This window comes from Paraburkholderia oxyphila NBRC 105797, from assembly GCF_000685075.1.
GTDB lineage: Bacteria > Pseudomonadota > Gammaproteobacteria > Burkholderiales > Burkholderiaceae > Paraburkholderia > Paraburkholderia oxyphila.
The window spans coordinates 114,952-171,063 of record NZ_BAYD01000010.1 but is presented as its reverse complement, the minus strand read 5'-3'; the positions used below and the strand labels follow the sequence as shown (position 1 = coordinate 171,063).

Below are 56,112 nucleotides of genomic sequence, written 5' to 3'. Positions count from 1 at the left end.
CCCGCCGGATTGCCGACAATGCACCGCTGGCGGTGCGGGCCGTGAAGCGGCTCGTGCGCGATGGACTCGACTTGCCTCTGTTGACTGCCATTCAGTCGGAACAGTTCGCGCTCGGCTTGCTTCGCGACACCGAGGATCGGCTGGAAGGGCGCCGCGCGTTTCAGGAGAAACGCAAACCGGTATTCACGGGCAAGTAACAGGTAAACGCAGGTACGCGCATTTTTGGAGGCGAGATGAGACGGGTCGTTGTTGCAGGCATTGGGCAAACCGTATTCGGTAAATTTCTGCACCGCACGGTGCGATCGCTGGCTGAGGAGGCGCTATCCGCCGCTCTGGCCGATTCAGGTATCGAAGCCGAGCAGATCGGTGTGACGTACTTCGCGAATGCGCTTTCCGGTCTGGTCACGGGCCAGGAGACGATTCGAGGACAGGTCGCCCTGCGCAATACCGGCGTGATGGGGCGTCCCATCATCAATGTCGATAACGCGTGTGCATCGGGTTCGACGGCATTTCACCTCGCATGGCTGGCGGTCGCGTCGGGTCAGACCGATGTGGCGCTGGCCATCGGGGCGGAGAAGCTCACGCACGAAGATAAAGCCGTGACCTTCGGCGCGTTCGCCTCCGGAGTGGACGTGGAGGAGCGCGCGCGGCTCCAGATGGATGCGCCTCAGGGGCACTCGGTGTTCATGGACATCTACGCGGAGCGCGCGCGCCGTTACATGGCGTTCAGTGGCGCCACGCCGGAGGACTTCGCGCTTGTCTGCATCAAGAGCCGGGAGGCCGCATCGACCAACGAGTGGGCGCAGTTCCGCGCACCGGTGACGGCCGGGGAGGTGCTCGGCAGCCGCATGATCAGCACGCCGCTGACGCTGAACATGTGCTCGCCGATCGCGGATGGTGCAGCGGCGGCCATTGTGGTCAGCGAAGCATTCGCGCAACGCCTGGCGAAGCCGCGCGTCTACGTCAAGGCGTCGGCCATTGTTTCGGCCAACCAGGACGGCCTTGGCACGACCGCGGCCGAAAGGGCTGCGAATGCCGCCTATGAGGCGGCCGGATTGGGTCCGGAAGATATTCACGTGGCGGAAGTTCACGACGCGTCTGCGCCGGCCGAGATCATGCTCTACGAGCGACTGGGATTCGCCGCGCCCGGAGAGGGCGTCGCGCTGCTTCGCAACGGCGTCACGTCGGTTGGCGGGCGGCTTCCGGTAAATCCGGGCGGAGGGCTGTTGAGCCGCGGCCACCCCGTTGGGGCCACCGGCATTGCGCAGCTGATCGAGCTCACGACTCACCTGCGTGGCACGGCTGGCGCGCGTCAGCGGGAAGGCGCAAGGGCTGCGCTCGCCGAGTGCTCCGGCGGGCAACTCGGTGCCGATTCGGCGCTCGCGGCCGCGACGATACTCACCAATTTCTAATCACGAGCCTGCGCGCACGCCCTACCGGCGTGCGCGCCTGGCTGCTGAAAATCCTCTACCCCCTGCCTGAACCCCGCGCTCCCGGCCCAACCCCATCGTTCTACCGGGAGCAATGTTGCGTTGCTCACTGGCGAGTAGGCACACGCCGCACGCGGATATAGCATGCCCTTCAATCGAACCATCAACCGTGATTTCGGCGCGCTGCCGATTTCGCTCATACCCTTCATTCGGGTGCAAGAAGAGGGATGCACACATGCTTACCCACCGGCGTTGGGACTCACTGGACGCAGCGGATGCAGGCTGGCTCCGCGCGAAATATCACTTCGTGGTCAGCGCGGACGGCAACCACGATCATTCGGCATTGGGACCGTTGATCGTCTGGAACGACGACGAGATTGATGTTGGTGCTGGCTTCCCGATGCACGGGCACCGCGACATGGAAATCATCACCTATGTACGCCAGGGCGTGATCGAGCATCGCGACACGTTGGGTTCCGAGGGCCGGATTCACGCGGGCGACGTCCAGGTGATGAGCGCCGGCACGGGCATCCGTCACTCCGAATTCAATGGTGGCGACGTGCCGCTCAAGGTCTATCAGATCTGGCTGCGTCCTCGTACGGGCGGCGGCGCGCCGCGCTGGGACACGAAGCCGTTTCCCAAAGGCGACCGGTCTGGACGCTTCGTTGTCCTTGCCAGCGGCTTCGAGGAGGATACCGACGCGTTGCCCATACGGGCGGCCGCGCGCGTGCTCGGCGCAACGCTGAAGACGGGCGAGCAGATTCGACAAGCGTTGGCGCCGTCGCGATGCGCCTATCTCGTCGTGGCCTCGGGAAGCATCGAAGTGAACGGCGAACGCGTGGGGCCGCTGGATGGCGTGGCCATCACGCAAGTGGCGGCGGCCGAGATATCCGCCCTCGAAGATTCTGAGCTGGTGATGGTGGACATCGGCTGAGCACCTTATTTCACAATCCACTCAATAACGACATTTCGGAGGTTTTCATGGATCGCTACAAGTTTCTTCCGCTCCTGGGGCGCGTTCTGATCGGCGCACCGTTTCTGATGAGCGGGCTCGGCAAGCTGGCTGCGTATGGCGCGACCGTCGGCTATATCGCCGCTGTCGGTCTGCCGGTTCCGCCGCTTGCGTTTATCGTCTCGGTGCTCATCGAGGCGGGCGGCGGGCTGCTGCTGATCTCCGGCTACCGGGCCCGCGCGGTGGCGGCGGCCATGGCGGTGTTTTGCGTGGTCACCGCCATGTTCTTCCATCACAACTTCGCGGATCAGAACCAGATGATCCACTTTCTGAAGAACGTGATGATGGCGGGCGGCCTGCTGCAGATCGCTTACTTCGGCGCCGGCGCGTTCAGCCTGGACGCGCGCGCCGGGCGGGCATCCGCGCGTTCGATGGCGGCCAGCGCGAGCTGATCGTCGGTCATCGGCTGCGGTCTTCGCGGGGCCGCGCCATGTCGATCGCTACATGGACTACATGGCGGTTGAGGGATGGGAGGCGCGTTCGCTTCTGAATATCGTTGTGCACATGGCGGGCCGGAACGGGCGTTCCCTACCGCCGTGACCCACACACACGATTCAGGAGACGCGAATGACTCAACCCCAGGTGGTGACGCTGACCCGCGCCGGGGCCCCCGCCATGCCCCGCAACTGTACCTTCGATGCCCATGACTGGGAGATTCTGAGCCGCTACTGGCATCCCGTCGCGTTCGCGCACGAGGTGGGCGACAAGCCGCTCAGCGTCACGCTGCTCGACGAATCGCTCGTGCTGTTCCGCTCGGCAGGGCGGGTCGTAGCGGCGCGCGATGTGTGCCCGCATCGCGGCGCTCCGCTTAGCCGCGGATGGGTCAACGGCGACAATCTCGTTTGCCCCTATCACGGCCTCGAATATGGGGCGAATGGCAAGTGCAACCACATTCCCTCGCAACCGGAGGGCGCGATTCCCGACCGCCTGTGCCTGACGACGTACGCGGCGCAGGAAGCGTATGGGCTCGTGTGGGTGTCGCTCGGCGGCGGTGAGCTGCCGTTGCCCGATTTCCCGGCCTGGAACACGGACGGGTATCAGCAGATCCTTCCGCCGTCGATCGATATCCGCGCTTCGGCCGGGCGCCAAACCGAAGGCTTCATCGACGTCGCGCACTTTGCGTGGATCCATCACGACAGCTTCGCGGATCGCGCCAATCCCGTGGTTCCGCAGTACTCCGTCGAGCGGCGTCCGAACGGCCTGCGCGCCGAATATGTGAGCACCGTGAGCAACTTCCCGAAGTCGATGCAGCATCGTGCGCCAGAGGGCTTTCTTTGGCGCCGCGTGTTCGAGGTCGACGTGCCCTTCTTCGCCCGGCTCACGGTGCACTTTCCCGAGAACGGACGCCTGGCAATCCTCAATGCGGCGAGCCCGGTGTCGGCGCGGCACACGCGGCTCTTCGTCCCCATCGCGCGCAATTTCGACCAGGATTTGCCGCTCGACGATGTCTACGCGTTCAACCGCCAGGTATTCGAAGAGGACCGCGCGATTGTAGAGCTGCAGTGCCCGGAGGATCTGCCGATCGACCGTTCCCTCGAAGCGCCGATTTTCGCCGACCGCTCCTCCGGTGCATACCGGCGCGCGCTCGCGGAGATCGGGCTCGGGCAAGCCTATGTCCGTTGATGCAGGCACGAGAGGAGAATTCATGAAGATCTGGGAATGCGTGATCTGCGGGTTTCGCTACGACGAGGCCGAAGGACTGCCCGAGGCGGGCATTGCACCGGGTACGCGCTGGGAGGATGTGCCTGAGGACTGGATGTGTCCGGACTGCGCGACCGGCAAGCACGACTTCGAGATGCAGGTGGTGGCATGAGGCCTTCCGAACACGCTGAGGGTGAAAGCGATCCTGTCGTGATCGTCGGCTCGGGGCTCGCCGGCTACACGGTGGCGCGTGAGCTGCGCAAGCTCGACGCCAAAATGCCGGTGGTGATCGTGAGCCGCGATGACGGCAGCTTCTATTCGAAGCCCACGCTCTCGAATGCGCTGGCGATGAAGAAGGCGCCTCACGAGCTCGCGAACTTCACGGCACAGGCGATGGCAACGCAACTCGATGCGCGTGTCTGGACCCATCGCCACGTCGAGCGCCTCTTGCCGGGCGAGCATGCGATTGTCGTGGACGGACAGCGGCTCCGTTATCGCGCGCTGGTGCTCGCGACCGGGGCCGACCCACGGCGCGTGCCGGTCGAAGGCGACGGTGCCGGCGACGTGCTGTCGATCAACGACCTCGGCGACTACGCGCGCTTTCGCGAGGTCCTCACGTCGGGCGATGCCGTGGCCATACTCGGCGCGGGCTTGATCGGCTGCGAGTTCGCCAACGATCTGGTGGCCGCGGGACACCGCGTGTGCCTGATCGACCCGGCCAGCGTGCCGCTCTCGCGGCTGCTGCCCGCCGAGGCCGGGGCGGTGTATTCGCGCGCCTTGGCGGGCGCCGGTGTCGATCTGCGGCTGGGCTGCGGGGTCGCCTCGGTGGTGCGGCGCGGTCCGGGTTACCGCCTGACGCTGAGCGACGGCCATGCAGTCGATGTCGATATCGTCGTTTCGGCGATCGGCCTCGTGCCGCGAACGGCGCTCGCGAGCGCGGCCGGGTTGCGGATCGAAGGCGGCATCAGCACGGATGCCTGGTGCCGCACCGACGCGCCAGACGTGTACGCGCTCGGCGACTGCGCAGCCATCGAAGGCCGCGTGCAGCCCTACGTGCTGCCCATCATGCATGCGGCGCGTGCGCTCGCCCGTACCCTGTCCGGCACGCTCACGCGTGTCGACTTCCCGGTGATGCCCGTCGTGGTCAAGACACCGGCGGTACCGGCCGTCGTGGTGACGCCAGCGGCGACGGGCGGACGCTGGACGCTAGAGACGGCCGCACAGGATGCGCCGCACGCGGTACGCGCGGTCTGCGAAGATGCCGCAACGAAGCGCATGACGGGCTTTGCCTTGGTGGGTGCCGCCACCGCAGACAAGGCCGCTTTGTTGAAGCCGATGGCCGCGGGCACGGCAGGATAGGCCAGGCGCAGCATCATCGACAACCGGATGCGGCCCCATCGCGTCCGACGACAGGCAGCTTTCGCTGACCGACCCCTGTTGCGCACTGGCGCTCATGTCCGGATTCCTGTCTCCCGGACTGAGACGCCTGGTGTTTTCACGCCGCGAGCCATGCTCGCGGTTTTTTTTCGTGGGCGATTTGCGTCACGGGCGTCAGCGCACGTGTCCCTCGCGACGCCGGGCACGAGATGGTGCGGCCAGATCGAGGCTGCACTGCGGTGCCGGAGGCTCGGGTGGCGTGCATCAGGAATCGGTTGCGCGCGCAGCCATCCGGGCCACCCATTCGACGACCTGAGCGATGGCGAGCAGGCTGACGACGCCGGCCAGCACCGGAAAGACGAGGAAGCTTGCCGATCCGTTGCCGCTCAGCATGATGACGAGCGGGTCCGCGCCCGCCGGCGGATGCACGGTGCGCGTGAGCTGCATGGCCGCGATCGCGAGGCCCGTGGCGAGCGCCATGGCCCAGATATCGTTGCCGGCGAGCCGGAACACGGCTAGCCCCACGGCCGATGCGATCAGATGGCCGAATACGAGGTTTCTCGGCTGGGCGAAGGGGCTCTCGGGCGCACCAAACAGCAGCACGCTCGACGCGCCGAACGGCGCGATCACGAATGGCAATCCAGTGAGTTGCGCCAGCAGCCCTACGACGGCGATTGCGGCGGTCCCACCCAGAAAGCCGCGCACCACTCGGGGCGCGAGTGAGGGCAACGGCGTGCGCGTTGCGGCAAGTCGGGTCTTGTCGAGTTCGTTCATTGGGGATGAGGGAGGTCCGTATAAAGGGCGCTGCGCGCACCGCGGAAGGCGCGCGCAGCGCGGGCGTTTCCGCCGTCTGTTACGCCGTCTGATAGCGGCTCGCCTCGTCGGAGCCTTCGGTTGCATTGCCGGCGCTATAGGAGTGGGCGCCCACGCCCGCGAGCTTGCCGCCGTCGACAACCAGGTACTCGTCACGGATCGGCTTGCCCGAGAACCAGCACTCGAGAATTTCGCGCGTACCTGCCGCGTAGCGGGCCTGTGCGGAGAGCGTGGTGCCCGACGTATGCGGCGTCATGCCCTGATGCGGCATGCTGCGCCACGGATGATCACGCGGCGCGGGTTGCGGGAACCAGACGTCGCCTGCGTAGCCGGCGAGCTGTCCGCTCTCGAGGGCGTCGACGATCGCGTCGCGGTCACAGATCTTGCCGCGCGCCGTGTTGATGATGTACGCACCGCGCTTCATCTTCGCCAGCATCTGCGCATCGAACAAATGTTCCGTTTCGGGGTGCAGCGGGCAGTTGATCGTGACCACGTCGCAGACCCCCACCATCGATTCCACGTTCGGATGCCAGCTGAGGTTCAGTTCGCGTTCAACCTGCTCGGGCAGGCGGTGACGGTCGGTGTAGTGGAGCTTCACGTCGAACGGCTTGAGACGGCGCAGCACGGCGGTGCCGATGCGCCCGGCGGCCACCGTGCCGACATGCATGCCTTCGAGGTCGTACGCGCGCGAGACGCAGTCCGCGATATTCCAGCCGCCCTTTTTCACCCATTCATGAGAGGGCAGATAGTTGCGTACCAGCGAGAGGATCATCATCACGACGTGCTCGGCCACGCTGATGCTGTTGGAGTACGTGACTTCGGCCACCGTGATGCCGCGTTCGCTGGCGGCCTGCAGGTCGACGTGGTCGGAGCCGATACCGGCCGTGAGCGCGAGCTTGAGCTTCGGGGCCTTCGCGATGCGTTCGGCCGTGAGATAGGCTGGCCAGAACGGCTGTGAGATCACGACTTCGGCGTCGTGGAGCTCCTGTTCGAAGCGCGAGTTGGGGCCGTCCTTGTCGGAAGTGACGACGAGCGTGTGGCCCAGGGACTCGAGGTAGCGACGCAGACCCAGTTCGCCGGAAACGCTGCCGAGCATCTCGCCGGGCGTGAAGTCGATGGCATTCGGCGTGGGGGCGGTTTGCCCATCGGGATAGCGGGCAATGGTGGGGACCGTGTCGCGCGCGTAGCGCCTGGGCATGCCATTGACGGGGTCGTCGTACAGGACGCAAAGTACCTTGGCCATGTGTCTCACTCCATGATGGAAAGCGGGATTGGGTGAGGCAGGTGCGGCGCCGCAGTGCCGCTCCTGCCTTCGTTACGATCGTTCGGCTCACGAAGGATCGATGGCCAGAGTGTTGTCGAGGACGCTGGATGGGTCCAATTGTTTGGAGAGATGGTCTGATAAGCGCGGCTTATCAAGGCCTGCGATCGACGGCTCGCCGGCCCGGGCAGACGGGCACCGTTGCGTCGGCGCTGGCGCTCACGCGCCCCGAAGCAGGGCGTCGAAGCGGCTTTGCAGGTCCAGGCGCTGTGCGCTCTCCCACATCGCCGCGACGAGTGGGGGCATCACGGCGGCATTGCGCGTGATGAGGCCGATTTCCCGGGTCAGCTCCGGCTTGAGCAGCGTTGCGGTGTAAAGACCGCTTGCGTGCGCGCTGCCCAGCAGGCTATGCGGCAGGATGCTGTGGAGCCGCACATGCTCCACGGCGGAAAAGAGCGCAAGCAGCGAATCGGCCTCGGCAATGACCGTGGGTTGCACGCCCGCTCGCCGGAACGCCGCGTTGATGACCTGACGGTTTTGCATCGAGGAATCGAGCAGACACAAATCGAGGCCTTCCAGTGCTTCCCAGCGCTCGAGGCCATTGCAGGCCCCCTCGCCGCAGCCGGTGGGGGAGACCAGCACATAGCGCTCGCAATACAGCGGCGCGATGGCGAAGCCGGCCTGCACCTTGCTGTCGAGATAGGTGAAGCCGATATCGAGTTCGAATTCGTCGAGCTGGCGCAGGATGGTGTCCGAGTTCAACGAGCGCAGCGAGTAGCGTATGCCCGCATGCTCGGCGCGGCAGCTGGACAGCAGGAGGCTGACGATAGGCAGCGTGGTGGGAATCACGCCGATGCGCAGCGTGCCGCTCAGCCGCACACGCGCAACCGATGCGTCCTGGCGCATGTGTTCGAGCGTGGCGAGGGTCTGACGCGCCCAGCCCAGCACCCGCTCGCCATCCTCGGTAAAGCCGAGAAAACGTCGTCCGCGTCTCACGAGCACGAGCCCGAGTTCGTCTTCGAGGCTGCGGATCGCGGAAGAAAGCGCGGGCTGCGAGACATTGCAGACATCGGCCGCGCGCGCGAAATGCTGCTCCCGCGCGAGCGTCACCAGATAGTGGAGCTGACGGATGAACATGCGTGGCGGGTCTGTGTGGGCTGGCCGTAGCGAGGCCAGGCTAGGCTAGCAGGTCCTCGTAGAACGCGCCAAAGGGCCGGGTCGGGTGGGCGATCTGGATCTCCAGCACCCATAGCCCCGCCGCGGGCGCGGCAGCGAACTCGCCGAGATCGCCCGCCTTGTAGATGGCATGCGGAAAGTCGCTGACACGATGGCCCTTGATGTCGACGTTCAGACGCCAGCCATAAGCTTCGGCCCGTGCGGCGGCATAGTCGTAGAGCGCGACGCCGCTGCACCCGGTGCTGCGCCAATGCTCGGCCACTTCATCGTGGATCGTTTCAACGTCCTCTGCACAACGAATCATCTCGGGATCGTCGCCCGTGACGAAGGTCGCGCCAGCGTCGCCCTCGTGCTGGCTCCACACCACGCCCAGATCGACGAAGAAAATATCGTTCGAACCGAGCACCGGGTCCTCCGCGGAGCGCTCCCTGAAGGTGCGCAGCGTGTTTTCGCCGATCCGGACGATGACCGGGTGCCAGATGCGTTCCATGCCCAGTACCTGCAGGACCGCCTTCGCGCGGGCATTGGCTTCCGATTCGCGCATGCCGGGCTGGATGGCGTCCGCGATCTGCTGGACCGCCTTCCAGGTCATCACGCGTGCGTGCTCCATGGCGTCGGGCGAGAATTTTTCGCCGACCGCCTGTTTGTCAACAGTGCTCACCTGATATCACTCCGGTTGTCTCGGGGTTCATTGCACAGGGCGCCCGGGGGCGAGCCACAGAGGGACACAACCGCGGCACCCTGCGAAATCGATATATTCAATAGTATATAACGAGACGCTGACCGTCGCGGTAAGGGGGCGCCGCAGCCCGGCGTGAAGCGCCTCGCAGATGGCGATCCGGTCTTGGTGCCGATCGGAAGCTACGCGAAAACCGGGCTTCGCGTCCCCCTCAGCGCGCGAGTTCCTTCGCGACGCCGGCCACGAGATGGCGCAGCCAGACGGCCGCCGCGCTGCGATGGGTGCGGTCGTGCCAGAGCTGATAGTAAGTGAGTGCCTGGGGATCGCCGGGCAGGGGCTCCATGCGCAGCGGAAGCAGTTTGCTGTAATGCGCGGCAAGCGCGCGCGTGGTCGTGAAGAGCAGATTCGAGCGCATCAGCACATAAGGCGCCATGCCGAAGTAGGGCAAGGTTGTCGTCACGTTGCGCGACAGACCGCTGCGCGCGAGCTCGACATCGATCGTGCCCAGCCCCGTAGCGTTGTGGGTCGTGACGGCGAGATGCTCCGCTTCCTGATAGATGGCCCGGCTCAGCTTGCCGGGCTTGATCGGGTGCTGCGCGCGCAGCAGGCACACGAGATCGTCCTTGCATAGCGGCTGCAGATGCAGGTGCTCGGGCGGCGTGCGCCAGTTGCCGATCACGAGGTCGAGCGTGCCGCTCTCGAGACCATGTTCGTAGCCGCCGTCCACCATCATCAGGTGCTGGAATTCGATACGTGCGCGCGGCGCCTCGGTACGGAACGCATCGACCACGGCGGGCAGGAAGAACGCGTCCAGATAGTCAGGAGAGCCAATGAGAAAGGTGCGGCGCGTGGTGGCCGGATCGAAAGCCCGGGTCGGATGCAGCACCGCGGCAATGCCCGCGAGCGCCTGCGCCGCCGGCTCGATTAGCGTGAGCGCGTGGCTCGTGGGCACCATGCGGCTGCCGCTGCGCACGAGCAGCGGATCGCCCGTCATGGCGCGCAGCTTGCGCAGCGCGACGCTGATGGTCGGCTGCGACTGGCCGAGCAGCACGGCTGTGCGCGAGACGCTGGCTTCGGTGATGAGCGTATGGAGAACTTTCAGCAAATAGGAGTCGATGACTTCCCTGGACATGCGAACCGCCGTAATTTGACATCGTTCATTGCTGTATACGGTGCGATATAACGAGGTGTCAATTCAGGGAAATTGCTGGCCATGCTCGGGCAGCCTTGCTGCGCGGGGCTCATAACGGGGCGAACATCCGCACTATGTGCTCGCCCGAATGCCCGATTCGGCCGGGCCACGCCTGGCCACGGCCGGCCCGGCTCGGGTGCCTGTCTCGCGATGCATGGCGTGCCGATCCGGGGCCGCGCGAAGCACCCGATATAATTGGCGAGCCATTCAACGAGGACATAGTATGAAATCACTGATTGCGTTACTCGCCACTGCCACCATTGCATCGACCGCCTTCGCCGGCAACACCATCGAGAAGTTGCCATCGGGCGTCGTGGTCGAGCACATCAAGCAAGGCACCGGTCCGCAACCGACCGTGAACGACGTCGTGCGCGTCAACTATCGCGGCACGCTCGCGGACGGCACCGAATTCGACAGCTCCGACAAGCATGGCGGCCCGGCCACCTTCCCGCTCGGCCGGGTGATTCCGTGCTGGACGCAAGGGCTGCAGAAGATGAAGGTGGGCGGCAAGGCGAAGCTGACCTGCCCGGCGGCAACCGCGTATGGCGATCGCGCTGTTGGCCCGATCCCGCCGAACAGCGACCTCACGTTCGAAGTCGAGCTGATCGGCATCGGCCAGTAATGGATTGGTAGATGGCGCCCGACCGCAGTCGGGTGCCATCTGGAAGACGCCGCGTTCGCGGCTGCGCCGCTTACTGCGCGGGCATGCCGTTCAGGTGGTGGCGCAAGTCGCCTGTCATATCCAGCAGCGAGTAGTCGCGAAACGAAAAGCGCCAGACGCCGTCGACGCGCTCGAACGCGTCGTGATAGCGCCCAGCCGCAATGGGCTGCAGGGGAAACCCTTCCGTCGCCTGCAAGACCGTGTAATACGAGCGGGCCGTTGCACGGTGGGCCGGCTCGTCGATTTCGATGATCGGATTGGTGACGACATGCCGGGTGCGTGGCGTGCCACAGGGATAGCGCTTCACGTGGCCATACAACAGCTCCAGGAATTCCGGCGCGCTGAGTCCGGCATGGCTGTCCCGCGTCTTCAAGCGTGCGTGCTTAAACAACGCCCCCACACCATCCCAGTCGCCGCTGTCCATGCATTCCGCATATCGGTACAGCAGATTGGCAATTTGCACCGCGCTATCACTCACGTCCGCGTCCTCCGGCATTCAGGCAATAGCGTGAACATAGACCGGCCGGTTGCGCCCTGACTTCCTCCGAGTGGACTAGGCGCGGCTTACAGCGCCGTTACCTTGCCGGATTTTGCATGTTCGGCGAGCAACTGCAGGTGGCGTGCTTCGGTTTCGTCATCGGCGGGGAACATGCATTCGAGGCGCAGTTCCTGTGCCACAACGTTCTGCGGCGCGCCCACGGTCGTCACCATCGAGAAGTATCGAAGCACGACGCCTTCGTGGATGAAGCCGATCGGAATGACCGGCATCGTGGACGCGGAGGCGGGCGCATGATGCGTTTTCCAGTCACGCGGCACGTCTGGCCAGGCTAGCAGTTCGTCGAGCAGATGCCGCGTGCCGGCGTCGACCGTGTGACCGACCGATTCCCGATACACGCGTTGCAGCAGGCTGCGCGAGACCGTGTCCCAGTCGGCCACGAACGGTCGCATCCCTTGCGGATCGAAGATCAGATGCAGCATGTTGCGCGGGCTTTTGCGCGCGGCCATGTCGATGAAACAATTGAAGAAGCGCGGCGCCGCGTCGTTGGTCATCAAGACGTTCCAGTGGCGATCCATCACGATCGCCGGAAACGGTTCATGCTGGCGCACGACCCGTTCGAGCGCGCGGATCACGCTGTGCATCTCCTTGGCGTCCCATGGCGCTTCCGAATACATGGGTGCGTAGCCGGCGGCGAGCAGCAGGGCATTGCGCTCGCGCAGCGGCACATCGAGCGTCTGTGCAAGCGTCAGCAGCGTATCCCTGCCAGGGACGCTGCGCCCGCTTTCGATGAAACTGATCTGTCGCTGCGAGACCCCGGCGTCGAGCGACAGATCGAGCTGACTCACGCTACGCACGTCGCGCCAATAGCGCAGCAACTCGCCCAGGTCGCCGGGCGCTTTCGGATCGGGACGGGTGGCGTTCATCGGATTCCCCCAACTTGGTTAGACGAATGGAGAGGGCTCAGGGCGCACTCGCATGCCCGGAATCTGCGGCTCGGTCAGGCTGCTCGAGTGCACGCGCTCGAACAGGCCGATAAAACCGTTGATCAGCGATATTCGGGATCATGCCGAACGGCTGTTGCAGTTGCTCAAGCACGGGGCGCGATTGCACGGGAGCGGACTCGATCGTGCAAACAGGGTAGGTGGACATGGTAACGCCTTGGCGGTGAGCACTGCCGGAATGGAAGCGCGACAGCCGAAGAGTAGAGGCGTGCGATGCATGCGCCAATTACATGGCATGTAATCGGCGAGACCGCGAAAGCGTTGCTAGACGGCGATGAGCCCCTTCGTTTCCGCTTCGCGAAACTGGGTGCCTGCCCCGCGGGTGTTTTTGTCGAGTCCGGCTATCACTCGCCTTCTTCGCATTGGTACACCGAGTTGTAAGCCACCCACTGATCTGCATCCGACGACAAGCACGAAGGCAATATAAGCCCATTCCCGATGATACGGACGTTTCGAAACGGTTCGCCAGAAATCATTTTGGCTCTATTCAAGCGCCCGGTTAAGCCTGCTAACCTTGGCCATCGACCAGGCGGATCAAAAGGATGGGAAAGCCAGTTATTGATGACGATCCGTGCGTGCTGATCGAACCGGGCCATGCTGCGGACGGTAGCCGTTCGCTTCTGAAGATCGTCATCGCAACGTCGCTTCTAAATGGCCTCGAGCTATTCGATTTCAGCGTGTTTGGGCTTTTTGCAGCGATGATCGGGGATCAGTTCTTTCCTTCCGTCGATCCGATGACGTCGCTGCTGTTCGCCGTCGCTACGTTCGGCGTCGGGTTTCTGTTCCGCCCGGTGGGCGCCATCGTGATTGGCGCCTGGGCGGATCGCGCTGGTCGCCGTCGCGCGCTCCTCGCCACCTCCTGGATGGCGACGCTCGGTACAGCCGCTATTGTCCTTTGTCCGCCCTATGCCGTGCTCGGCGTAACCGCCCCCTTGATAGTCGTCCTGGCACGCGTGGTGCAAGGCCTCGCGCTCGGCGGTGAGATGGGCGCGGCAGCCGCACTCGTCGTGGAAGCCGCGCCGCCGGCGCTGCGCGGTCGTGCGATCGGCATCCAATTGGCGGGCAACGCACTCGCCCCGCTCCTCGGGGCATCGCTGGGTTCACTGCTCGGCAGCATGCTCTCCCCCGGGCAGCTGACTGCATGGGGCTGGCGCATAGCCTATGCAGTCGCGTTGCCGCTGCTCGCGGCAGGCTACTACGTGCGGCGCCAATTCCTCGCGAGCGATGCCCCACGTGCGCACGCGGCCGGCCATGCGATGCGTCGCCGGGCCGGCAGACCCGTGCGGAGTCACATTAGAATGCTGATCCTGGCCACGCTGTCGATGAGCTTTAGCACGGTGTCGTTCTATTCGATCGTCTACTACATGCCAGCGTGGCTGAACCGCATCATGCACAAAAACGTCGTCACGGGGCTCATATCGACGGCATTCGCGGGTCTGTTGATCATGATGCTAGCTCCGCCATCGGGCTGGCTCGCCGACAGGCTGCCGCGCCGCAAGCCGCTCGTCATTGCCGTCGCCGCAGCGCTTGCGGTCGTCATTCCGCCGATCTTCTATTTGATCATTCACACCGGCACTGCAATGGCATTGCTGACCGGTGTAGCGTGCATTACCGCGCTCGTGGCGGTCGGTGGATGCCTTGTGAACGTGCTGATTCTCGAAGCCTGGCCGCCGCACGTGCGGGCGAGCGGCTACGGCACCGGCTATGCGCTCGGCACGGCGCTGTTTGGGGGCACGGCGCAGCTCGTCGTGACAGCGCTGGTCAGTTGGAGCGGCAACCCAATGGCCGTAGCGTGGTACGCCGTGCCATGCTGCCTGCTGAGTGTCGGTGCGCTGCTCTGCTTCAAGGAGGAACGCGCGGACGTCTGACAATGCGCAGGCCCTATACGTGCGGCTTCCATTCGTGCAGAAAACGGTTATCCATTGCCCGAATATCTTGCGGCGTCATGTCGTACGCGCGGCGAAACGCCCGTGTGAAATCTGATGCGCTCTTGAAGCCGTGCCCGTACGCGATGTCCGTTACTGGAAGATGGGGATGCCGGACCAGATCGTCGGCCGCCTGGCGAAGTCGCAGGTGCCGGATATAGGCGCCGATTCCGCCTTCGTGCTGAAACAGCCGATATAAAGTCGGACGAGGCAATCCAAGCGCGTCAAGAACACTTTCGGGAGAAAGGTCGGAATCCTGCAGATTTGCCTGCACGTAGCGGCGTACCTTGTCGAACATCGCTGCGCGCACCGCTGCGCGCGCATCGCCGGCAAGCCCTGCCTCCTGCGCGAAGGCCGCGGTGAGCAGTTGCGCGGTAGCCGTGAGGCTTCGTCGCGCCTCGTCTATCGCAACAGAACCCATTCTTTCGGCCAGGGCCGTGACATGTTGCACGATCAAACGCACCATCGGGCTTGCGCGCTGGAGCACACGCCCATGGAGGGCTGCCGGGTCGGCAATGAATTGCTGCAACAGCGCCCCGGGCGCGAAGAGCGTGATGACGCGGCAAGCCTGCCGGTGCATCCGGATAGGCTGGTCCATGTCGAGCGCCAGAATGCCTTCACGGCAGAGTTCACCCTGGCGCCTGGCCGACGGCACGACCCCGCCTTCCAGAAACACGTGAAAGGCGAAACTGCGAACGTTGTCCCGCGATATGCGGGCAATCGTACGCTCGAGCATCAACTCGTCCGTCCAGCAGTCCGTAATGACGATGTCGTCGACAACGAATAGGTCGATCGCCCCGTAAAACGGCTGTTCGGTCTGGACACGCGAAGCCACGATATCGATGACGTGCCCGACACGCTCGCGCCAGCTCAGCAGTTGCCGGGATACCGGCTCATTTCGAACGTCGAAATGGCTGTGAATGATCCGGCTCGTGCGAACCGCGGCACTACCGGCCCCGTTGAGACTTTGGAGCATGGCGGAAACCTGTGACCCGATTGGTGGGCGAATATGAAAGGCCGCAGCAAGGCGAGCGCCGAACAACGGCTTGTTCCCTTAATCCGGAAGATGTCGCGGGACGGATGAGAACCGTACGGCGCGCCATGCCTCTTGTTGCATTGTATCGAGTCTGTGCGGGCAAAAAAAAATGCCAAATCTCGGCGTGGACGGACACAAGTATCACGGAGGACAGCCGACATCGATAGCGCGCTGCCGCTCATATTGGCGACGGAAAGCGCGGGTTTAAGGGCGTCGCGCTTTTGACGGGCAAATGCCGCTTGCATGTCGCCCCTCCGCACGGTACGTTGGCAATCAATCGGAATGTCATGACAAGCTTTCGGACGACAGCGTCACGGTACGAGCCTCCGGCGATCAACAGGAGATAGTGCGATGCAAAACCTTGTCCAGTTCGCATGCTCAACTTGCCTCGTCGTGGCAACCGCGGCGATGGCGCAGCTCCCGGCCTCACAACCCTCCGCAGGCGGGACGCCCGACAAGATGCCATTCGACATTCCCTACGGCACGGCAATTGGCCTGGACACCGCGAAGAAGCTGCTCGCAATTGCAGAAGCCGAAGCGAAAAGGCACGACTGGAAAATGAATATCGCTGTTGTCGATACACATGGAGATCTACTCGCGTTTGAACGAATGGACGGTGCACAGTACGCGTCGATTGCAATTTCGCAGAACAAGGCGCGCACGTCGGCACGATTTCGTCGCGAAACACGGGTCTTCTACAACCAGTTCGAGACCGGACACGCATACGTAGGCACGCTGGACGCGGGGCTGGTCGCATCGCCGGGAGGATTTCCACTCGTGCAAGAAGGAAAGCTTGTCGGTGCTATCGGCTGTAGCGGCGGTACTGGCGATCAGGACGCTATGGTCTGCAAGGCGGCCGCCGACTCGATCAAATAGTGTCGCATCGCTGTCCGGGACACAACGGATAAATTGGCTCGTGAAGGTCCCTTACCCACGTGAACACGCCATTGGAACGTCCAGGAGGAGGTGCTTGTCAGTGGCGGGCGGCTCAATTCGAAGCACCGGGTTCTACCATTTCGTGCAACCAACCGTCTGTCCTGCCTTCGCTCGATCTACGGCCGGCTATTCCGTTTTCAGCGATCGCTACAGTTTGCAGCTGTACTTCGGATTCGCAATTACCACACCCAGTGACTAATATAGGTGATTCGAGAAGGAGAAAAAGACGCGTTTCTTATGCGGCAACTCGCATCTCCAGATCGTCAACTATGGAAGTTGCAAGGAAAATTGCGGGTTTCGGCCTTCGCCGACCTCCATACGCTGTAAGAACATTCGGTAGGCGATGTCATGCTGGCACGGAGAACCTTTCTTATCGGTGGTGCGAGTTTGGCGGGCTTGAGCGTGCTCGCGATCGGATGGTCAGTATCGCCATCACACGAGGACAGGCAAGCCAGAAAACATCTCGATACACCCGGCACCAATGTGGCGCTCAACGGCTGGCTAATGATCGACGGCGCCAACATCGTCACGATCGTCATGAGCAAGGCCGAAATGGGGCAGGGCATCCACACCGGCGCCGCGATGTTGCTGGCGGACGAACTCGGTGCGGACTGGTCCCAAGTCCAGCTCGTCGATGCTCCCATAGAAGCGCTATATACGAACCGCGTAAATCTCGCACGCGCGCTTCCTCTTCGTCCCGAGGATCACGCCTGGACTGCAAAGGGCGAAGAAGCGTTCGCGCGGCTTCTCACACTTTTGGACGGCACGATGGTGACGGGTGGTTCGACGAGCATCGCCGATCTCTGGCAACCGATGCGCGAGGCCGGTGCGTCCGCTCGCGTCATGCTCTGTAACGCGGCGGCGAAGAAGTGGGGAAAACCAGTTAGCGCATGCGAAGCACGCGCGGGCCACATTGTCTGTGGTACACACTCGTCGACGTTTGGCGATCTTCTCGATGAGGTGAAGAACGAGCGGCCTCCCTCGCACGTCACGCTCAAGGACAGATCGAAATTCACGATTATCGGGCAGCGACTGAACCGATTCGAGGCACCTTCGAAAATCGATGGATCGGCACAGTTCGGGATCGATGCGCATCCGGCAGACCTGCTATACGCGAGCGTCAAGATGTGTCCAACGCTCGGCGGAATCGCGACCGCATACGATAGTGCGAACGTGGAGAACACCGAGGGCATACATGACATCTTCACGGTCGATCCCTACCACGGCGGTACCGGCGGAGTCGCGGTCATTGCTGATAACCCGTACATCGCCATGCGCACGCTCTGCGAGTTGTCGTACACGTGGGATCACGGTCCGGCAAAAGACGTCAGCGATGCAGACATCACCATCGCCTTGATCAAGGCGATCGAAGACGGCGATGCTGCCCAGTCCTTCTATTCGGCTGGCGATGTCGAAGCCCATCTGAAGCAGTTGAAACCACTGAAAATGCAGTACGAAGCGCCGTACCTCGCGCATGCGGCGCTGGAGCCGATCAACTGTACTGCCGCGGTGAGGGATGACGAAGCGGCGATCTGGGTATCCACGCAGATCCCGATGGCGGCGCGCAAGGCCGTGGCAAATTTCCTCGATCTGAACGAAGACAAGGTGCAGATGCATCCATGCTTGATCGGCGGCGGATTCGGCCGTCGGCTCGAAGTCGACTATATCGTGCAGGCGGTGGCAATCGCACGCCATGCCAACGGACGTCCCGTGCAGACCATCTGGCCGCGTGCACAAGATACGACGCACGACTTCTATCGCCCCGCATGCGTGTCGCAATTCACGGGTGCGCTGGATGCAAATGGCAAGCTGATTGCCTGGAAGAACGAATCGGCCAGCCAGTCGCTGAGCGTGCAAGCGCTGCCTCGTGCATTCGGCTACCCCAAGGATGTCGTCGAGATGTTCAAGGACACGACGAGTGCGGAGGGTGCGTTCGATCAGCCGTACGAATGCCCGAACATTTCCGTTACACACAATACGGTGACGCTGCCGATACCCGTAGGTAGCTGGCGGTCGGTCGGACATTCGCTTCATGCGTTCTTTGTCGAGAGCTTTATCGACGAGATGGCGATCGCCGCGGGCAAGGATCCTTTCCAGTTTCGGCTGGAGATGCTGACGCGACCGGAACACCAGCGTCACGCCTATGTACTGCGAACGCTCATGGCCTATTCTCAGTGGCAGACGCTGCCGCAGCGTAACGGAACGACTGCCAGAGGCATGGCAATGCACGAAGCGTTTGGCAGTGTGGTCGCGCAGGTCGCTGACGTGCAAAGGGTTGGCGGCAGTTTCCAGGTCATGCGAGTCTACTGCGTGATCGATTGCGGCGTCGCGATCAATCCGAATCTCGTGGAGCAGCAAATCGAGAGCGGCATTATTTTTGGGCTGTCTGCCGCCTTGCAACAACGAATCAGCATCGTGAACGGTCAGGTTCAGCAGAAGTATTTTTCTGACTTCCCCCTCGTCAATATGTCGAACTGTCCTGAGATTCACACAAAAGTGCTCCAGTGTGGTACCGAACCACAGGGCGTCGGCGAAGCGGGTACGCCGCCCATTGCGCCAGCCGTAGCGAATGCGCTTTTCGCACTCACGGGGAATCGGGTTCGACACCTTCCACTTATTGATCCGCCAGAGCCGTCCGGAGGGGATATATGGTGTCAGTCCGTATTAACGGGAGAACCGTTGTCATAGGGTCCGCTCCAGAAACTCCCTTGCTCCGGGCACTCCGATGCGAACACGAACCGGAACTGACGGGAACCCGATCGCGGATAGGGGTATCTGACAAGCCTGAAAAGCCATGTTATCGACCAGGACCGTGCAGGCGCCACAAACGCCCATACCGCAGCCGAATTTGGGCTCAACGGGACGCCGGAGATCCACCTTGCCCAATCACAGGTTCTCAGCCAGGTTTCGAAGAAGGCTGCTTCCGGTTTGCAGCCCATGCACCCGCAACGTTTGCGATCAGCAACGCCACATTGCGCTCGGCCAGTGCGGCGATCGTACGTGAGGGATTGCGCCCTATCGCGCGCGGAACCACTGCACCGTCCATCACGTACAGACCTTCGTAGCCGAACACTTTGCCGCAGGCGTCCACCACGCCCTCCGAGCTCGTGCGGCCCATGTTACAGCCACCGAGCGGATGCGGGGTAATCAGCTTGTGCAAATCACTCCAGGTCGGCGGGACGAAGGGACGGCCACCCGTCGCGTCCGACAGTTTCTCGTGCGCTTTGATCATTGCCTCGACGACCTTGTCCGATCCCTCGTACGACCAGTCGAGCCGCAGTACGCGGTGCCAGGGGGCGAACCAGCAGCGGCCGAGGCGCATGCGCCCGTCTCCCGCATCGATCGCCTGGCCGAACCACGGCATCATGTGCTCTACCGGGTCATCGGAATCGACATGGTGCGCCAGCGCTTTCCAGAAGTCACCCAGCAACCCGCGATGTGCCCGCTTGAGCCGGCTGTGCACGAAATCGTACGCGAGATTGGGCACGCCGCCGTCCTGCACGAACACCGATTGTCCGTTGATGTCGGGATGCTTGAAAAGGTCGATTGCGGCGGAAATGGTGACGCCATGCGACGGCGAGATTTTGCGGTGGCCATAAAAGGCCGGCGTGAGGAAGTCGCCGTTGAACGACCAACCCGAGCCGAGCTGCTCAGACAGACCGGGTAGCGTGCGATGTTCGTCGCGACAGCGGAGCAACAACTCCGTGCTGCCGATCGAGCCGGCGCCGAGAATCACGCGGTCCGCCGTTGCAGTGTCGCGCGTAGAACTGCCCGCAGCCGAGTCGATGATGTCGAAATGCACGCGCCATCCTGGCTGGAGCGGCTCGAGCTTTTGCACCACGTGGAGCGGCTGGATCGTGGCTCCGTGTTGCTCGGCCACTGCGAGGTAGTTGAGGTCGAGCGTGTTCTTCGCCGATACCTGGCAGCCGATGTCGCAGTTGCCACAGTGCACGCAGGTGCCTTGCGGCATTCCGTGGGCGTTGATGAATTTGACCGAATGCCAGTCCTCGCGTGGGTCGGGCGCGTTCGGGTCGTAGCGCGGTGAGAAGCTTACCGCCAGCGGCAGCTTGCGGTAGCAATCGCCCCAGCCGCAGGCTTGCGCGGCCTCGCGCACCAGCCGGGTACGTTTGCTGAGCTGATTGTCGGGCAGTTCCTGAACGTCCAGCATCTGGCCAACGCGATCGTAGTGAGGCTTGAGTTCCTTGTAGGTAATCGCCGCCGGCCAGCCGCTCTCGAACGCTTCCCGTCGCGCTTCGACCGAGACGTTGGCGTAGATCAGTGAACCTCCGCCTACGCCCGCGCCGGCTACCACCCACATGTTTCGGAAGGTACGCAGGTCCGCCCAGCCGTGGTGCCGCTGCGGGTGTTGCTGGTCCCACAACCAGGGCGAGGACTCGTTACGCGGATAGGTGTTCGGCGTCCAGCGGCGGCCGCGTTCGAGCACCAGCACGTTGCCGCCGGCCTCCGCGATGCGGCAGGCCGCAACGGCGCCGCCGAAGCCACTGCCGACGACGATCACGTCATACGTGTTTGGGCTCATGCTGGCGTTCTCCTGGTGTAGATGCGCGAGCGTTCCGACGCGAAGAACCTGAAGAAGAGCCGCTAGATGGCACGTGCGGCTTCGCGGCGTGTCTGCGTGTTCGTCGCGTGTACTGTATTCATGAGTCTCACGAGCCTCATGAGGCGGGACACTGCACGGACCTAAAGCAGCTGCGTCTTCAGTTCGGAATTCGAAAGCATTTCCTTGCCGGCTTCGAGCCCAGCGCCTCCAGTTCCACTCCGTGCATCGTGTGTTCTGACGTCACCATCGATCTGATCGACGAAGCATTAGTTTGCTCCAATTTAACGTGAGCGAATACTGGCTTGCCATCTGTTTCGAACTGGATTCCGCGTGCTAGACTATAAAGCGGCCATGACAGGATTTTTCGCGTAGTGAATGTTGACCTATGCGGGTTCCGACCGGACGCCGCCATTCTGACGAACGCTGATCTGGTCGACTCCCGCTGTCCATCTCCGACAGTGAAAGGCCTGGCCATGCCGCGCGCGCTGCGCCGAAGCGCTATCCTGTTCGCCGGCGAGCAAGGAGAAGCCTACGATGAAGAAGCCCGCTCCCCTCGCCAATCCGCAGCCTGGCCCAGACCAGCTCAATGATCTGCGCGACCGCTTGCTGAATGCCATCGCCGCTATCAGAGCAAGCCAGTCATCCAATCCAAAGATGATCGACTTCTTGTTGAACCAGGCGCAAAACCAGACGAACGCGCTGGTTAGCGGCGACACGAATTCTTCTCCCGATCATCACATCCTGGCGAACATCAGGAGCCTGCTGATGAATGCGCAGGTGCTTCCGACCACATCGGACGGTCTTGCGGTTTCCTCAATATCGGATGAAGGTGACATCGTCGGCAATGGCAAGTACGAATCGCTCGACATCGGCTGGACCGAAGCGGCGGTCTGCTGGCTGGAGTACATCGCGAGCAGACCGAAGGCGCCGTTTCAGACAAACCCGCCGGAGATATCGATAGACGCCACGCTGTCCATTGCCGTCGCAGGCGACTGGGGAACCGGTTTCGACTATCGACCGGACGGCTTAATCGTGCCCGCTGAAAAAGTGAAGAACTGCATGACATCATGCGATCCGGTTTATACGGTTCATCTAGGCGATGTCTACTATTCCGGAACCCTCGAGGAAGAACCCAAAAATTTCATCGACTTGTGGCCGGAAGGCGTGCAAGGAAGCTTTACGTTGAACTCGAATCACGAAATGTATTCGGGAGCAAACGGCTATTTCGCGGCGCTCGGGGATGACAAATTCAGCAAGCAGAACAAAAACAGTTATTTTGCCTTGAAGAACCAGGACTGGCTCATCGTCGGTCTCGACACTGCGTACCACGCCGACGAACTTCATCTTTATCAGCATGGTTTTCTCGACTCTGATCAGTGCGCCTTTCTCGACAGATTGTTGAACGAGGAGCCGATGTCCCGCAGGACGATCCTGCTGACACACCATAACGGTTTGTCGCTCGACGGGTCGACGCCGACCGCGCTTTGGGGGCAAATCGCGCCGAGTTTCGCGCAGCGCGAGCTATGGTGGTACTGGGGGCACCTGCATGCGGGTGTTGTTTATGCCGACCGGGGGAAAGTGCATGGGCGCTGCTGCGGCCACGGCGCGTTTCCGGCGGGCGAACCTGATTCACTCGTCGGCAATCCATCGGCGATTTGGCATGAGAACCGGAAGGTGCCCGATCTGCTTTATCCAGGTCGAATCCACAATGGCTTCGTCCTGTTGAGCCTGGACGGCCCCGCGCTTACTGAGACGTTCATCGACGAAGATGGAGCCACCGTGTACACGCAGTTCTTTCCTCCCGTATGACTCGCGAACGCAGCGTGCGTAGCTCCGACGTAACCGGCTTTCCTTGCTGCCTGTTTGCCTCTGTGTCCACGGCCAACGACGATTCAGGGCTTTCGGGCAGACGCGAGCATGCACGGCATCGGGACTTGCACCTCACCGTTGTTGGTATACGACGCCGCATCGTCGGCTACGGCTTTCTGGATCGAAGCCAGCGCTTCTGGCGACTGCGCCCTCAAGATCGCCGCAACGCGCACTCCGCCGCACATCAAGACGTCGAAAGGCGTTTCGGGCACGCGGATATGTAATATTTGGCGGACTTCTTCAATGCGGGGCGCAACGAAGCCCGCACCAAGCAGCGCACGTTCCGATTCGTGTGAGTCGCTGAAGCGAAAAAACGGGGGCCCAGGAGGCAGTTGGACGTCCGTGCGACCGTGCTTTTCAATGGCCTTGAGCACCATCCCGAATCCAATGGTCTGATCCGGCGGCGCCCAAACGGTAAACGAGATTCTGCCGCCGGGGCGTAGTACCCGGAACGCTTCGGCAAGCGCGGCCTCGGGATGAGCGAAATGCAGCATACCGAAGCTGATCCCAACCGCGTCGAAACTCATATCCGGAAAAGGCAGATCTTCTGCGCTCCCTGGGCGGAACGCGAGGTCGGGGAAAATGCGTCTCGCTTGCTGAAGCATCGCGTCTGCGAAATCGACACCGACTACATCGGCGCCACGACGCGCGGCCGCTGCCGCGAGATAGCCGGGTCCTGATGCGACATCCAGAAACTGAACGCCGGCACGCACCTCAAGCGCGTCGAGCAACGCCTCATTGGACTGCGTCGTCAGTTCGCCAAAATACGAGTGATACGCCTGTGCGACTGTTTCCCAGCCCCGACGCTCAAAGGCGCTGAATTCGTCTTGTTCCATGTCACACCTCCATCCGGATCCAGGCTGTCGCGCCCCGGCATCGGAGTGATGTTGTCCGTATTGGCGCATGATGGTCAGGTTAGTGCCGCTCGGCCACTTGTACAAGATTGCCATGGACTTACAGAACTCATCCGGTCACACGATGCTGTGCGTGACGCACGAGATGGGATTTGCGCGCAAGGTCGCCGAGCGCGTGCGCTTTCTCGAAGGCGGCAAGATCGTCGAAGACCGCCCATCGGCGCAGTTCTTCGACGCGCCGCGCGGTGCGCGGGCCAAGGCGTTTTTCTCGCTGATTCGCCACTGACGCGGCACGCGGGGCCTTTTCGCTGGTGGCGGGTGTAGGAAGGCTCGCCCTCCGACACCCGTGGCCCTTAACCGCGAATGAACGCGAGCAGATCGGCGTTGATCGTCTCGGCGTTGCTGGTGGGCATGCCGTGCGGGAAGCCCGGATAGATCTTCAGGGTACTGTTCTTCGCCAGCTTCGCGGACAGTACGCCTGCGTCCTCATAGGGGACGATCTGGTCGTCGTCGCCGTGCATCACCAGCACGGGGATCGTGGTGCTCTTCAGGTCCTCCGTGAAGTCGGTCTGCGAGAAGGCGACGATGCCGTCATAGTGCGCCTTGGCGCTGCCCATCATGCCCTGGCGCCACCAGTTCCAGATCACGCCTTGCGACGGCGTCGCACCGGGGCGGTTGTAGCCGTAGAAGGGGCCGGCCGGGACGTCGTAATAAAACTGCGCGCGGTTGGCCGCGAGTTGGGCCTGGAGGTCGTCGAAGACCTGCTTGGGGAGGCCGCCCGGATTGCTCTCGGTCTTCACCATCAGCGGCGGCACGGCGCTGATCAGCACTGCCTTGGAGACGCGGTCTTCGCCATGACGAGCCACGTAGTGGATGACTTCGCCGCCGCCCGTGGAATGGCCGACATGGACCGCTTTCTGCACGCCAAGGTGGTTCACGACAGCCGCCACGTCATCGGCGTAGTGGTCCATGTCGTGGCCGTCCCACACCTGGCTGGAGCGTCCATGGCCGCGACGGTCATGCGCTACGACCCGGTAGCCTTGCGCCAGAAAGAACAGCATCTGCGCATCCCAATCATCGGCACTGAGCGGCCAGCCGTGATGGAAGAAGATCACCTGCGCGTCGCGCGGACCCCAGTCCTTGTAGAAAATCTCAACGCCATCCTTCGTCGTCACGTAACCCATGTTCGTTTCTCCTGGTTAATGCGTAGGCATTCAATCAGCGATGTGCTTCCAGACAGCTACAGCTACGGCACGGCCCTCGCGATGCGGCAAAGAATTTGCAAACATCCTTGCGGACATTGATTCGTCTAACCGGTTGACCGGACGACGTCGTCGAGCCAGCAAACACTCTAAGATTAAAGCTAACCTTAATGTCAATCACTTTTCGGGTGCGATATCTACCCGCATCCGGACGCTTGACCTTCAAGCTGAGTTGAATCTTAAAGTGCTGGCTGAAACGCTGTGTGTTGGCGTGCCCGGTCAAACTTGGAGAAGGGTCAGCGAATATGGACAGGCGGTATACACGCGTCGAATTTGGACCGCACACGGTCGAAGTGCCCGAAGGGGGCTACTACGACCGCTTCCGGATGAACCCGAACCTGGATGAGGTGGCGCGGGACCCTCGCGCGGGGAACATCGACTATTTCAGAAGGATTCCGAAACAACTGCTCGACTCGCGTGTCGGCCCCACGTGGGCGCCCAACTTCTACTACCGCACCAGCAATATCCAGGTGCTGTTTCTCGCGCGCTTGTCGAGGCTGCGGGCCATGCTGCCGACGCCGCTCGAGCCGCTGCGGGCGTTCCCGGGCTTCGGGCTGGTGGCACTAACTTTCTTTTCGTACTCAGTTTGCGATAACGACCCGTACGACGAAGTCTCCGTCGCGGTCGTGATCCGCCGGCCCGGCGCGCGTGGGTCCCATGCGCTGGAGTTGCGCGATTCCATGCGGCGCCGAAGTTTCCACGCCCATGTGCTGGCGCTGCCCGTCAGCACGGAAATCGCCCGCGTGCGTGGCGTGTACGGCTATCAGTTGCCCAAGTGGCGCGCCGAGATCGATGTGAGCATCGCCGCCGACGTGAGGGCCCGGATTGCCGGCCCGGGTGGCGTACCGGACCTGAGCTTGAGCGCGCCGCTTCCGGCCCTGCGCAATGTCGTGCCTCAATCGCACATGGGCACGACGACGATGATCAATAAAGTCGATGGGCAATGGCATCAGGCCACGGTGCAGACCAATACACTATCGTTCGCTCAACGCCTGTTCCCGCGCAACGTGACCGTGTCGCGCAATGGCGGCCCGCTGAGCGAGTTGCTCGACGGGCTGGGCGCCTCGACCATCGTGCGTCTGGACGTGGTCAAGGACGCACAGATCGTGCTGAATCTGCCAACGCCATTGAGGGCTTTCGATCGTGCCGGAGCGTGAGCGGGGCGGTGTGAATGCCCACTCTTTCTACCAGCAGCCCACGTAAGGAAACGTTCATGACCGCCCCGAGCTATGACATCGTCGTGTTTGGTGCCACCAGCTTTGTTGGCCAGATCCTGACGCGTTACCTGTCCGGGCACCTTGCCGGCCAGGCCGAAACCTTGCGCTGGGCCATTGCGGGCCGCTCCGAAGCGAAGCTCAACGACCTCAAGCGCTCGCTGGGCACGGCGGGGCAATCCCTGCCCATCATCGTCGCGGACGCGGGCAACGAAAGCCAGTTGCGCGCGCTGTGTGCGCAGACGCGCGTGGTCGTCTCCACGGTGGGCCCCTATGCGCTCTATGGCGAGCCGCTCGTCAAGGTTTGCGTAGAGAGCGGCACCGATTACTGCGATCTGACTGGCGAGACCCAGTGGATCAAAAGAATGATCGACAAGTACGAGTCAGCAGCCCGGAAAACCGGGGCGCGCATCGTGCATTGCTGCGGCTTCGACTCGGTCCCCTCGGACATGGGCGTGTGGTTCTTGCAGCAACAGGCGATGCGGCAATGGGGCGTCCCGGCGACTCACGTCAAGATGCGACTCCAGACCCTGAAGGGCGGCGCATCGGGCGGCACAGTCGCCAGTGTGATCAATGTGGTCAAGGAGGCGGCCGCCGATCCGTCCTTGCGCAAGGAACTCGTCAACCCCTATGCGCTCTGCCCCAAAGGTCACGGCTTCAAGGCGCGCCAGCACTACGTCAAGTCCGCGGAGTTCGATAGCGCGTTCGACGCATGGATCGCCCCGTTCGTGATGGCGGCCATCAACGAGCGGGTGGTTCATCGGTCCAACGCGCTCTCTGGCAATGCCTATGGCACCCAGTTCACCTACGACGAAGCGATATTGACCGGCTCAGGCCTGAAGGGACGACTGAAAGCCCTGAATACCGTGGCGGGCTTGGGTGCGTTCATGGCGGGCATCTTGATCGGCCCGGTTCGCGGCGTGATGCAACGCTTCCTGTTGCCCAAGCCAGGCGTTGGCCCAAATCCTGAAGCGCAATTGGCCGGCCGCTACGATTTACGGTTTTTCGGCCGAACCGACGATGGCCAGTCGTTGCGCGTGAAAGTGACCGGGGATCGCGATCCGGGCTACGGCTCGACCGGCAAGATGCTGGGGCAGGCGGCGATCAGTCTCGCGCGGGATCTCGTCGAGGACGGCGTCAAGGTGGGGCGTCCCGGCGGCTTCTGGACACCGGCGACCCTGTTCGACGCGCGCTTCGTCGAGCGTCTGACGCGTCATGCGGGTTTGCGCTTCGAGCGGCTATGACGTGTCACGCGCCGCCTTCGTCCGCCGGGCGATGGGCTGCATGCGCGCCAACCGTCAAAGGAGTGCGGCAACCTGCTCGGCCGTCGCCTTGGCGGATTGCGGATTCTGCCCCGTCACGAGCCGGCCATCGGCGACGACCTTCGAGACGAACGGCAGCAGCGCTTTCTCGTAGAGCGCACCGCGCCGCTTCATCTCCTCCTCGGCGTTATAGGGCACTTTGCTGGCGACGCCGGCGAGCACTTCCTCCACCCACGAGTAGCCGGTCACGCGGCGGCCGGCCACCAGCAGCGTGCCGTCCGAGAGCGTCGTGTTGAGCAGGCCGCAGTAACCATGGCAGACCGACGAGACCACGCCGCCGCGCTCGTAGATCTCCCTTGTGATCCGCTGCAAGCCGGCATCGTCGGGGAAGTCCCACATGACGGCATGCCCGCCCGTGTAATAGATCGCGTCGAACTCGGCCGAATCGATCTGATCGGGGCGCGCGGTCGTGGCCAACAGCGCCTGGCGGTCCTTGTCGGTCAGCCATTGCTTCACGGAGGCATCGGCAAGCGGCCATTTGAGCGAACGCGGCTCGAGCGGCGAGACGCCGCCCTTCGGGCTCACGAGACGCTGCTCAAATCCCTTCTCCGCGAAGATGTGCCAGGCATGCGTCAGCTCGGACAGCCAGAGGCCGGTCGGCTCGGCCTGGTCGGCATAGTTGGCGACGTTGCTGACGACATGGAGTACGCGTTTGGTCATGTTGGAGCTTCCTTTCTATCTGCCACCGGAACCTGCAGCCACAACCATAACGTTGAAGTCAAGCTGAAGGTCAAGGCCTTTCGGGGCTCCGGCCGCTTGCAGCGGACTCGCCGGACAGCAGGCCGTCCAGCAGCGTCGTGAGGGCATCCTCGATGGCGTGATCGCCCACCTTCGCAGGCACCAGGCGGCCGTCGATCGCGAGCATCGTCAGGCCATGCAGGTGCGCCCAGCATGCCGTGGCCTGGCCGAGCGCGGAGCGCGAACGAATCGTGCCCTCGCGCTGGCCGCGCTCGAGGACGTCGATGACCAGCCGGAAGGGCGCCTGCGTACGCGCATCGAGATGGATATCGGACGGCTCGCCGGCATCCGCATTGAACATCAGACGATAAAGATCCGGGTTCTCGGCGCCGAAGCCCAGGTGCGCATAGCCCAGCGCCTGCAAGCACGCGGGCGCATCCGCAGCCGGATCGAGCGCGGCGACGAGCGCCTCGCGCAGCCGATCGAAGCCGATCAGGGCCAACTCATGCAGCAACGCCGTCTTGTCCGGGAAATGCCGATAGGGCGCGGAGTGGCTCACATCGGCGCGCCGGGCGATCTCGCGCAGCGTGAACTGCCAGCCCTTTTGCTCCTGGAGCATGTCGAGGGCCGTATCGATGATCGCGCGCCGCAAATCGCCGTGGTGATAGGGTTTCAGCTCCGTGGGCGCATCTGACGTCATAGGGATTACGCGAATGTTGACAAGAGACACATTCTGCTCCTACCATCCCGAATCATCAAGTTGACGCTGTCTACATTCCGGTAATCTCGTGAGGTGCACGATGACCATTCCCGCAGAATCCATTCATGGCCTCGACGCGGCAGATTTGCTGGCCCGTCAGCGCAGCGCGTTCCTGAAGGAAGCACCACCGAGCCTCGCCGAGCGCAAGGCGCGGCTCGCCCGGCTGCGCGCCACGGTGCTCGCGTGGCGCAACGAAGTGAAAGAGGCGATCAGCGCCGATTTCGGGCATCGCTCGCGCCACGAGACGGACATCATGGAAACGGCCGGCGTGGTCCAGTCGATCGACTACCTCACGCGCAACCTGGGCCGCTTCATGAAGGCCGAGCGTCGGCACGTTGGGTTCGTCTACCGCTCCGGCCACGCGCGGGTGGAATACCAGCCGAAGGGTGTCGTCGGGGTGATGGCGCCGTGGAACTACCCGTTCTCGCTGACGTTCATTCCGCTCGCGACCGCGCTCGCGGCCGGCAACCGCGTGATGCTCAAGCCCTCGGAATTGACGCCGCGCACCAGCGAGGTCATCCAGCGCATGCTCGCAGATACCTTCCCGGCCGACGAAGTGGCCGTCGTGCTCGGCGGGCCGGAAGTCGGCGCGGCCTTCAGCAATTTGCCGTTCGATCATCTGCTGTTCACGGGCAGCACGCAGGTTGGCCGCAAGGTCATGAAGGCGGCAAGCGAGAACCTGGTGCCGGTGACGCTCGAGCTCGGCGGCAAGAGCCCTGCCATCGTCGCGCGTGGCCATGTCGACGAGCGGACCATGGGCAGCATCGTCTTCGGCAAGCTGGCCAATGCCGGGCAGACTTGCGTGGCGCCTGACTACGCGCTCGTCCACGAGGACGATCTCCAGGCCTTTGTCGCGCAGTTCGACGCGATGGTGGCGCGCAGCTATCCCGAAGGGCCGACCAGCGAGGACTACACCTCGATCGTCAGCGACAGGCATTACGCGCGGCTCGTGGGTCTCGTCGACGAAGCCAGGCGCCGCGGCGCGCGCGTGATCGAGGCGGGTGTGAGACCGGGCAGCGCCGCTACCCGCGTGCGCACGCTCGCGCCCACGCTGGTCGTCGGAGCTAGTGACGAATGCGCCGTCATGCAGGAAGAGATCTTCGGACCGATCCTGCCGGTACGCACGTATCGCACCATGGACGAGGTCATCGACTATGTGAACGCGCGCCCGCGCCCACTCGCGCTCTACTATTTCGGCAACGAGGACGACGCGTGCGAGACGCTGCTCAAGCGCACGACCTCGGGCAACACCGGCATCAACAACACGCTCTTGCACGTGGCCCAGGACGACCTCCCGTTCGGTGGAGTCGGGCCGAGCGGCATGGGGGCCTACCACGGCATCGAGGGCTTTCGCGCGATGAGCCACGCGAAGGGGGTCTTCGTTCAGGGGCGCTGGAATCTTCCGAGCCTGCTGCGGGCACCGTTCGGCAAGGTGGCGGATCTGGCGCTGAGGTTCACGCTGGGAGCGAACCGCAAACCGGCTGACAAGGCGCTTCGCTCGAACGCGAGGCGATGAGTTTGCGGTGAGCGAGGGGGCTGGCGGCGGCAAGCGATGACTGGCGGCCTCCGGGCCATGAGATGTGGCCGTGCGGACGCGTCCACCTCATTGCTTCACTAGCGCTTGCCGCATCAGTACGACGAACTTGTCCGTGACGGCGGGCAAGGTCCTGCCTCTTTTCTTCACCATCGCGATTGGCCGCACGAACGCCGGGTCATTGATCGGCTTTGCGACGAGTCCCGGCTCCGCGTGCAGCTCACGCGCGGTTTCCGGCAGGATCGTGATGCCGAGCCCCGCGCGCACCATCGCGACGGCGGTCATCATGTAAGTCGGCTCGCAGGTGATATCGAGGGCTTCGCGCGATGCACTGAGCGCGGCATCGACGACCGCGCGCACGCTGGTGCCCGGCGCCGTCAGCACGAGCGGCAGGCCCGTGAGATCGTCGAGTTCGACGCGGCGCTGCTTCGCAAGCGGATGCGCGCGCGGACACACCGCGACGAGCCGGTCCACGCCGGCGTGCAGCACTTCCAGCATCGGGTCGAGCACTTCGCCCCCGGTCACGCCGATATCCGCTTCCTCATTGCGTACGAGCGCGTTGACGCTGCTCGCGACCACGTCGCGAATCTGGAACGCGACACGCGGCACGGCGCGCTTCATTTCGGTGACCAGCTCAGGCAACACGCTTGCCGCGAAGGTCGGCAAACACGCGATGCGGATCGTCCCGCTTTCGCCTTCACCGAGCGCGCGCGCATCGCGCAGCACCCCCTCCATGTCGCGCAGCGATTTGCGCAAGAGCGGCAGCAACTCGCGCCCGGTCTGTGTCAGCGCGACGTTCCGGCTATTGCGATCGAACAACCGCACGCCGACCGCTTCCTCCAGTCTGCGTATCTGTACCGTCAAGGCCGGTTGCGAGAGGTGCAGCCGCTCGGCCGCCCGCGTGAAGCTGCCGGCCTCGGCCACTGCAACGAGCGCGCGGATATCGCGAAGATTCAGATCCATAACAGTTCGTGATGGCTGCAATCAAATCATTTCAATTGTGTTATTGCCGCATCGACCATACGCTTTAGAGCACCAGAAAACAAGATCCGGAGACAGACTCATGCTGCCTTTATTGGGGCTTGCCACCATCGTCGTCCTGCTCGGGGCGATTCTTTCGAAGCGCATGTCGCCGCTCGTCGCCCTCATCATCGTGCCGATCGTGGCGTCGCTGGTTGGCGGTTTCGGCTTGCAGACCAGCAAGTTCGTCATCGAGGGGCTCAAGAGCCTCGCACCCGTCGTCGGCATGTTCGTATTCGCGATCCTGTACTTCGGGACCATCACCGACGCGGGCACGCTCGATCCAATCATCGACCGCATCCTGCGAACGGTCGGCACCAAGCCCACGCGCATCGTGATGGGGACCACGCTGCTTGCCCTGCTCATTCATCTCGACGGCTCGGGCGCCGTGTGCTTCCTCGTGACGATTCCGGCAATGCTGCCGCTCTACGAGCGCCTGAACATGGACAAGCGGGTATTGGCGGCGGCGGTATCGATGGCGGCGGGCATCAATTTTCTGCCCTGGACCGGCCCGATGATCCGCGCCTCGGCCTCGCTGCATCTGCCGATTTCAGCGCTCTTCAATCCGCTGATTCCCGTGCAGGCGATCGGCCTCGTGTTCGTGTTCGGCACGGCATGGTGGCTGGGCCGTCGCGAGGAGAAGCGTCTGGGCTATTCGGGCGCGAACGGCGTGATTCCGCTGCCGAGGCGCGAACTCACGCCGGAGGAACAGGCGCTGCGCCGCCCGAAAAACTTCTGGTTCAACATCGTCCTGACCCTCGTCGTGCTCGGCACGATGGTCGTGATGGGCGAAAAGATTCCGCCCGCGATCATGTTCATGGTGGGCCTGTGCATCGCGCTGATGGTGAACTACCCGAACGTCGACATGCAGCGCAAGCGCATCGACGCGCATGCGCGCGCCGCGCTGATGATGGCGGGCATCCTGCTCGCGGCGGGCGTGTTCACGGGCATCATGCAGGGCAGCGGCATGCTCAAGGCGATGGCGCAGGCGGCCGTGGGCTTCGTGCCGCCCTCGATGGCGGGACACATCCCGGTTGCGCTCGGTCTGTTGTCGATGCCGCTCTCGATGCTTTTCGATCCCGATTCGTTCTATTTCGGCGTGCTGCCCGTGATCGCCGAAGTGGCCTCGCAACTCGGCGTGCCGGCCGTGCATGTCGGCCAGGCGGCGCTGCTCGGCCAGATGACGACCGGTTTTCCCGTGAGCCCGCTCACGCCCGCGACGTTCCTCGTCGTCGGCCTGTGCGGCATCGATCTCGCGGATCACCAGAAGTTCACCTTTCCGCTGCTGTTCGGCGCCTCGATCGTGATGACGATCTCGTGCGTCGTGCTGGGCGTGTTTCCGCTCTAATCAGGCAGGGTTGACGTCATGAATCAGATCTCTACGCAAAAGCGCGTGCGCATTGGCGCCGGTGCGGGTTATTCAGGAGACCGCATCGAGCCCGCGGTCGAACTGGCGCAGCACGGCGCGCTGGACTATCTCGTGTTCGAGTGCCTTGCCGAGCGCACCATCGCGATCGCGCAGCAGGCGCGCCGCAACGATCCCGGCCAGGGCTACGATCCGCTGCTCGAGGCGCGCATGCGCGCCGTGCTGCCCGCCGCCGCGAAGCATCGCGTACGCATCATCTCGAACATGGGCGCAGCCAATCCGCGCGCAGCGGCGCAAAAGACGGCGCAGATCGCGCGTGAGCTCGGCTTGCACGGCCTGAAGATCGCGGCCGTCACGGGCGACGACGTGCTCGATGCGGTCCTGCAGTCGCGCCTGCGCTTCGAAGAATCCGGCGATGACGTGAATGGCTACGCGGAGCAGATCGTTTCGGCGAACGCGTATCTCGGCGCGGCGCCGATCGTCGATGCACTCGCGTCCGGCGCCGATATCGTGCTGACGGGGCGCGTGGCGGACCCGTCGCTGTTCACGGCCCCGCTGATCCATGAGTTCGGCTGGCGCATGGACGACTGGAACACGCTCGGGCAGGCGACCGTGGTCGGGCATTTGCTCGAATGCGCGGGGCAGGTGACGGGCGGCTACTTCGCCGACCCCGGCTACAAGGACGTATCGAATCTCGCGCGCCTCGGCTTTCCGATCGGCGAGGTGAGCGCCGACGGCACCGTTGTCGTGACGAAGGTGGCGCATGCGGGCGGCTGCGTGAGCGAGCAGACGTGCAAGGAGCAACTGCTTTACGAGCTGCACGATCCCGCGCGGTATTACCAGCCGGATGTCGTGGCGGATTTCACGCAGGTGCGCGTCGCGCAGGAGGCGAAGGACCGTGTGAGCGTGAGCGGCGGGCGCGGCCAGGCACGCACCGGTACGCTGAAGGTTTCGGTCGCCTATGTCGATGGCTATATCGGCGAAGGCCAGATCTCCTACGGCGGGCCGGGGGCGGTTGCGCGGGCGCGGCTCGCGCTCGGCATCGTGCGCGAACGCCTCGCGATCACCGGGGTCGAGACGAGCGAGTTGCGCTTCGATTTGATCGGTGTAAATGCGCTTTACGGCGATGCGCTTGCGGCAGGCCATGCCGAGCCGTACGAAGTCCGCGTGCGCGTGGCGGGCCGTGCGTCGAGCGCGAAGGAGGCGGCCCGCATCGGCAACGAGGTTGAAACGCTCTACACCAACGGGCCGGCTGGCGGTGGCGGCGTGACAAAGACGACCCGGGAAGTGCTGGCCGTACAGTCGGTCCTGCTGCCGCGCGAACTGGCAAAACCCGTCTTTGAATTCGTGGAGGCTAGCGATGAAGCTGCGTGAACTGGCGCATGGGCGTACCGGCGACAAGGGCAATACGCTCAACGTCTCGGTGATCTGCTACGACAGCAAGCATTTCCAGCATCTGCGCAACGTCCTGACGCCCGAGCGCGTCAAGGCACATCTCGCGGACGTCGTGCAAGGCGATGTCGTGCGCTACGAACTGCCGCTTTTGAGCGCGTTCAATTTCGTGCTTGGTCACGCGCTCGGTGGAGGGGTCACGCGCTCGCTGGCGCTCGATGCGCACGGCAAATCGATGAGCGCGGCGCTGCTCGATATCGAGGTCGACGATCCGCCCGGAAACTGAAGCGTGGATTCGGCAATGCGCGGCTCAGGGATCAAATCAACATCTTCAAGGTCTCGAACAGCGCGAGATCGTCTTTCTTCGCTGAGCGCGCGTGCCGCCGGATCACCTTCACCAGGCACTCGACGAAACAGACCGCGGCATTGCTCAGGGTGCTGTTGCGACGGGTGACGACACTCAGTTGTCGGGGTTCGAATTGCTCGCGCAGCGCGAGCGGAAGGAGCCTGCCGCGCAACGGCGGAACCCGGCACAGGACCGTTGGGCTCCAGGTGCACATGTCGGCGTGCTCGACCATCATCTGCAGCATCGCGACCGATTGTGCGCGTACGATCCGCCGCTCGTCGATCCGTGCGCCGTTGCGCGTGAAGAGATAGTCGATCAAGCCGGCCTGACCGTCGGGCGCGAAGTTGAGCACCCAGTCGTGATCGAGGAGCTCGTGTAGCGAGCGCGCGTGGGCGAGCGGGTGGCCGGCGCGCACCATCACCGACGACTCATAGGTCAGCACCGGCTCGCAGGCGAACTCCTGCACGCCGGCTGCCGCCTGCCACTGCCCGATCGCGAAATCCATGCTGCCGTCGCGCAGATGCGGCTGGGCCACCGACATCAGGCCCTCGAGCAGCTCGAGCCGGATCCCCGGCATCAGCTTGCGAAACAGCAGCACGGTCTCGGCAAGGAACGTGAGCGTCACCCACGGCGTCACGCCAACCATGAGTCGTCCTTCCACACGCCCGCGCAAGCGCTCGAGGTCGCTGTGCGCGTGCTCGAGCTGGTTGAGGACGAGCCGCGCATGCGTGAGCAAGACCTTGCCGTGCTCCGTGAAACCGATGCCCTCGGGGGCGCGCACGAGGAGCGGCAGCCGTTCGGCTTCTTCGAGCTCGCGCAGTGCCCGCGTGACGGCTGCCTGCGAGAGGCCGAGCGCACGCGCCGCGCCGCGGATGCTGCCTGCGTCCGCGCTCGCCACAAGCGCTTCGAGTTGATGGAGCTTCATGGCCCGACACCAGGAGGTGACAACGAATGGTTGTCATCATAACAAACGCGCGGCTGTTCCCCGGCTTTTTCGCTGCATACGATCCGCTTCATGGTGGGTTGTGGCCGTGACCCGTACAAGACGGGCACGGCGCCGATATGTCTGAACGCATGGGGGGACAGTGAAGCAAATAGGGGTACTACCGGAAATCGCGGCGATCGAGGACGAAGTGATCGAGATTCGCCGTCGGCTGCATGCGCATCCTGAGCTCGGTTTTCAAGAGCATGCGACCAGTGAGCTGGTCGCGAGCCTGCTCGCCGGGTGGGGCTACGACGTGACGCGCGGCGTTGGGGGGACGGGGGTGGTCGGGGTGCTCGAGCGCGGTCGCGGCCGACGCCTGGGCTTGCGTGCCGACATGGATGCGCTGCCCATCCAGGAACGCACTCCATTGCCTTACGCCAGCCGAACCGAAGGGGTCATGCACGCGTGCGGGCATGACGGCCACACGGCGATGCTGCTCGCGGCGGCGCGCTGCCTCGCGCAACGCACGGACTGGCAAGGGACCTTGAACCTGATTTTCCAGCCCGCCGAAGAGGGCTTGGGCGGCGCGCGCAAAATGATCGAGGACGGCCTCTTCGAGCGCTTCCCGTGCGATGCCGTGTTTGCCATGCACAACGTGCCCGGGCTTCCCGCCGGGCGCCTCGGGTTCCGGAGCGGGCCTTTCATGGCGTCGGCCGACGAGGTGACGATCCGCGTGGTCGGACGGGGCGGCCATGGGGCGTCGCCGCAGCAGACGATCGACCCGGTTGTCGTCTGTGCGTCGATCGTCATGGCGTTGCAGAGCATCGTCGCGCGCAACGTCGATCCCCGGGAGCCGGCGGTCGTCACCGTCGGCGCCATTCACGCCGGCACCGCGTCCAACGTGATTGCGCCCCACGCAGACCTGCTGTTGAGCGTGCGTGCGCTCTCACCGGAAGTCCGAGCGTTGCTGGAAAAGCGCATTGGCGAGATCGCGCGCGGGCAGGCGGCCAGCTACGGCGCGCAGGTGGAGATCGACTACCAGCACACTTACCCCGTGCTCGTGAATCACGCTGGCGAGACCGAGTTCGCGCGGCAGGTGGCGTTGGACCACGGCGGCGCGCAGGCGCTGATCGAGAACCTGCACCCGCTCATGGCCAGCGAGGATTTCGCCTGCATGCTGGAACGTTGCCCGGGTAGCTATCTGTCGATCGGCAACGGCGACACCCAGGGCGGTTGTGGGCTGCATCACCCCGAATACGATTTCAACGACGACATTCTTGCGATCGGCGCGAGCTTTTGGGTCAGGCTTGCGCAGCGCGCCCTGCAATGAATGTCATACAAGGTTTGACCACGGCATTACATCGACAACAGGAGAGACATCAATGAAGAAGTGGACAATGGCATGGTCGCTGGCTTGCGTGGCCATGGCGGCCTCCGCACACGCGGCGGACTTCAGCGGCAAGGAAATCCGGCTGGCGGTCGACCCGACCTATCCGCCGCTCGAGTACAAGACGCCGGACGGCAAGCTGACGGGATTTGGCGTCGACATCGCGAACGCGCTGTGCGCGCAGATGCATGCGAAGTGCGTATGGGTGGAGACCAGTTTCGACGGCATGATTCCGGGCCTGCTCGCACGCAAGTTCGACGTGATCTCGTCGTCCATGACGATCACGCCGAAGCGCATGGAGCAGATTGCGTTCTCGAACAAGATTTCGAATGCGCCCGCGCGCCTCGTGGTGCGCCGCGGCTCCTCGCTGCTGCCTGACCCCGCATCGCTCAAGGGCAAGCGCGTGGGCGTCGAGCAGGGCACGAGTCAGGAAGACTACGCACGCGCCAAGTGGCAGCCAAACGGCGTGGAGATCGTCGCCTACCAGAACCAGGACCAGGTCTACGCCGATCTGGTTTCCGGACGCATCGATGCCGCGTTCCAGGCCTCCATTGAAGCCAGTGACGGCTTTCTGAAGAAGCCTGAGGGTAAGGACTTCGAGTTCGCGGGGCCGGCCATGGACGACCCGAAGTATTTCGGCCAGGGCGACGGCCTCGGTCTGCGCAAGCAGGACGTGGAGCTGCGCGACGCATTCAATCAGGCGCTCGCCGAGATTCTCGCCAACGGCACTTACGCGCGCATCAACAAGAAGTATTTCGACTTCGACATTTACGGCACGAAGTAACGGAGCGAAGCGCGTACGCGCGAGAGACCGGCCCGCAGGCGGTGAGTCCAGTTCGACGAATGGCCTGCGGTGTAGTTAGTAACCCTGAATAATGGAAATCCAATGAGAAAGATTGTATCGGCGGCCTTGCTGTGCGGCGTGGCCATGCCCGTATTCGCGCAGAACTCGGTGACGCTCTATGGCGTGATCGACGAGGGGATCGATTTCACCAACAACGTGGGCGGCCACCAGGTCTATGAAATGACGAGCGGCTACGCGCAAGGGAGCCGTTGGGGCTTGAAGGGCACGGAAGACCTGGGGGGCGGCCTGAGCACCGTCTTTCAGCTCGAAAACGGCTTCAACGCCGGCAATGGCGCGCTTGCGCAGGGAGGGCGCATGTTCGGCCGCCAGGCGTTCGTGGGTATCGCCAGCGAGCGCTACGGCACGCTCACGTTGGGCCGCCAGTACGATTCCGTGGTCGACTATCTGGCACAGACCACGGCGAACGGGAACTGGGGCGGCTACCTGTTCTCGCACCCCTATGACAACGACAATACGGACAACACGTTCCGCTTGAACAACACGGTCAAATACGCGAGCCCGACGCTCGGGGGCTTCTCGTTTGGCGGCACGTATAGCTTCAGCAACGACACGGGGTTCGCGAATAACCGGGCGATCAGCGCTGGCGCGCAATACACGGCTGGCGGCTGGCTCCTTGCCGCCGCTTACCTCAGAGCCGACAATCCGGCCATGAACTCGGGCGGCGCCATCGCAGGCGCAGGCGGGTCGCTCGGCCCGGACGGCAATTTTGTTTCGTCCACGCTGCAGATCTTCGGGGCGGGCGTCAACTACACAGTCGGCTCGGCGACTATTGGCTTCGCGTACACGAACACGCAGATCGATCACCCCACGGCGAATGTCGGCTATCTGAGCGGCACGGAAACGATCCAGCCGGTCACCGGTGCGCTGGCGGGCGGCACGCTCAACGCGCTGAAGTATCAGAACTTCGAGCTCAACGGTAAGTACCAGTTCACGCCCGCCTTCTTCGTGGGCGCGGCGTACACCTATACGCTCGAACGTTATGAGGCGACAACGGGCTCGGTGAAGCCGGGCATCCACATGTTCGGTCTGATGGCCGACTACAACTTGTCGAAGCGCACGGACGTCTACTTGCAAGGGGTCTATCAGCTCGTGACCGGCGACGCAACGGGCTCGTCACTCGACCGCGCCTATGTGCCCGGCGCGCAGGACCTTTCGTCGACGTCGCGGCAACTGGTCGTGCGCGCTGCGCTTCGCCATACCTTCTGATGAGGCGCGCCTGTCTGCTGCGCGCGCCTCAATAGCTCGGCACCCTGCTGGGCTGCGGGCGCAGCAGCAGATAGAAGGCCGTAACGTGCGTAATCATCAGCAGCGGCACGTAGATGACCGGAATCGCGTACGCGGTGCCCAGCTCTCCCGCACGAGCGGGAAGGCCGACCTGGATCGCGTGGTAGTAGTCGAGCAGGAGATCGGTTGTGCCCGCAACATTGAAGGCTACGACGAACAACCAGAAAACCGCCCGTACGCGTGCCGTGAGCAGCGCCAGTATCGCCAGCACGCCCGTTGCGAAGTCGCCCCAGGCGGCGAACGCGGCGAAGCTGGCGGGCAGCTCGGGACTGACGACGCCGGGCAGGATGAAGACCAGCCCGAAGAACCGGAAGCTGTGCAGGGTGGCGATCGCGCGTTGCGCGTCGAACGGGTCCATCGACTTGAGCTTTGGCCAGATGTAAGCCCCAAAGCACAGCAGCCAGGCAACGTAGCCCAGAACGAGATGCAACTGGAAGAGAAGCTGCGTAGTCATGTCACCTCCTGTCTGGCGTCGCCAGGCGTATGAACGAAAAAGGAAAGGGATCAGTGCGCGCGACGGCGGATCAACTGGCGCAGCGAAAGCGCGTGCAGCAGGATCGAGCCTGGCACCACAAAGGCCGGGGTCAGCACATACGGATAAACGCCGGCGTTAATGCCCGGCACCGCCGGAACGATCAGCTGGAACCGGCCCGGCGCGGTAACCAGCCCCAAAGTGATTGCGACAGCAAAATCGGCGAGGCCCAAGAGGTTCCAGGCGAGCGCCGCCCTGCGGCCTTGCGCCGTGCCGCTCGCGAGCGCGATGGCCACGGGCGCGGCGAACAGGCCGGTCAGCAGGTCGCCCGTTCCAGCCGGCAACGCGAACACGCCGGGCAACTCGCCATGCAGCCAGGCCGCGAGCGCCCAGCTGCCGAACACCCGGTAAAACTGCAGCCCGACGAGCCAAGCCGCGGGCATCGCGTCGAGCACCTTGCCCACCCGCTTCGAGAACAGCAACAGCGGCACGCCGATGATGACCGGCAGGAAGATCGCCATCGGCAATAACGGCAGCAGAGGTGGGACGGCGTTCAGGCGAAACGCGCCATGGATCGCCGCGCTCCAGACGATTGCGAACCAAAGCGTGTGCGGGATCAGGATCGCAAGCCAGGTCGTGAGGCGTTGGCGCGGCGTGAGGTCGGTGCGTTCGAGGCCGAGCCACAAGCCGAGTGCGATGAATACCTGGGCGATCAGCTGGTGCGCCGTGGTTTGAAAGCCGCTGGCCGGAATGATGGGCTGCCAGTAGATCAATGCAATCCACAGCAGCGTCAACGGCGCGAGCCACAGCAGGATGCGCCAGGCGGGGCGCGGCGCGACCGTGCCAGCGAAAATGGGGGAGGCGTTCATCAGTGGTGCTCCTCATGAATGCTGGTGCCAGGTGTACCATCGATCTGCGTGAGCGACTATTCATCACAATGTTGACGGGCTATGAAGCAGAACTTCACAGTCAGGCAGGGCGCACTCGATGGCGTGGAGGCATTCCTGAGCGTTGCGAGGCATCGCAGCTTTCGCAAGGCCGCGGCGGAGCTCGGGGTGACGCCGTCGGCCATCAGCCAGGCCGTGCGCGTGCTCGAAGAGCGCATTGGCGCTGCGCTCTTCACACGCACCACGCGCAGCGTCGGCCTGACCGAAGCCGGCGAGCGGTTTCTTTCGCGCGCGAAGCCCGCTTTCGAGGAGCTCGTTGCAGCCAGCGAGGTGGCGCGCGGACTCGGTCAGCGGCCCGCCGGGTTGCTGCGTCTTTCGGTGCCGCGCGCGATCGTGCCGATCCTGCTGGAGCCGCTGATCGCGTCGTTTTGCAAGGCTTATCCCGAGGTCGAGGTGGAGATTGCCGCTAGCAAGGAGCTGGTCGATCTTGCGGCGGAAGGATTCGATGCCGGCATCCGGCTGGGCCAGTTCGTGGAAGCCGACATGATTGCCGTGCCGATGACACCGCCGTTTCATCTCGTCGTGGTTGGGAGTCCTGCCTATATGGCGGAGCGCGGAAGGCCCACGCATCCGGACGATCTGCGCGAGCATGCCTGCCTGCGCTGGCGGCGCTCCAGCGGCGCGCTCGCGCTATGGTCGTTCAACGATAAGGACCACGACGGCGGCAACGCGATCGAGATCGCCGTATCCGGCCCGCTCATCGCCAGCGACTTTCCCACCATGCTTGGCGCGGCGATAGAAGGCCTGGGCCTTGCGCAGGTCCCTGAGCCGCTGGCCGCGGGCGCGCTGAAAGCGGGCAAGCTGGTGCCCGTGCTTCAGGCGTACGCGCCGACGATGCCGGGCGTGTTTCTCTGCTATCCGGGGCGCCGGCAGATCATGCCGAAGCTGCGCGCGTTCATCGATCACGTGAAGAGCCGCACCGCAGGCGATGGCAAGGTTCAGGCGGGCGTTGCCGCGAAGCGCGCCGGATCGCGCAAAGGCGGCTGAACGCTCACAGCCCGGTCTTGCGATGCGCCATGTACGCCAGATAATCGATGATCAACGTGATCTCGCGGTCGCTGAGCTGGTCGGGCGGGAAGGCGGGCATGGTCCGGCCGGGCCAGTCTCGCACCGACGCCGGATTGCGGATGTAGCGGCGCAATGCGGCGGGCTGGAAGTACTCGACTGGATTCATCGGCACGTTGAGGTCGGGGCCGGTATTCGCGCTGCCCGCGTGGTTGAGCCGGTGGCAGGCGAGACACTGGGTGATGAACAGGCTTTGGCCCGCGCGGATGGGATCGGTTGCGGGCAGCGACGCATCGACGGCGAGCGCCGGCCAGCGCGCGGAAGGCGACGGCTGCGTGGCAAGCCGAGCGATCTGGTAAGGCCACTGCTCGCTGCGCACCGATGCCGCTTGCTTGCCGATCCAGACCAGGTAGAACGGTCCCGCGCTGACCTTCTTGCCCGGCAGCGCCGGCCATGGCCGCGCCGGATCTTCCACGGCGAGCCATGCGACGGCCGTTGCGGGATCGCGGTTGCGGACGAGGTCCATTGGCAGTTGCGCGGCGAAGCCGTCGGTCGCGCGCGCCTCGAGCACGCTGTCCGCGGGTATCGCCGCGCCGTCGAGCAGGTCGGCCAGCGGCACGGCGCGGTAGGTCGTCGCCGTACCGTAGGCGACATCGCGCGGGACGTGAATCTCGGTGGCATCGGCGCGCCCCAGCAATGCACTTTGGCTAAACGACTGGGTCTTGCCGGCTATCGTGAGTTCCATCGTGGGCTGCGCGGCCGCACAACGTCCGGCAAGGCCTATCGTCAGCAGCAGAACCACCAGCAAGATGCGTTTCGACATGTGTTCTCCATGGAAAGCGGCTTGGCGTCGTCCGGCAATAGCGTGGCCAGACCGGCCGATAAAGCGGGACATTTGCTAATATTCTCGCGAAGCTAACGGAATACGTGTGGCCCAAGGCAGCATCATAATAGCCATGTCACGCGTTTTCGTTGCGATTGTGCTACTCAACGCGCGACATCCCCCGAAGGCCAAACATGGAACGTTCCGAGTACGCTCTTGAGGACACGGGCAACCTCGTGCTGCTCGAGCACGTCAACCTCACGATACCGGATCAGCGTCTTGCGACTGCGTTCTACGTCAGTGGGCTGGGACTCACGCGCGATCCCTATCTGATGACCGGCGTGACCAATATGTGGATCAATGTGGGCCGCTCACAGATTCACCTCCCGCAAGGCACAGCGCAGCGCCTGCGTGGACACGTCGGGCTGGTCGTGGGAGCGCGCCAGTCGCTGCTTGCACGACTGTGCTCAGTCGAGCCGCTGCTCGATGGGACCGCATTCGGATGGAAGGAGCGCGCCGACCGGGTAGAGCTGACGTGTCCATGGGGGAACCGCTACGACTGTCTCGAACCCGATGTTTCGCGGGGGAAAGCGCCGTGGTCGGGCATCGATCTCGGCATCGCTTATGTGCATCTCGATGTCCCGGCCGGCTGCGCGGGATCGATTGCCGCCTTTTACCGCGAGGTGTTCGATGTGCCCGCCGAAGTCCGCGAGGGCGATGGCTTGCAGCAGGCGGTTATCGCCATCGGAACGCATCAGCAACTGGTCTTCGCGGAAACGCGCGCGGCGATTCCCGAGTACGACGGCCACCATATCCAGATTTACGTCGCCAATTTTTCCGAACCCCATGCGCGGCTGGCTCAGCGCGGGCTGACGTATGGCGAGGAAGCCCATCAATATCGCTTTGCAAACATCGTCGATCCCGTGAGCGGAGCGCACTGCTTCACGCTCGAACACGAGGTGCGCAGCCTGCGCCATCCGCTCTATGCGCGGCCGTTGGTGAACCGGAATCCCGACCAGAGCAACCGCGACTACCGCAGCGGCGGCGACACGCGCAGCGGCGTGTTCTAGCCTGGGCGTCAGGGCGCGGCGTTCGCGTTGCGCAGTGCGGCGCCGAAGATGCGGATGGCTTCCTGCGTGGCCGGGTCCCGCACGCGCGTATACACGGCGATCTCGATCGGCGCGAGCGGCGGCAGTCCGAAGCGGTTGCCCACGTCCACGGCGCGCGGCGGACGCCCGCGCCGCGTCATCGGCGCGACCGCGAGTCCCGCCATGACCGCCGCGCCAACGGTGCCGATGCCGCCGCCCACGAAGACCTCGGTCCATTTGATGCCGGCTTCGTCGAGCGCTTTCAACGCATTGGTTCGGACTCCACACGGTGCAGAAAGCGAAGCGATGCGCAGCGGTTCATTGGGATTGTGCTGCCATTGAGGCGCGGCAAACCAGCCGCAATGCTCGACGAAGAGGCGCTGGGCGTCGCGCCGCGCCGGGTCGCGCCGGGCGAACGCGGCGTCGAGTTCGCCCGCGTCGTAGGCCTCGAGCATCTGGTTCGACGCGCCAATCTTGACCTCGACGCGCAACGTGGGGTCGTGACTCGAGACGCGCGCGAGCAGCGGGATCAGCTCGTCGACGGCGGTGTGATCGATGATGCCAAGACGCAGGCTGCGCTGCTCGCGCACGTCGATGGCCAGCGCGCGGTCGTGGGCGCTCAGCAGCTCGCGCGCGGCCGAGAGAAAGGCCACGCCTTCGGGCAGCAACTGAATGTGCCGGGGCGTGCGCTCCAGCAGGCGCTTGCCGAGCCGCTCCTCGAGCCGCTTGATTTTCAGGCTGATGGCCGATTGCGTCGTGTCCTGCACCTCGGCGGCGCGCGTGAAGCTGCTGAGATCGGCGACGAGCACGAAGGCCTGCACGGCATCGAGGTCGAGCAGGCGAGCGGAAGGTTGATAGCCCGTGCTCATGACGATCTCCTCAACCCGGTATTCGGGTGGCCGCTTCAAGGCTGAAAACGAACGACTCGTACGGCCGGCCGATGGCGTGCCGCAAACCCATCTCGCAGGTCCGGTTCGCGCAGACGTAGGCGTCGGCCTGAACCCCCTCAAGATACGCCTTCTGGTCGCGCGTGGCCGAGACGACCAGTTCCGGATGCAGCAGCCCGCGGTCGCCGGCCGTGCCGCAACAGGTTGCGCCAACGGGAATGTCGACTTCGCGCGCCATGTGGCCCGCCACGCGCTTGAGCGTCTTGGTGAGCTTCAGATGCGACATCGCGCAGGTCGGGTGGATGACGATCTTCCCGAGCGGCGCGTGGACTTCCAGTTCAGACAAAAGACCCGCGCACCATTCGATGGAATCGATGATCGTAAGCTGTTCGTATTGCGCCCGCATGTCGGGCGACAGCACTTCGTGCAGGCCGCTGAGCAGGCCGTGCGTGCATGACGCGGCGTCGACCACGATCGGCAGGCGCCCGGCGTCGCTCCACTTCCAGAGACGCTCGAACACCGTTTCAACCATGAGCTGCCGAGCCGATGCGAACCCCTTCGAGCCGAACGGCGAGGCACAGCAGGTGCCGGCAATGTCTTCGGGGATCCACAGCTGCTTGCCCGCGCGCTTCGATACGGCGATGAGCGCCTCCTGAATCGACGGCGCGTCGTCGGATGCGTCGGGGTCGCGGCCGAACATGCGGTTCACGCACGCCGTGAAGTAGACGGCATCGGCCTGTTCGCGGCGGGTGAGCGGCAGCGCACGCGCGGGCTTGGGCATGGGTCCGGGCACGGTCGGGACCACGTCGTTGCTGGCGATCAGGCGGGCTGTGCCGGCCACGCCGCGCACCGCGTTCCAGCCCAGCGCCTTGCCCATGTAGCGCGCGCCGCGCAGCGCGAGCTTGCTCGCGCGCTCGACACCCTCCCAGCGCTGCGCGACGAAAAGCGCCGCGCTTTCCGATGCCGCTGTTTGCGTGGCGTGACGGAACTCGCGCATCAGCTCGCCGGTATTGATCTCGATGGGGCAGGGCAGCGCGCAGGTGCCGTCGCCCGCACAGGTCTGAATGGCGTCGTACTGGTATTGCTCCTGAAGCTGCCGGAGCAGGGCCGAGCCTTCCGGCTGGCGGGCCATCTCGCGCCTCACGACGATGCGCTGGCGCGGCGTCATCGTGACATTGCGGCTCGGGCACACCGACTCGCAGAAGCCGCACTCGATGCACAGGCTCGCATTGGCCGTGCTCTCGATGCCGGGCTGCGTCTTGAGTCCCTTGAGATGAATCTGCTTGTCGCGGGTGAGGATCACGTTCGGCGCGAGCACGCCGCGCGGGTCGGCCAGTTGCTTGACTCGCCACATCAGCCGGGTCGCGCGCTCGCCCCATTCCTGCTCGAGGAAGGGCGCCATGTTCAGGCCGGTGCCGTGCTCGGCCTTGAGCGACCCGTCGTACCGGTTGACGACGAGATCGACGAGTTCGTCCATGAACTGGGCGTATTGCGCGCGTCCGGCTTCTTCGTCGAGCCGCGCGGTCAAGGTGAAATGCAGATTGCCGTGCGCGGCGTGACCCGCCACGCCCGGGATGAAGCCATGCTTGCGCAGCAGCGCCTGCAAATCGCGCGCGGCGCTCGCGAGCTGGCTGGGCGGAAAGCAGACGTCCTCGACGATCAGCATCGAGCCTGGGGGCCGCTGCTTGCCCACGAGTCCCAGGAGCCCCTCGCGCACGAACCACGCGAGTTCGATCGCTTCCTCGCGGCTCGTGAATGACGGCGGCGTGATGACGCCGGCCGTCGCGCACAGCTCGACGACTTGCGCCTCCATGCGCTCGAGCGTGGCGGCCTCCTGCGTGCCCAGCTCCACCAGCAGGGCGGCCGCTTCGGGGGCGAGCGTGCGCCAGTACTCGGGCGTGCCGGGAAACGCCTCGGCGGCCGCGCGCAAGGCGGGCGCGACCATCAATTCCACGGCCTGCGCGCCCAGCGCCACGAGTGCCGGGACCTGCTCGATGGCGGCGTCGATCGAAGGAAACGCGAGCCACGCGACGCTCGTTATGGGCGTGCTGGGAACCGTTTCGAACGTGACGTCGGCGATGAATCCCAGCGTGCCTTCCGATCCGATCAGCAGGCGCCTGAAGATTTCGAGCGGCGTGTCGCCGTCGAGAAAGGCATCGAGCCTGAGTCCATGAGTATTCCGAATTGAATATTTCTTGCGGATGCGTTCGACGAACGCCCGATCGGCCATGATTTCCGCTTTCAACTGCATCAGGCCGGCGGCAAGCTCGGGCTCGTGCTGCGCGAACTGGTCTTCCGCGTCGGCGCTCGCCGTGTCGATTTGCGTGCCGGAGGGCAGCACGAAGCGCATCGCGCTCACTGTGTGATAGGCGTCCTGGCTCACGCGGCAGCGCATGCCGCCCGAATTGTTGCTCACGACGCCACCCAGCGTGCAGACGTTGGCGCTGGCGGGATCGGGGCCCAGCTTGCGCCCGAAGCACGAGAGATGCACGTTCGCATGCGCGAGCAGGGTGCCCGTGCGCGCCTTGAGCCTCACGCCGCCCTTGTCGATCGAGACGATGCCGGCGAAATGCTTGCGCACGTCGATCAGGATCTCGTCGGACTGCGCCTGCCCATTCAAGCTCGTGCCGCCCGCACGGAAGGTGGCGTGGCGTCCCGTCTCGCCGCAGAATTTCAGCAGCTTCGCGATGTCTCCGGCGTCGTGCGCTTCGACGACCACTTGAGGGATGAGCCGGTACGGGCTCGCGTCCGACGCATAGCGCACGAGATCGACTACCCGGTGAAGCACGCGCCCGGGCCCCAGCAGGCTTTCCAGCGCGGTTTTCAACGCGGCGGGCGTCCCGTTGAGCAGCGCTTCGGGTACGGCGTCGCTGGCGGCCGCGCCCTCGGGGCGGCCAATTCGGGTGGGGTCCACGGAGAACAGCTTTTTCATGTCGAGCCTGGGGTCTGATCGATTTGCCGATGCCGTCACACCCATGCATTGGGCGTGCAAGTCGAGAAAGTTACCGCCGGGCGGACTTGAGGACTGCAAGAAATCGAACAATTGCGGATAGGCTGGACGATGCGCGCGAGGGAAGGGCGGTCGGCGTCAGTGAATCGACAGAAAGGGCGGGTTCATCACCAGGGACGTTCCCTCGAATACGCTTGCCGCCGGAAATCCCGCGAGGGTCATTCGTTCGATAGCAGATTGAGAGGATGCCTGAATGTGGGGGAGTGGCGTCGCGAGCTGTTCGCTGGGCTCCCCTCTGTTCCATTGCGCGCGATGATTCGCTGTCGCTACGCGCCGCTTGTTACCTTATGTCGTTGCGAGCCGAGCCCTGTCGCTGACATTTCCACAATATCGCCCGCGCGGAGGAACCGAGGAGGCCTGGCGCCACCGCCTACGCCCGCCGGCGTACCCGTGGCGATCAGGTCGCCGGGCTTGAGTGTCATGAATTGGCTAATATGACTCACGACTTCGTCAACGCCAAAAATCAGGTTCGACGTATTGCCGTGCTGCTTTGATGTGCCGTTTACGCTCAGCAAGAGTTCAATGTTTTGCGGTACCAACTCATCACAGGTCACCAGCCACGGGCCTATTGGCGTGAATGTGTCGAAACTCTTGCCTTTTCCGAACTGTCCGCCGCGCTCCAATTGCCACTCACGTTCAGAAACGTCATTGAGGAGGACATACCCCGCGATGAAGGCGTGCGCCTCTTCTTTGCTGATCTTGCGTGCGGTGGTCCCGATCACAATGCCGAATTCGATCTCCCAATCCGTTTTTTGCGAGCCGGACGGCAGCACAATGTCGTCGTCAGGCCCGCTGATCGACGATGCCGATTTGTGGAAGATCAAAGGCTCGGCTGGAATCGGTAGCTCGGCCTCCTGCGCATGATCGCGATAGTTCAGACCTACCGCGATGATCTCCCGCACGGTCGCAACAGGACAGCCGAGCCGGGTCACCTGACGCACCAGCGGCAGTTTTTCCAGGTCAAGTGCCTGAAGAAAACGAATCCCATCGGAAGACAGAACGTCGGCGTCGATGTCGCGAACGATGGGACGCAGGGCCCGCACATGACCCTGTGAATCGAGCACGCCCGGAAGTTCAGCACCGACCGGGCCATAGCGAAGCAGCTTCATGGGAACACCTTTCATGAGAAAGTGAATCGCCAGACCGTGGCCTGGGAACTAGGCACCTTCGACGTCAGGCATCGTCCGACCCATTTCCATCGCCTGACTCGGCGGTACCTCGTGGATGCCGATGACAAGCTGATCGTCGGGCGCCCCGGTAGCGGCTTGCATCATGTCCCACAGGCGCTGCACCATCTCGCGCTTGTATTCTTCCGAGCGCCCCGTGCGGATCAGCAATATCAATGAGGCAAGCGCCGAGGGCTTTCCGGCCGAGAAACCACTGCCGCGCGCGTACTCATGAAATACCACCTGCACCCACTCCTTCGGCACGCCCGCGTAGTTCGCATGAAAAGTCGCCAGCTCCCCGGCCAGCCTTGCCTTGGCTTCATCATCGAGAACACCGGTCTGGGTTGTCAGTGTATAGAGCGGCATCGCTTGCTCCCTGGCGCAACGGTCGTCGCCATTTCAGATGTCCGCATAGTTCTGCAGGATCTGCAGATCCGTGACGGAGTACGCCATCCCGAGCCTATAACCACGGCCGACGCGGACCGGCGCAAGCTGGTGCAAGTCTTCGCCCCGCACCTCGGGAATCGACAACTCCGCCGTCCCACCCCAGACATCGACGATCGCGAGGTTATCGGTCAACGACATCGTCAACTCGTCGACCGGCGGCCGGTCCTGGCGATCGGCAGCAAGCTGGGGAAAATATCGGCGCATCGTCGTCGGGCGATTGAAGACCCTGGACGGGTCCGCGATCTGTTCCTCGAGCTGGATGCGTGCAGTTGCCAGGCGTTCGTCGTGTGCCGCCACGCTTGCCCCGAACCGGCTGCCTTTGGCCAGCGGCGCCGCAGCCGGGCTCGGCGCGGAAAAGCTCCGAGTCTGGTAGACCCTGCCCAGTTTCTTCGGAAAGCCCTGCGCCCAACCGCGCGCGATCGCGGCATCGTTGTCGACAAAGATGAAGGGACAGTAATTGACCGGCCTCCCGTCATACGTCGCTTCGACCAGCACGAATGCCTCGCGGTACTGATAGCGGGCCGGGTCGGTCAATTCATCGTTGGAGCCAGTGAACTGCCAATCGAGAAACCAGAAAAACGCGCGGCCAGCCGATGTTTCATCTGGCTTCAGCCCGGGTGGCAACAGCGCCGCGATCGCTCGCGGATCGGTCCAGTATTCGATGGCCAGACAATCACTGGAGTAGTGCCATGGCGGCAAGGTCGCCAATGTGGATTGACCTTGCGGTGTGAGCGGAACCGAAAATCCTTTGAGGGTCATCGCGGGTGCTCCTTCGTTGGCTGACGGTTTGCACAAACGAGACCTGACTGGCGACCATCGTGCTGCTGCCGTGCTGCCTTCACTGACGTTGCCTATCCGCTGTCGCCCTGATCAGCGTCCCTGCTGATAACCTCAGCAATTTCCGGGCCAGACATAAGTGACTGAATTTTATGAATAACCCATCCACGGATGTGGCGAAATTTCGCCAATGGCGAATTTCTGGACAAAACGGTGGAGTCTGGAATAGCTGATGGGCAAGCTCAACCCGAGTCGCCCGGCGGCTTTTGCCGGAAGCGGCGCTTGTCGATTTTCAGCGCCCGGATTTTTGACTCGAGCGTCGAGCGCGGCAAGCCAAGCCGCGCCGCTGCGCCGAAAGGGCCATAGACGCGTCCATTGCAGATGCGCAATGCGTCCTCGATGATGGTTTTTTCGTGCGCGAGCAAGGCATTCGATAAAACGTGTGCATCGCCAGCTGACGGGGCCCCGGCCAACCAGCTTTTGTCGATCGAAAAATCCTCTGAATCGCAAACAATCACCGAACGCTCAATCACGTTCTGCAGTTCGCGTACGTTGCCCGGCCATCGATAGGACTCGAGATAATTCAGCGTATTGCGATTGATGGACTTGAACTTTTTGCCTTCATTGCGAGCGAGGCGGTTGATGAAGTACTCCACCAGCAGCGGAATGTCTTCCCTGCGTTCCCGCAACGGAGGTAAATCGAGCGGGAAAACATGGAGGCGATAAAACAGATCCTCGCGAAACGTTCCTGCGGCAATCGCCTGGTTCAGGTCACGATTGGTCGCCGCAATCACCCGGACATTGGCCTGAATTGTCGTCCGGCCGCCAACTCGCTCGAACTCCCGCTCCTGTAACACGCGCAGCAAAGCGATCTGCGTGTCCAGGGACAGTTCGCCAATCTCATCAAGGAAGATCGTGCCCCCTTCAGCAATTTCGAAGCGGCCAGTCCGGCGTTGCGTCGCGCCAGTGAACCCACCTTTCTCGTGCCCGAAAAGTTCCGAGGCAATCAGCTCTTTCGGAATCGCTGCGCAGTTGACCGCAACAAAGGCCCCACAGGCGCGACGCGAGCGCCGGTGGATGGCCCTTGCAATCAATTCCTTGCCGGTGCCGGTTTCGCCCATTACCAATACCGTGGCATCAGTAGCGGCGACTTTGGTGACCCGTGACAGGACTTCCTTGAGTGCCGCCGAGGTGCCGACAATTTCTTCGAACATGGAGGTCTGGTCGATCTCCTCGCGCAGAGCGATATTTTCCCGTCGCAGCCGCTCCTCTAAACGCTTTTGGTCTTCGATATCGGTACATGTGATGTACCAGCGCGCCAACTGGCCGGCCTCATCACTCAAAGGGTTGTAGCGACACAAAAACCACCGTGAATCTCCGTTCTTCTTCAGCAGACGCAGCTCGATGTCGTGAACCTGGGGGGTCGATAGCCGCTTCTGGAACGCCAGAAACCGCGCTTTATCGTCGCCATGTATGGAGTTGCCAAGGGGTTCAATTAACCACTCTTCAAAACTGATCCCGAGATAGTCAAGCGCCGAACGGTTTGCATAGAAACGCTGGCCGTCTGCCCCGACCAGCGCCGCGGGCTGCGGCACCAAGTCGACAATCTGTCTGTATTCGCTCTCGCGATTGCGCAAATCTGCAGCCAGTTGCTCATGCTCCGTCACATCGAGGCAGATGCCGATAAATCTTGGCTCGGGTCCGCCATCGGCCGTAGGTGTGCCGACCCAACGTATCAGACGAACCGATCCGTCGCGCCGCGCAATGCGTTTCGTGAAATCGAAGCCACGGCGCTCGTCCACAATCCTGCGAATCAGACTGTTCATGGATACCCGATCATCGGGGTGCAGAAATCCCAGACACTCAGAGAGCGTTGGCGCCCGGCCGGACGGATCAATGCCATAGAGATGGAACATGCTGGGTGACCAATATTCAAACTCTTCCCCGCTGAAGACCCAGCTTCCGGCCTTCATCAGGCGTTGGCCTTCCTGCAGATAAAACTCCGACTGTCTTTGCTCATCGATATCGAGATTGATACCAATCCAACCCTGCAACTCCCCGTCGCTCGTCCAGCGAGGTTCGGCACGGCTCAGAAACCAGCGGTATCCCCCCTCTGCATTGCGCACCCGAAAAGCGACATCGCCCGCCGATCTGGATTTGATGCACTCTGCCCAAATTCTGCGTGTCTCTTCGTGATCATCCGGATGGAGGAGGGTAACGTGGGAATCCCACGCCATATGCGACTCCGCGCCGAAGCGCAGTGGATCATCCGATGCGAGGCCCAGGTAATCCGCGCAGCGCTCGTTGACGAAAGTGAGTGCTCCCGATGCATCGGCATACCACACGTGCGCCGGAATCAAATTCAGCGTCAGTTGCAGAGAATCCTTGCCGTAATCCATCATCAGCTGCTCCTGTACGCGAATTGAACTAGCCAGCGGGCCGGGTCGCCGCAGCAGATTACAGAATTCTGGAACGACGACCTCTGAACGGTGGTAGGCGTCGTTTGCAATCATGCTCCATTCCTGGATGACATGGCAATTGACGAGAACATGTGCTGTGTGGCGTGGCTGCTGGCGGACTGATGTCCTGCCTGACGAAAGACAGTCATATTGATAGCGACATACGGTGCCGGGGGTATGCCGACCGGGCGCTTTGAGTCTCCAAGGCGTCAATTGGCCAGTTGCGAAATTGTTCGCATGCCTTATTGATTACGGAGAGCGGCCGTTCGCGAGGCGGTTGCAACCTGCTTCCGGTGGGGGTATTCCGTATTTAGCGGTCGTCTGATTCAGGAGATTTTCCCTTGTGGGCTTGTTATTCTGTTAGACGATCGTCCGGTTGATAAACATGGCGTTCTCTGGCACGGTCGGCGTGAACTTTACGCCGATCTCTTCGATGTTGATCCACCGCGTGGCAGGCGAGGTCTGCTGATGTTGTCTGAGTGCGCGGACGCGATGATATAGTCCTGCCCCATCGCGTCCGTTGCTGTCGCCACGTCGACGTGCATGGTCGGATCGTAGGCGCTCAACGCCGCTTTGACCATTCGACTGTGAAAAGCGAATTGTTCTTTATCGGCCTGTGCACCCGTAAAGAGTTTGAATATCCTACACTCTCGCCTTCGCGACGGCCGCTTCGTCCCAGACGAGACCAACCCCCGGGCAGTCTGGCGCGGTGACAGTTCCCTTGATGACCCTGGGGGGTTCCGCCAGTATTTCCCCGGCGACATCGAGGAATTCGAGCCAGTGGCGCGTGGGCGTGACTGTCAGCAGATGCGAGCTCGCCTCCACGAAGCAATGGCTCGAAAAGTTCTTGCCGGTTACTTGCGCCAGAGCTGCAGCCCGCAGCCAGCCGGTCACGCCGCCGATCATCTGCACGTCGCACATGACGTAGTCGCTGGCATTGGCGCGGAGTGCCCGTTCCATATCGAAAACGCCGGAGAAGTTCTCCCCGATCTGGAGTGGAGTTTTCAGCTCGGCGGCGATCTGGGCGAAGCCCGTGAAGTCGTCACAGCGGATCGGCTCCTCGATCCAGGCCAGTCCTTCGCTCTCCAGCGCATGGCCGCGACGCAGCGCTTCGGCTAGCGTGAGACTCTGGTTGTAATCGACCATCAGTTCGACATCCGGCGCGGCCGCACGGAAAGCACGTACTGCGGCGAGGTCTTCCGCGAAGGTCGGCCAGCCGATCTTGAACTTGATGGCGGCGAAACCGGCCGCCAGTGACTTTTCGGCTTCTTCCGCGGCGGCCGGGGCGCGGATCATGCCAAGGCTGTTATAAGCCTTGAGCGGCTGCGGGCGGCCGCCAATCAGCGTCGCGAGAGGTAAATTGGCGGCGATGGCCAGTGCATCCCAGAGCGCGACATCGAGGCCGGAGATCGCTGTGTTGGCGAGCCCGTGTGAACCGCCGATCAGTGTAAAGCGCGAGCGCATTTCCTCGTGACGCTCGACTGGAACCACCTTCTGCCCAACCAGCGTAGCACCAAGATCGAGCACCAATGTCTCCATGGCTTTCAGCGCTACGGGACTGTTGGCCATCAGATATGCACGGCCCGTGATGCCCTCCTCGGTGTGGAGATCGATCAGCACCAGGGGCGCTTTGGGGAACGCGCCCGCGGGGGTCACGAGCGGCGTTTTTAGCGGTGCGAGGACGGCACGCGCCTGTACTTCGCGAACAGTGAGGTCTGCCGAAAAACTGGACATGGAATCCCTTCCTTTTAGTTGTGCTGTACGCGCGTCGACAATGACGGTGACATCGCGTCGATCAGTTTCGTGCTGCGGCCAGGTCGTTGCGGGCTGCCTGCGACAACGCTGTCAGGTCCACCGTGGTCGAAATCATGTTGAAGCCCTGGGCGGCGCGTTGGGCGAAAAGGGTCGCAGACGAGAGCACAGCAGCGCCGATCCCGGCCTTCTTTGCCGCAGCAACGATCGTCGCCACGGCATGATCGAATGCCGCTTCGCCATCGTTGTCGCGCGGAGGCAGACCGAGCGCAACCGACATGTCGTACGGCCCCAGGAACAGCGCGCCGACGCCGGGGATCGCGGCGATCGCCTCGACATGGGCCAGGGCATCCTCGGTCTCGATCATCGGGATCACAAGCACGCGGCCATTCGCTTCACTGAAATAGGACGCGCCGTCGCGCAGACCCACCCGCATGGGTCCAAAGCTGCGGCGCCCCTCTGGTGGATAGCGGCACGCGTCTACAGCAGCTTGCGCGTCGGCGGGCGTGCGGATCATCGGGATGATCACACCGTCCGCACCGGCATCGAGAACACGGCCGATCATCGCCGGTTCATTCCAGGGCACCCGCACAATCGACTGACACGGCGTCGCATCAATCGCCCGGATCATCTCGAGAGCAGTCGCATAATCCATGCAACCATGCTGCATGTCGATGCAAACCCAATCGAAGCCCGCGCGCGCCATGGCCTCCGCACTCAGTGCACTCGGTATGCCGCACCATCCGCCCACGGCGGTACCGCCCTGCGCCCAGATAGCTCTCAGGGATGGCCGCGCTTTAAGCCCGTCCTTGGTCTTCGCAACGCTGACATTCGAATAAGACATGATGGACTCCATCTGTTTTCAATCGTCCAGGAAAGCCGTTCAGCCGAAGCGCGCTGCCATGTTCACAAGCGCGTCTTGCCAAGCACTTCGGGATTGATCGGATTGGGCGGATGCCCCGCCTGCGGCCCTTGGCCCAGACCTGCGATCAGATTGTCGGCAGCCAGGTTGGCCATCGCGCGGCGCGTCGCCTCAGTCGCACTCGCGATATGCGGCGTCAACACGACATTCGGCACCGACAGGAGATCCGGATGCACGCGCGGTTCACCCTCGAACACGTCAAGGCCGGCCGCGCCGATGCGCCTCGCGCGCAACGCTTCAGCAAGCGCCGCGTCGTCGACAATACCGCCGCGCGCGATATTGGTGAGTGTCGCTGTGGGCTTCATCTGCGCGAGTTCAGCGGCGCCGATCGTGTGACGGTTCTCAGGCGTGTACGGCAGGACGAGAACAACATGGTCCGAGGCGCGCAGCAGTTGCTCCTTCGACGCATACTCCGCATTCAACTCTGCTTCGATATGCGGCGCCACGCGCGTACGGTTGTTGTAGATGACGCGCATGTTGAAGCCGCGTGCGCGGCGCGCGAGCGCCTGTCCGATGCGGCCCATACCGACAATGCCGAGGGTCGAGCCTTGAATATCGGTACCGAGAAAGGCGTCGTACTGAAACTTGTGCCACTTGCCGGCGCGCAGCCAGTGTTCCGACTCGGTCACGCGGCGCGCCGCGGCCATCATCAGCGCCCAGCCGAAGTCGGCCACCGATTCGTTCAGTACGTCGGGCGTGTTGGTGCCGAGGACATTGACCGCATTGAACGCGGCGATGTCGAAGTTGTTGAAACCCACCGCCATGTTCGAAACGACGCGCAAGCGCGGCGCTGCCGCGAGCACCGCAGCAGTAATCGGCTCGCCCGCGGTCAGTGCGCCGTCCTTGTCCGCCAGGCGCTGGACCAGTTCGTCGACGGTGAGTGCGTTGCCCTGGTTCCAGTCAACTTCGAAATAGTGTTTGAGCCGGTCGATCACGTCCGGAAAGGTCGGACCGGCTACCAGAATCTTCTGCATGTTCTATCTCCACGCTTTGCGCAACGACGAACGGCGCCGCGCGTAATCAAACGAAACTCCCAACCCACACCGCACCGACGCATCGTCCCCGTGGCCTTCGGTCTC

Annotated in this window: 52 protein-coding genes and 1 pseudogene (1 of these 53 only partly in view); 24 read left to right on the top strand and 29 right to left on the bottom strand. The window is 63.3% G+C overall.

Features of this window, described 5'->3' with window-relative positions; genetic code table 11:
- The 7 genes from BO1_RS09640 to BO1_RS09610 form a co-directional block, all read left to right on the top strand.
- Nucleotides 1–197, top strand: the final stretch of a protein-coding gene (locus BO1_RS09640) for an enoyl-CoA hydratase/isomerase family protein (protein ID WP_028217376.1). It extends 580 nt beyond the left edge of the window; the window shows 197 of its 777 coding nt (coding positions 581–777); its start codon lies off the left edge, out of view; its stop codon occupies nt 195–197.
- A gap of 36 nt (nt 198–233) precedes the next feature.
- Complete coding sequence (locus BO1_RS09635; RefSeq protein WP_028217375.1) at nt 234–1,412, top strand: thiolase family protein; 1,179 nt, start codon at nt 234–236, stop codon at nt 1,410–1,412.
- Nucleotides 1,413–1,665: 253 nt separating this feature from the next.
- Complete coding sequence (locus tag BO1_RS09630) at nt 1,666–2,364, top strand: pirin family protein (RefSeq protein ID WP_028217374.1); 699 nt, start codon at nt 1,666–1,668, stop codon at nt 2,362–2,364.
- A 47-nt stretch (nt 2,365–2,411) separates the two neighbouring features.
- Entirely contained in the window at nt 2,412–2,834 is a 423-nt protein-coding gene (locus BO1_RS09625; protein ID WP_028217373.1) for a DoxX family protein, read from the top strand.
- Nucleotides 2,835–3,009: 175 nt separating this feature from the next.
- Nucleotides 3,010–4,065 carry an aromatic ring-hydroxylating dioxygenase subunit alpha gene (locus BO1_RS09620; RefSeq protein ID WP_028217372.1) on the top strand — a complete coding sequence of 352 codons (1,056 nt, stop codon included), beginning with the start codon at nt 3,010–3,012 and terminating at the stop codon, nt 4,063–4,065.
- A gap of 22 nt (nt 4,066–4,087) precedes the next feature.
- On the top strand, nt 4,088–4,255 hold the full coding sequence (locus BO1_RS09615; RefSeq protein WP_028217371.1) for a rubredoxin: 168 nt from the start codon (nt 4,088–4,090) through the stop codon (nt 4,253–4,255).
- Nucleotides 4,252–5,442 carry an NAD(P)/FAD-dependent oxidoreductase gene (locus BO1_RS09610; protein ID WP_043284296.1) on the top strand — a complete coding sequence of 397 codons (1,191 nt, stop codon included), beginning with the start codon at nt 4,252–4,254 and terminating at the stop codon, nt 5,440–5,442. Before BO1_RS09615 ends, BO1_RS09610 begins: the two co-directional genes overlap by 4 nt.
- 282 nt (nt 5,443–5,724) lie before the next feature.
- On the opposite strand, the gene BO1_RS50380 is transcribed toward BO1_RS09610, so the two are convergent.
- From BO1_RS50380 to BO1_RS09585, 5 genes are all read right to left on the bottom strand, one after another.
- On the bottom strand, nt 5,725–6,234 hold the full coding sequence (locus BO1_RS50380; RefSeq protein WP_052409409.1) for an HPP family protein: 510 nt from the start codon (nt 6,232–6,234) through the stop codon (nt 5,725–5,727).
- Nucleotides 6,235–6,313: 79 nt separating this feature from the next.
- Nucleotides 6,314–7,516, bottom strand: coding sequence for an NAD-dependent formate dehydrogenase (locus tag BO1_RS09600; protein ID WP_028217369.1), 1,203 nt, complete (start codon nt 7,514–7,516; stop codon nt 6,314–6,316).
- 237 nt (nt 7,517–7,753) lie between these two features.
- Entirely contained in the window at nt 7,754–8,671 is a 918-nt protein-coding gene (locus BO1_RS09595) for a LysR family transcriptional regulator (RefSeq protein WP_028217368.1), read from the bottom strand.
- A gap of 40 nt (nt 8,672–8,711) precedes the next feature.
- Nucleotides 8,712–9,320, bottom strand: coding sequence for a M24 family metallopeptidase (locus BO1_RS09590; RefSeq protein WP_407669927.1), 609 nt, complete (start codon nt 9,318–9,320; stop codon nt 8,712–8,714).
- A gap of 280 nt (nt 9,321–9,600) precedes the next feature.
- Nucleotides 9,601–10,521: a LysR family transcriptional regulator gene (locus tag BO1_RS09585; protein ID WP_043284294.1), complete on the bottom strand. Its 921-nt coding sequence runs from the start codon at nt 10,519–10,521 to the stop codon at nt 9,601–9,603.
- A gap of 283 nt (nt 10,522–10,804) precedes the next feature.
- Here BO1_RS09585 and BO1_RS09580 point away from each other — a divergent pair, with 283 nt between their 5' ends.
- Nucleotides 10,805–11,203 carry an FKBP-type peptidyl-prolyl cis-trans isomerase gene (locus BO1_RS09580; protein WP_028217365.1) on the top strand — a complete coding sequence of 133 codons (399 nt, stop codon included), beginning with the start codon at nt 10,805–10,807 and terminating at the stop codon, nt 11,201–11,203.
- Nucleotides 11,204–11,273: 70 nt separating this feature from the next.
- Here BO1_RS09580 and BO1_RS09575 read toward each other — a convergent pair whose 3' ends face one another.
- The 3 genes and pseudogenes from BO1_RS09575 to BO1_RS61010 form a co-directional block, all read right to left on the bottom strand.
- On the bottom strand, nt 11,274–11,738 hold the full coding sequence (locus BO1_RS09575; RefSeq protein ID WP_245643751.1) for a nuclear transport factor 2 family protein: 465 nt from the start codon (nt 11,736–11,738) through the stop codon (nt 11,274–11,276).
- Between the two features lie 68 nt (nt 11,739–11,806).
- The gene (locus BO1_RS09570; RefSeq protein WP_028217363.1) at nt 11,807–12,664 is read right to left on the bottom strand and encodes a helix-turn-helix domain-containing protein; all 858 of its coding nucleotides are present in this window, start codon (nt 12,662–12,664) and stop codon (nt 11,807–11,809) included.
- Between the two features lie 60 nt (nt 12,665–12,724).
- Nucleotides 12,725–12,890 (bottom strand): annotated as a pseudogene (locus BO1_RS61010) (carboxymuconolactone decarboxylase family protein); the annotation flags it as partial.
- 394 nt (nt 12,891–13,284) lie between these two features.
- On the opposite strand from BO1_RS61010, the gene BO1_RS50375 reads away from it, so the two are divergent.
- The gene (locus tag BO1_RS50375; protein WP_043284291.1) at nt 13,285–14,610 is read left to right on the top strand and encodes an MFS transporter; all 1,326 of its coding nucleotides are present in this window, start codon (nt 13,285–13,287) and stop codon (nt 14,608–14,610) included.
- Between the two features lie 13 nt (nt 14,611–14,623).
- Here BO1_RS50375 and BO1_RS50370 read toward each other — a convergent pair whose 3' ends face one another.
- Nucleotides 14,624–15,643 carry an AraC family transcriptional regulator gene (locus BO1_RS50370; protein ID WP_043284344.1) on the bottom strand — a complete coding sequence of 340 codons (1,020 nt, stop codon included), beginning with the start codon at nt 15,641–15,643 and terminating at the stop codon, nt 14,624–14,626.
- A gap of 411 nt (nt 15,644–16,054) precedes the next feature.
- Here BO1_RS50370 and BO1_RS09555 point away from each other — a divergent pair, with 411 nt between their 5' ends.
- Both BO1_RS09555 and BO1_RS09550 read left to right on the top strand, forming a co-directional pair.
- Nucleotides 16,055–16,579 (top strand): GlcG/HbpS family heme-binding protein, encoded by a 525-nt coding sequence (locus BO1_RS09555; protein WP_028217362.1) that lies wholly within the window; start codon nt 16,055–16,057, stop codon nt 16,577–16,579.
- Nucleotides 16,580–16,987: 408 nt separating this feature from the next.
- Nucleotides 16,988–19,327: a xanthine dehydrogenase family protein molybdopterin-binding subunit gene (locus tag BO1_RS09550; protein ID WP_028217361.1), complete on the top strand. Its 2,340-nt coding sequence runs from the start codon at nt 16,988–16,990 to the stop codon at nt 19,325–19,327.
- Here the strand turns inward: BO1_RS09550 and BO1_RS61965 are convergent.
- Together BO1_RS61965 and BO1_RS50365 are read right to left on the bottom strand one after the other, a co-directional pair.
- Nucleotides 19,322–19,474, bottom strand: a complete 153-nt coding sequence (locus tag BO1_RS61965; protein WP_407669926.1) for a hypothetical protein — start codon at nt 19,472–19,474, stop codon at nt 19,322–19,324. The two genes, BO1_RS09550 and BO1_RS61965, sit on opposite strands and share 6 nt — an antisense overlap.
- Before the next feature lie 61 nt (nt 19,475–19,535).
- Entirely contained in the window at nt 19,536–21,179 is a 1,644-nt protein-coding gene (locus BO1_RS50365) for a GMC oxidoreductase (protein WP_043284289.1), read from the bottom strand.
- A 555-nt stretch (nt 21,180–21,734) separates the two neighbouring features.
- Between BO1_RS50365 and BO1_RS50360 the strand changes: the two genes are divergently transcribed.
- A complete protein-coding gene (locus BO1_RS50360; RefSeq protein ID WP_052409407.1) occupies nt 21,735–23,009 on the top strand; it encodes a metallophosphoesterase family protein in 1,275 nt (424 codons plus the stop codon).
- Between the two features lie 83 nt (nt 23,010–23,092).
- Here BO1_RS50360 and BO1_RS09535 read toward each other — a convergent pair whose 3' ends face one another.
- A complete protein-coding gene (locus BO1_RS09535) occupies nt 23,093–23,905 on the bottom strand; it encodes a class I SAM-dependent methyltransferase (protein ID WP_028217360.1) in 813 nt (270 codons plus the stop codon).
- A 112-nt stretch (nt 23,906–24,017) separates the two neighbouring features.
- On the opposite strand from BO1_RS09535, the gene BO1_RS61000 reads away from it, so the two are divergent.
- The gene (locus BO1_RS61000) at nt 24,018–24,209 is read left to right on the top strand and encodes a hypothetical protein (RefSeq protein ID WP_456088863.1); all 192 of its coding nucleotides are present in this window, start codon (nt 24,018–24,020) and stop codon (nt 24,207–24,209) included.
- 67 nt (nt 24,210–24,276) lie between these two features.
- Here the strand turns inward: BO1_RS61000 and BO1_RS09525 are convergent, their stop codons facing one another.
- Nucleotides 24,277–25,107 (bottom strand): alpha/beta fold hydrolase, encoded by an 831-nt coding sequence (locus tag BO1_RS09525; RefSeq protein WP_028217359.1) that lies wholly within the window; start codon nt 25,105–25,107, stop codon nt 24,277–24,279.
- A gap of 323 nt (nt 25,108–25,430) precedes the next feature.
- Between BO1_RS09525 and BO1_RS09520 the strand changes: the two genes are divergently transcribed.
- Both BO1_RS09520 and BO1_RS09515 read left to right on the top strand, forming a co-directional pair.
- Nucleotides 25,431–26,342: an acetoacetate decarboxylase gene (locus BO1_RS09520; protein WP_028217358.1), complete on the top strand. Its 912-nt coding sequence runs from the start codon at nt 25,431–25,433 to the stop codon at nt 26,340–26,342.
- Nucleotides 26,343–26,398: 56 nt separating this feature from the next.
- Nucleotides 26,399–27,643 carry a saccharopine dehydrogenase family protein gene (locus BO1_RS09515; protein WP_028217357.1) on the top strand — a complete coding sequence of 415 codons (1,245 nt, stop codon included), beginning with the start codon at nt 26,399–26,401 and terminating at the stop codon, nt 27,641–27,643.
- Between the two features lie 54 nt (nt 27,644–27,697).
- Here the strand turns inward: BO1_RS09515 and BO1_RS09510 are convergent, their stop codons facing one another.
- Entirely contained in the window at nt 27,698–28,381 is a 684-nt protein-coding gene (locus tag BO1_RS09510) for a type 1 glutamine amidotransferase domain-containing protein (protein ID WP_028217356.1), read from the bottom strand.
- Nucleotides 28,382–28,451: 70 nt separating this feature from the next.
- On the bottom strand, nt 28,452–29,051 hold the full coding sequence (locus BO1_RS50350) for a TetR/AcrR family transcriptional regulator (protein ID WP_245643750.1): 600 nt from the start codon (nt 29,049–29,051) through the stop codon (nt 28,452–28,454).
- A gap of 148 nt (nt 29,052–29,199) precedes the next feature.
- Here BO1_RS50350 and BO1_RS50345 point away from each other — a divergent pair, with 148 nt between their 5' ends.
- Nucleotides 29,200–30,675: a coniferyl aldehyde dehydrogenase gene (locus BO1_RS50345; RefSeq protein WP_043284283.1), complete on the top strand. Its 1,476-nt coding sequence runs from the start codon at nt 29,200–29,202 to the stop codon at nt 30,673–30,675.
- Between the two features lie 87 nt (nt 30,676–30,762).
- Here the strand turns inward: BO1_RS50345 and BO1_RS09495 are convergent, their stop codons facing one another.
- The gene (locus BO1_RS09495) at nt 30,763–31,656 is read right to left on the bottom strand and encodes a LysR family transcriptional regulator (RefSeq protein ID WP_028217355.1); all 894 of its coding nucleotides are present in this window, start codon (nt 31,654–31,656) and stop codon (nt 30,763–30,765) included.
- Between the two features lie 100 nt (nt 31,657–31,756).
- Between BO1_RS09495 and BO1_RS09490 the strand changes: the two genes are divergently transcribed.
- Genes BO1_RS09490 through BO1_RS09480 form a run of 3 tightly spaced genes read left to right on the top strand, consistent with a single transcriptional unit; the run spans nt 31,757 to nt 34,757 of the window.
- Entirely contained in the window at nt 31,757–33,061 is a 1,305-nt protein-coding gene (locus tag BO1_RS09490; RefSeq protein ID WP_028217354.1) for a CitMHS family transporter, read from the top strand.
- Nucleotides 33,062–33,079: 18 nt separating this feature from the next.
- Entirely contained in the window at nt 33,080–34,453 is a 1,374-nt protein-coding gene (locus BO1_RS09485) for an acyclic terpene utilization AtuA family protein (RefSeq protein WP_028217353.1), read from the top strand.
- A complete protein-coding gene (locus tag BO1_RS09480; RefSeq protein ID WP_028217352.1) occupies nt 34,440–34,757 on the top strand; it encodes an AtuA-related protein in 318 nt (105 codons plus the stop codon). Before BO1_RS09485 ends, BO1_RS09480 begins: the two co-directional genes overlap by 14 nt.
- 31 nt (nt 34,758–34,788) lie before the next feature.
- Here BO1_RS09480 and BO1_RS09475 read toward each other — a convergent pair whose 3' ends face one another.
- Nucleotides 34,789–35,742 (bottom strand): LysR substrate-binding domain-containing protein, encoded by a 954-nt coding sequence (locus BO1_RS09475; protein ID WP_028217351.1) that lies wholly within the window; start codon nt 35,740–35,742, stop codon nt 34,789–34,791.
- A 160-nt stretch (nt 35,743–35,902) separates the two neighbouring features.
- On the opposite strand from BO1_RS09475, the gene BO1_RS09470 reads away from it, so the two are divergent.
- From BO1_RS09470 to BO1_RS09460, 3 genes are all read left to right on the top strand, one after another.
- Nucleotides 35,903–37,072 carry a M20 aminoacylase family protein gene (locus BO1_RS09470; RefSeq protein ID WP_028217350.1) on the top strand — a complete coding sequence of 390 codons (1,170 nt, stop codon included), beginning with the start codon at nt 35,903–35,905 and terminating at the stop codon, nt 37,070–37,072.
- Between the two features lie 52 nt (nt 37,073–37,124).
- Nucleotides 37,125–37,913: an ABC transporter substrate-binding protein gene (locus tag BO1_RS09465; RefSeq protein ID WP_028217349.1), complete on the top strand. Its 789-nt coding sequence runs from the start codon at nt 37,125–37,127 to the stop codon at nt 37,911–37,913.
- Between the two features lie 102 nt (nt 37,914–38,015).
- A complete protein-coding gene (locus tag BO1_RS09460) occupies nt 38,016–39,200 on the top strand; it encodes a porin (protein WP_043284281.1) in 1,185 nt (394 codons plus the stop codon).
- 28 nt (nt 39,201–39,228) lie between these two features.
- Here the strand turns inward: BO1_RS09460 and BO1_RS09455 are convergent, their stop codons facing one another.
- Together BO1_RS09455 and BO1_RS09450 are read right to left on the bottom strand one after the other, a co-directional pair.
- Nucleotides 39,229–39,732, bottom strand: coding sequence for a hypothetical protein (locus tag BO1_RS09455; protein WP_028217347.1), 504 nt, complete (start codon nt 39,730–39,732; stop codon nt 39,229–39,231).
- A 50-nt stretch (nt 39,733–39,782) separates the two neighbouring features.
- A complete protein-coding gene (locus BO1_RS09450; protein WP_028217346.1) occupies nt 39,783–40,619 on the bottom strand; it encodes a hypothetical protein in 837 nt (278 codons plus the stop codon).
- An 81-nt stretch (nt 40,620–40,700) separates the two neighbouring features.
- Between BO1_RS09450 and BO1_RS50340 the strand changes: the two genes are divergently transcribed.
- Nucleotides 40,701–41,684, top strand: coding sequence for a LysR family transcriptional regulator (locus BO1_RS50340; protein ID WP_043284280.1), 984 nt, complete (start codon nt 40,701–40,703; stop codon nt 41,682–41,684).
- 4 nt (nt 41,685–41,688) lie between these two features.
- Here the strand turns inward: BO1_RS50340 and BO1_RS09440 are convergent, their stop codons facing one another.
- On the bottom strand, nt 41,689–42,525 hold the full coding sequence (locus tag BO1_RS09440; protein ID WP_028217345.1) for a c-type cytochrome: 837 nt from the start codon (nt 42,523–42,525) through the stop codon (nt 41,689–41,691).
- A gap of 194 nt (nt 42,526–42,719) precedes the next feature.
- Between BO1_RS09440 and BO1_RS09435 the strand changes: the two genes are divergently transcribed.
- Complete coding sequence (locus BO1_RS09435; protein WP_028217344.1) at nt 42,720–43,595, top strand: hypothetical protein; 876 nt, start codon at nt 42,720–42,722, stop codon at nt 43,593–43,595.
- Nucleotides 43,596–43,603: 8 nt separating this feature from the next.
- Here BO1_RS09435 and BO1_RS09430 read toward each other — a convergent pair whose 3' ends face one another.
- The 9 genes from BO1_RS09430 to BO1_RS09385 form a co-directional block, all read right to left on the bottom strand.
- The gene (locus BO1_RS09430) at nt 43,604–44,482 is read right to left on the bottom strand and encodes a LysR substrate-binding domain-containing protein (RefSeq protein WP_028217343.1); all 879 of its coding nucleotides are present in this window, start codon (nt 44,480–44,482) and stop codon (nt 43,604–43,606) included.
- A 10-nt stretch (nt 44,483–44,492) separates the two neighbouring features.
- Entirely contained in the window at nt 44,493–47,432 is a 2,940-nt protein-coding gene (locus tag BO1_RS09425) for an FAD-binding and (Fe-S)-binding domain-containing protein (RefSeq protein ID WP_028217342.1), read from the bottom strand.
- A 344-nt stretch (nt 47,433–47,776) separates the two neighbouring features.
- On the bottom strand, nt 47,777–48,619 hold the full coding sequence (locus BO1_RS09420) for a fumarylacetoacetate hydrolase family protein (RefSeq protein ID WP_028217341.1): 843 nt from the start codon (nt 48,617–48,619) through the stop codon (nt 47,777–47,779).
- A 48-nt stretch (nt 48,620–48,667) separates the two neighbouring features.
- Entirely contained in the window at nt 48,668–49,042 is a 375-nt protein-coding gene (locus tag BO1_RS09415; RefSeq protein WP_028217340.1) for a tautomerase family protein, read from the bottom strand.
- Nucleotides 49,043–49,075: 33 nt separating this feature from the next.
- Nucleotides 49,076–49,882, bottom strand: a complete 807-nt coding sequence (locus tag BO1_RS09410) for an acetoacetate decarboxylase family protein (RefSeq protein WP_028217339.1) — start codon at nt 49,880–49,882, stop codon at nt 49,076–49,078.
- A gap of 260 nt (nt 49,883–50,142) precedes the next feature.
- Complete coding sequence (locus BO1_RS56270) at nt 50,143–52,413, bottom strand: sigma 54-interacting transcriptional regulator (protein ID WP_084687850.1); 2,271 nt, start codon at nt 52,411–52,413, stop codon at nt 50,143–50,145.
- Nucleotides 52,414–53,001: 588 nt separating this feature from the next.
- A complete protein-coding gene (locus BO1_RS09395; RefSeq protein WP_028217338.1) occupies nt 53,002–54,093 on the bottom strand; it encodes an enolase C-terminal domain-like protein in 1,092 nt (363 codons plus the stop codon).
- Between the two features lie 61 nt (nt 54,094–54,154).
- Nucleotides 54,155–54,955 carry an HpcH/HpaI aldolase family protein gene (locus tag BO1_RS09390; RefSeq protein WP_043284337.1) on the bottom strand — a complete coding sequence of 267 codons (801 nt, stop codon included), beginning with the start codon at nt 54,953–54,955 and terminating at the stop codon, nt 54,155–54,157.
- Nucleotides 54,956–55,017: 62 nt separating this feature from the next.
- Complete coding sequence (locus tag BO1_RS09385; protein ID WP_028217336.1) at nt 55,018–56,007, bottom strand: 2-hydroxyacid dehydrogenase; 990 nt, start codon at nt 56,005–56,007, stop codon at nt 55,018–55,020.
- Nucleotides 56,008–56,112: the final 105 nt, after the last annotated feature.

Bases quoted from the DNA above. Each gene is read 5' to 3' on its own strand.
- BO1_RS09635 (WP_028217375.1), top strand. From the start codon at position 234: ATGAGACGGGTCGTTGTTGCAGGCATTGGGCAAACCGTATTCGGTAAA.
- BO1_RS09630 (WP_028217374.1), top strand. From the start codon at position 1,666: ATGCTTACCCACCGGCGTTGGGACTCACTGGACGCAGCGGATGCAGGC.
- BO1_RS09625 (WP_028217373.1), top strand. From the start codon at position 2,412: ATGGATCGCTACAAGTTTCTTCCGCTCCTGGGGCGCGTTCTGATCGGC.
- BO1_RS09620 (WP_028217372.1), top strand. From the start codon at position 3,010: ATGACTCAACCCCAGGTGGTGACGCTGACCCGCGCCGGGGCCCCCGCC.
- BO1_RS09615 (WP_028217371.1), top strand. From the start codon at position 4,088: ATGAAGATCTGGGAATGCGTGATCTGCGGGTTTCGCTACGACGAGGCC.
- BO1_RS09610 (WP_043284296.1), top strand. From the start codon at position 4,252: ATGAGGCCTTCCGAACACGCTGAGGGTGAAAGCGATCCTGTCGTGATC.
- BO1_RS50380 (WP_052409409.1), bottom strand. From the start codon at position 6,234: ATGAACGAACTCGACAAGACCCGACTTGCCGCAACGCGCACGCCGTTG.
- BO1_RS09600 (WP_028217369.1), bottom strand. From the start codon at position 7,516: ATGGCCAAGGTACTTTGCGTCCTGTACGACGACCCCGTCAATGGCATG.
- BO1_RS09595 (WP_028217368.1), bottom strand. From the start codon at position 8,671: ATGTTCATCCGTCAGCTCCACTATCTGGTGACGCTCGCGCGGGAGCAG.
- BO1_RS09590 (WP_407669927.1), bottom strand. From the start codon at position 9,320: ATGGAGCACGCACGCGTGATGACCTGGAAGGCGGTCCAGCAGATCGCG.
- BO1_RS09585 (WP_043284294.1), bottom strand. From the start codon at position 10,521: ATGTCCAGGGAAGTCATCGACTCCTATTTGCTGAAAGTTCTCCATACG.
- BO1_RS09580 (WP_028217365.1), top strand. From the start codon at position 10,805: ATGAAATCACTGATTGCGTTACTCGCCACTGCCACCATTGCATCGACC.
- BO1_RS09575 (WP_245643751.1), bottom strand. From the start codon at position 11,738: ATGCCGGAGGACGCGGACGTGAGTGATAGCGCGGTGCAAATTGCCAAT.
- BO1_RS09570 (WP_028217363.1), bottom strand. From the start codon at position 12,664: ATGAACGCCACCCGTCCCGATCCGAAAGCGCCCGGCGACCTGGGCGAG.
- BO1_RS50375 (WP_043284291.1), top strand. From the start codon at position 13,285: ATGGGAAAGCCAGTTATTGATGACGATCCGTGCGTGCTGATCGAACCG.
- BO1_RS50370 (WP_043284344.1), bottom strand. From the start codon at position 15,643: ATGCTCCAAAGTCTCAACGGGGCCGGTAGTGCCGCGGTTCGCACGAGC.
- BO1_RS09555 (WP_028217362.1), top strand. From the start codon at position 16,055: ATGCAAAACCTTGTCCAGTTCGCATGCTCAACTTGCCTCGTCGTGGCA.
- BO1_RS09550 (WP_028217361.1), top strand. From the start codon at position 16,988: ATGCTGGCACGGAGAACCTTTCTTATCGGTGGTGCGAGTTTGGCGGGC.
- BO1_RS61965 (WP_407669926.1), bottom strand. From the start codon at position 19,474: ATGGGCGTTTGTGGCGCCTGCACGGTCCTGGTCGATAACATGGCTTTT.
- BO1_RS50365 (WP_043284289.1), bottom strand. From the start codon at position 21,179: ATGAGCCCAAACACGTATGACGTGATCGTCGTCGGCAGTGGCTTCGGC.
- BO1_RS50360 (WP_052409407.1), top strand. From the start codon at position 21,735: ATGAAGAAGCCCGCTCCCCTCGCCAATCCGCAGCCTGGCCCAGACCAG.
- BO1_RS09535 (WP_028217360.1), bottom strand. From the start codon at position 23,905: ATGGAACAAGACGAATTCAGCGCCTTTGAGCGTCGGGGCTGGGAAACA.
- BO1_RS61000 (WP_456088863.1), top strand. From the start codon at position 24,018: ATGGACTTACAGAACTCATCCGGTCACACGATGCTGTGCGTGACGCAC.
- BO1_RS09525 (WP_028217359.1), bottom strand. From the start codon at position 25,107: ATGGGTTACGTGACGACGAAGGATGGCGTTGAGATTTTCTACAAGGAC.
- BO1_RS09520 (WP_028217358.1), top strand. From the start codon at position 25,431: ATGGACAGGCGGTATACACGCGTCGAATTTGGACCGCACACGGTCGAA.
- BO1_RS09515 (WP_028217357.1), top strand. From the start codon at position 26,399: ATGACCGCCCCGAGCTATGACATCGTCGTGTTTGGTGCCACCAGCTTT.
- BO1_RS09510 (WP_028217356.1), bottom strand. From the start codon at position 28,381: ATGACCAAACGCGTACTCCATGTCGTCAGCAACGTCGCCAACTATGCC.
- BO1_RS50345 (WP_043284283.1), top strand. From the start codon at position 29,200: ATGACCATTCCCGCAGAATCCATTCATGGCCTCGACGCGGCAGATTTG.
- BO1_RS09495 (WP_028217355.1), bottom strand. From the start codon at position 31,656: ATGGATCTGAATCTTCGCGATATCCGCGCGCTCGTTGCAGTGGCCGAG.
- BO1_RS09490 (WP_028217354.1), top strand. From the start codon at position 31,757: ATGCTGCCTTTATTGGGGCTTGCCACCATCGTCGTCCTGCTCGGGGCG.
- BO1_RS09485 (WP_028217353.1), top strand. From the start codon at position 33,080: ATGAATCAGATCTCTACGCAAAAGCGCGTGCGCATTGGCGCCGGTGCG.
- BO1_RS09480 (WP_028217352.1), top strand. From the start codon at position 34,440: ATGAAGCTGCGTGAACTGGCGCATGGGCGTACCGGCGACAAGGGCAAT.
- BO1_RS09475 (WP_028217351.1), bottom strand. From the start codon at position 35,742: ATGAAGCTCCATCAACTCGAAGCGCTTGTGGCGAGCGCGGACGCAGGC.
- BO1_RS09465 (WP_028217349.1), top strand. From the start codon at position 37,125: ATGAAGAAGTGGACAATGGCATGGTCGCTGGCTTGCGTGGCCATGGCG.
- BO1_RS09460 (WP_043284281.1), top strand. From the start codon at position 38,016: ATGAGAAAGATTGTATCGGCGGCCTTGCTGTGCGGCGTGGCCATGCCC.
- BO1_RS09455 (WP_028217347.1), bottom strand. From the start codon at position 39,732: ATGACTACGCAGCTTCTCTTCCAGTTGCATCTCGTTCTGGGCTACGTT.
- BO1_RS09450 (WP_028217346.1), bottom strand. From the start codon at position 40,619: ATGAACGCCTCCCCCATTTTCGCTGGCACGGTCGCGCCGCGCCCCGCC.
- BO1_RS50340 (WP_043284280.1), top strand. From the start codon at position 40,701: ATGAAGCAGAACTTCACAGTCAGGCAGGGCGCACTCGATGGCGTGGAG.
- BO1_RS09440 (WP_028217345.1), bottom strand. From the start codon at position 42,525: ATGTCGAAACGCATCTTGCTGGTGGTTCTGCTGCTGACGATAGGCCTT.
- BO1_RS09435 (WP_028217344.1), top strand. From the start codon at position 42,720: ATGGAACGTTCCGAGTACGCTCTTGAGGACACGGGCAACCTCGTGCTG.
- BO1_RS09430 (WP_028217343.1), bottom strand. From the start codon at position 44,482: ATGAGCACGGGCTATCAACCTTCCGCTCGCCTGCTCGACCTCGATGCC.
- BO1_RS09425 (WP_028217342.1), bottom strand. From the start codon at position 47,432: ATGAAAAAGCTGTTCTCCGTGGACCCCACCCGAATTGGCCGCCCCGAG.
- BO1_RS09420 (WP_028217341.1), bottom strand. From the start codon at position 48,619: ATGAAGCTGCTTCGCTATGGCCCGGTCGGTGCTGAACTTCCGGGCGTG.
- BO1_RS09415 (WP_028217340.1), bottom strand. From the start codon at position 49,042: ATGCCGCTCTATACACTGACAACCCAGACCGGTGTTCTCGATGATGAA.
- BO1_RS09410 (WP_028217339.1), bottom strand. From the start codon at position 49,882: ATGACCCTCAAAGGATTTTCGGTTCCGCTCACACCGCAAGGTCAATCC.
- BO1_RS56270 (WP_084687850.1), bottom strand. From the start codon at position 52,413: ATGATTGCAAACGACGCCTACCACCGTTCAGAGGTCGTCGTTCCAGAA.
- BO1_RS09395 (WP_028217338.1), bottom strand. From the start codon at position 54,093: ATGTCCAGTTTTTCGGCAGACCTCACTGTTCGCGAAGTACAGGCGCGT.
- BO1_RS09390 (WP_043284337.1), bottom strand. From the start codon at position 54,955: ATGTCTTATTCGAATGTCAGCGTTGCGAAGACCAAGGACGGGCTTAAA.
- BO1_RS09385 (WP_028217336.1), bottom strand. From the start codon at position 56,007: ATGCAGAAGATTCTGGTAGCCGGTCCGACCTTTCCGGACGTGATCGAC.